We start from the raw sequence: 57,671 nt of genomic DNA on the forward strand, positions 1-57,671 counted from the left end.
GGAGCACAAGGAAGAGCGCGAGGAGGCCCGCGAGGCCCGCGAGGAGGCCCGTGAGGACAAGAAGGCCATCGACGAGGCCGCGAAGGACGTCAAGAAGGTCGTCGACGCCGGCGCCAAGGACGCCAAGAAGATCGTGGACGAGGTCGAGTAACCCCCATCGCACCATCGCTGTCCCGGCGGGGCGGTCGCTTCGGCGGCCGTCCCGCTTTTGCGTGGACGCTTCGGAGAGAGCCGTTTGTCCACGGTTGGACGCTTCGAAGAGAGCCGTTTGTCCACGGTTGGACAGAGGGCTTTGACCGAAGCGTCCACGTGGGACACTGGTGCCTGACCTGTCCGTCCCACCGGGAGGCGCCATGGCCGAGATGTTCGAGAAGCGCGACCGCGACCCGAGAAGCGACTTGCGTTGCGAAGCGGCGGCGCTCGCGTGGCTAGGAGAGGCGACAGCGAACGGCGGCCTGCCCGTGGCTCGTCCACTCGAGGCCACGCGCGACCGCCTGGTCGAGCAGCGCGTGTCGTCGGCGCCGGCCACGGCCGCTCGTGCCGAAGCTGCGGGCCGGGCACTCGCCCGCACGCATGCGGCCGCCGCGCCGTACTGGGGCGCGCCTCCTGCCAACTGGTCCGGCGCGGAGGGTTATTGGATCTCTGGCCAGCTCACGCCCATTGTCCCGGAACAGCCAGCCCCCGAGCCCTGGGGCGCCTGTTACGCCCGCGTGCACATCATGCCGCAGGTGCGCGAGCTGGTCGACGCCCGTGTTTGGGGGACCCGCGAGGCCGCGTTGTTCGCCAAGCTCTGTGACCGCCTGACCGCCGGCGACTTCGACGCACCACAGCCCGGGCTTCTCCAACCGGCCCAGCCCGCGCGCATCCATGGCGACCTCTGGGCCGGCAACCTGCTCTTCTCGGACGTGCCCCAGGGCGCCGTTCTCATCGACCCGATGGCCCGCGGCGGCCACGCCGAGGAGGACCTGGCGATGCTCCAGCTCTTCGGCGCGCCGCACCTCGATCGCATCATCGCGGCCTACGACGAGGTCTCGCCCCTCGGGCCCGGCTGGCGCGACCGCGTCCCGCTCATGCAGCTCCAGCCGCTCCTGCTGCACTGTCGGCTCTTCGGCTCTGGGCACTTTGGCCAGACATTGGCGGTCGCGCGCCGATTCGCGTGACCGGTTGGGTAGGGTAGGGCGTGGCAATGAAGGGAGCCCCGCTTGATCCGACTCGTCCTCACCGACCTCGACAACACCCTCGTCAACACGCCGGTCAGTCCCCGCCTCACGCCGTTCGCGCGCCACGCGATCCATCGGCTGCAGAAGGCCGGCGTGCGCTTCGGCCCTGCCACCGGTCGCATGCCGTGGATGCTCGACCCCATCTTTGGCGATGAGCGCGACCTCTGGGCGACGTCCGTGCAGGGCAACGGCCAGGTGGGCTACCTCGACGGCGAGAAGGTCTTCGAGCACGAGGTGGACTGGCGTACGCTCCGGAGGCTCGGAGAGTTCCTCAAGGACAAGCCGGGCGCCGTGCTCTACGCCATCGACGAGACGGACACCCTGGCGGTGGGCGGCCTCACGCAGGAGGAGCTCAACGGCCAGTACGACATCGCGTTCCGCGGCCCGGTCGTGGTGGACGAGGTGCCCGAGCGCCGCTGGGTCAAGGCCAACGTGCACTGCTTCCGCGCGCCGGGGGCGCCGGACTTCCAGCAGCTCCGCGTCCAAATGGAGGCGCTGTGCCCGGACCTGGACTTCGTCTCGCCCACGCCCGAGCCCATCCTCTGGGACATCACCAACAAGGGCCGCTCCAAAGCCAGCGGCATCCGCGAGCTGCTCGGCGTCATGGGCCTCGAGGAGGACGAAGTGGCCGTGTTCGGCGATTCCGACAACGACATCGAGATGCTCGCGGCCTTCCCGTACTCGGTGGCGGTCGCGAACGCCAAGCCGGGCGTCCTCGAGGCGGCCAACTATGCCGTGGGCTCGGTGGAGGAGGACGGCGCGGCTCGGGCGTTCCTGGAGATCGCGGAGGCCTCCGCCCGTGGCGCGCTCCCCGCTTTCCTGATGTGAAAAAGGGGACGGAGCGTTTTGTCAGGTACTACAAATCTGTATCGCAGGATCGGGGCTCTCGTTGGGTCCCACATGGCGTGGATCGCTCCCTGCTGCGTGGCGATTGGCGTGGCGTTTCCCGAGGTCTTTGCTCCGGTGCGCGCGTGGGTGCCTGCGCTCTTCGCGTTCATCACGTTCCAGGGCGCGCTCAACAACCGCTTCTCGCAGGTCGCCGCTGTGTTCCGGCGCCCGGCCTTCCTGCTGCTCCTGCTCACGATAAGCACCGTTGTCATGCCGGTGGTGGCGTATCTGTTCGCAATGCTGTGCTTTGCCAGCGACCCTGACATCGTCACCGGCGTTGTGCTCGAGTACTCGGTGCCCGTGGCCGTGGTCGCGTACCTGTGGATCGGCATGTACGGCGGCAACCGGCCGCTGGGGCTGTCGGCGATTCTCGTGTCCACCGTGCTCGCGCCGTTCACCATCCCGCTGACGCTCGAGGCCTTGATGGGCGCGCACATCCAGCTCGACGTGCCCGCCATGATGGGGCAGATGGCGTACATGATCGCGATCCCCGCTGTGCTCGGCATGGCGGTCAATGATGCGAGCCACCGGTGGGGCGACGGCTGGGGAGAGCGGCGTCTGTCGCCCGCGCTCGGCCTGGCGGCCAAGATGCTGCTCGTCCTCATCATCACCACCAACTCCACCGAGATGGCCGACTATCTGCGGCATCCCACCTGGGAGACGCTCGCCGTGTCGCTGTTCATCCTCGTGTTCGCCGCGTCCGGCTTTGTCTGGGGCCTGCTGGTGGCGCGTCGCATGCGTCGCCCGGTCGCCGACGTGGTGACGGCAACGTACGTCACGGGCATGCGCAACATCAGCGCCGGCGCGGTCATCGCGGCGCAGTTCTTCCCGGGCGCGACCGTGTTCCCTGTGATGGTGGGCACGATGTTCCAGCAGGTGCTCGCCGGCCTCATGTCGAGGCACTTGGTGCGTCTGGGCGCGGTGCCCGAGGGCGAGTAGCTGCGCCACGGAGCACGTCTCGGCGCCCCTGAGCTTGTGCGGAACCGTTTCCCCGCAGGGTTTTGCGGGCAATCGTCTCCCCGCAAGCAGACGCCGACGCAAAACCGCAGGTGACTGTCCAATTCGAGAGGAACCCTCTGCCGTTTCCCCGCAAATCGCCCCAGACTTTTGCGGAGAACCGTTTCCGCGCAGGCAGCCCGGACGCTTGGGAGAGAGCCTTCCGTCCAGGCGTGGACAAATGGCTCTCTCCCAAGCGTCCACGAAAAAGCGCCCGCCTCCCGAAGGAAGCGGGCGCCCATCAGGCGGTGCGATTTCGTTTAGCGCTTCACCACAAAGCCGTTGAGGCCGGCGTACACGGCGGCGTCGCCCAGCTCGTCCTCGATGCGGAGCAGCTGGTTGTACTTGGCGACACGGTCGGTGCGGGCCGGGGCGCCGGTCTTGATCTGGCCGGCGTTGGTGGCCACGGCGATGTCGGCGATCGTGGTGTCCTCGGTCTCGCCGGAGCGGTGGGACACGATGGTGGCGTACTTGTTGCGCTGGGCCAGGCGGATGGCCTCGAGGGACTCAGTGAGGGAGCCGATCTGGTTCACCTTGACGAGGATCGCGTTCGCGCAGTCGTTGTCGATGCCCTTCTGGAGGCGCTTGACGTTGGTCACGAAGAGGTCGTCGCCCACGAGCTGGACCTTGTCGCCGATGCGCTCGGTGAGCTTCTTCCAGCCGTCCCAGTCCTCCTCGTCCAGGCCGTCCTCGATGGAGATGATCGGGAACTCCTCGACCAGCTCGGCCCAGTAGTCGATCATCTCGTCGGACGTGAGCACGCGGCCCTCGCCCTTGAGGTTGTAGGTCTTGGTCTCGGGGTCGTAGAGCTCGGAGGTCGCCGGGTCCATGGCGATGAAGAAGTCCTTGCCCGGCTCAAAGCCCGCGGCCTCGATGGCCTTGACGATGAACTCCAGCGGCTCCTTGTTGTTCTTGAGGTCGGGAGCGAAGCCGCCCTCGTCGCCCACGCCGGTGCTGTGGCCGGAGTCCTTCAGCAGGCCCTTGAGGGTGTGGTAGACCTGCGTGGACCAGCGGAGGCACTCGGAGAAGGTCGGGGCGCCGGCCGGCACGATCATGAACTCCTGGAAGTCCACGTTGTTGTCGGCGTGCACGCCGCCGTTGAGGATGTTCATCATCGGGGTGGGGAGCACGTGCGCGTTCACGCCGCCGAGGTACTGGTACAGCGGCAGGCCCACGGACTCAGCGGCGGCGCGGGCGACGGCCAGCGAGCAGCCGAGGATGGCGTTGGCGCCGAGGGTGCCCTTGTTGTCGGTGGGGTCCGCGGCGATCAGCGCGGCGTCGATCGCGCGCTGGCAGGTGGCGTCCATGCCGATGATGGCGTCGGCGCACTCGTTGTTCACGTGGTCGACGGCAGCCAGGACGCCCTTGCCCATGTAGCGCTCGTTGTCGCCGTCACGGAGCTCGACGGCCTCGAACTGACCGGTGGAGGCACCCGAGGGAACGATGGCGCGGCCCTGCGAGCCGTCAATCAACGTCACCTCGACCTCGACGGTCGGGTTGCCGCGGGAGTCCAGAACCTCGCGGCCATAGACGTCAATGATCTCACTCATCTGTGAAGCTCCTTTCGTCGAGCCCTCTCTCGCCGGCACCCTTGCGGCCGGCACAGATTCTCAGAGTGCGGCGCGCGAACGCCCCGACCCATATCGCTGCCCATAGTAGGCGAGGAAATGGCGGGAATTCTTCTTCAGCCACAACATCCCAGAACCCTCTGAAATATCCCTTGATTTGACCATCGATGAGTGGACAACTCCGGTGCCCGGCGCTGACGGGCCCGTGGGTGGAGGAACGGCGAGCGCGGGCCCGTCTCCTGACCCAAGCCGGCTCGCCGTGGGGGCCTTCGGGCTACAATCCCTCGGATCGACGAGTCCCCGAGCGCCGGCCCCGCTGGCGCACCGCTATAGAAAGGGCACACATGGACCGGGCACTGGACGTGATCAAGCGAGACGGCCGCCGCGAGGCCTACGACGCGGCCAAGATCGTCTCGGCCATGGAACGGGCCTTCGCCGACGTGGGGGAGACGGTCTCGTCCGAGGAGCTGGAGGCCCTGCTCGCCCGGGTGGAGGACGAGACCGCACAGGCCCCCGAGGTCGAGAGGATCCAGGACGCCGTGGAGCTGGCCCTGATGGAGACCGGCCACTACGCGGTCGCGAAGTCCTACATCCTGTTCCGCCACATGCGCGCCGAGAAGCGCGCCACGCGCGTGGCGCTCGCGGCCACCATCGGCATCCCGGCCCTCGAGCCGGAGCTGCGGCGCATCCAGCGCGACTTCCCCGGTCAGGCCTACGACCTGGGGCTCCTCCTCAACAAGGTCCAGGCTGCCGTGAAGGAGGGCATGACGGCCGACCAGCGTCTCCAGGTGGCCGTCCGCGCGGCCGTGGAGCTGACCACCCAAGAGGCCCCGCGCTGGGAGTACATCGCGGGGCGCCTGTTGGCCGCGTCGCTCCGTCGCGAGCTGGACGCCCGCTGGGCCGAGCTCGGTGTGTCCGGCTACGCCGAGCGCCTCGCGTTCCTCGCGCGGCAGGGGCTCTACGGCCAGTACATCGTGGACGGCTACACACCCGAGGAGCTGGAGGAGGCCCGCACGTTCGTGGACGAGCGGCGCAACGGCCTCTTCAACTACTCCGGCCTCGACCTCTTCAGCCGCCGCTACTGCGTGCGCTCCCACGCGGGCGACCTGCTCGAGGGGCCGCAGGAGGCGTTCCTGGGCATCGCGCTGCACCTGGCGCTGAACGAGCCCAAGGACCGCCTGGCCTGGGTGCGCCGCTTCTACGACATGCTCTCGGAGATGAAGGTCACGATGGCGACGCCGACGCTCTCGAACGCGCGGCGGCCGTTCAGCCAGCTCTCCAGCTGCTTCATCGACACGGTGCCCGACAGCCTCACCGGCATCTACCGGTCCGTCTCCAACTTCGCCCAGGTGTCCAAGTACGGCGGCGGCATGGGCCTCTACCTGGGCAAGGTTCGCGCCACGGGCAGCGCGATCCGAGGCTTCCAGGGCGCGGCCGGCGGCGTGATCCGGTGGATCCGCGTGATCAACGACACCGCCGTCGCCGTCGACCAGCTCGGCGTGCGCCAGGGCGCCGTCGCCGTGTACCTCGACGCCTGGCATCGCGACCTGCCGGAGTTCCTGCAGCTCCGCACCAACAACGGCGACGACCGCATGAAGGCCCACGACGTCTTCCCGGCCGTCTGCTACCCGGACCTCTTCTGGCGCCTGGCCGAGCAGGACCTGGACCAGGAGTGGCACCTGATGGACCCGCACGAGGTCTTCCTGGCCCGCGGCTACCACCTCGAGGACTTCTGGGGCGAGGAGTGGGAGCGCCGCTACTGGGAGTGCGTGAGCGACCCGAAGATCGAGAAGCGCACGATGACGATCAAGGACATCGTCCGTCTCGTGCTCAAGAGCGCGGTGGAGACGGGCACGCCGTTCGCGTTCAACCGCGACGCCGTGAACCGCGCGAACCCCAACCCGCAGGCCGGCGTCATCTACTGCAGCAACCTCTGCACGGAGATCTGCCAGAACACGAGCGCGATCCGCTCGGTGGATCAGCAGACCGTTCAGGTGGACGGCGAGACCGTGGTCGTGACGACCACCGAGCCGGGCGACTTCGTCGTGTGCAACCTGGCGTCGCTCACGCTCGGGCGCCTGGACGTGGAGGACGAGGACGAGATGCGCGACGTCATCCGCTCCGTCGTGCGCGCCCTCGACAACGTGATCGACCTCAACTACCCGGTGCTGCCCTACAGCCACCTCACGACCGAGCGCTACCGGGCCATCGGCCTCGGCGCGTCCGGCTACCACCACATGCTGGCCAAGCGCCGGATCCCGTGGGAGAGCCAGCAGCACCTGGACTTCGCCGACGAGGTCTTCGAGCGGATCAACCGCCTCGCCATCGAGGCGTCCTGCGAGCTGGCCGAGGAGCGCGGCGCGTACCCGCTGTTCGAGGGCAGCGACTGGCAGACCGGCGAGTACTTCTCGAAGCGGCGGTACGAGTCGCCCGAGTGGCAGGCGCTGGCGGCCCGGGTGGCCGAGACGGGCGTCCGCAACGGCTACCTGCTCGCCATCGCGCCCACGAGCTCCACGTCGATCATCAGCGGCACCACCGCCGGCGTCGACCCCGTGATGGGCAAGTTCTTCCTCGAGGAGAAGAAGGGCTCGATGCTTCCGCGCGTGGCGCCGGACCTGTCGCCGGAGACCTTCTGGTCCTACAAGGCCGCCCACGTGATCGACCAGCGCTGGTCCGTGCGCGCGGCCGGCGTGCGCCAGCGGCACATCGACCAGTCGCAGTCCGTGAACCTCTACATCACCAACGACTACACGATGCGCCAGGTGCTGAACCTGTACCTCGAGGCCTGGCACGCCGGCGTGAAGACGCTCTACTACGTGCGCAGCAAGTCCCTGGAAGTGGAGGAGTGCGACTCCTGCTCGGCCTAACCCCCGTCAAAGCCGTTTGTCCACGCTTCAGCCACCTGCAGCGTGGACATTGAGCTTTGACCGAAGCGTCCACCCGATGAGTCGGCGCCCGCCGGGCGTTGACTCATAGATAAGGAGCGATCCCATGACCCTCAGCCTCGGCGATCCCATGGTGCGCAAGGCTCTCTTCAACCCCGAGGGCGACACCGACGTCCTCGCTCGCCGCATGATCGGCGGCAACACCACCAACCTCAACGACTTCAACAACATGAAGTACGGCTGGGTCAGCGACTGGTACCGCCAGGCGATGAACAACTTCTGGATCCCCGAGGAGGTCAACCTCGGCCAGGACGTCAAGGATTACCCGCTCCTGAGCGACGCCGAGCGCACCGCCTACGACAAGATCCTCTCGTTCCTCGTGTTCCTCGACTCGCTCCAGACCGCCAACCTGCCCAACGTCGGCGAGTACGTCACCGCCAACGAGGTCAACCTCTGCCTCACGATCCAGGCCTTCCAGGAGGCGGTGCACTCCCAGAGCTACTCCTACATGCTCGACACCATCTGCAGCCCCGAGAAGCGCACCGAGATCCTCTACCAGTGGAAGACCGACGAGCACTTGCTCGCCCGCAACCAGTTCATCGGCGACCGCTACAACGACTTCGTCGAGCACCGCGACACCCGCAGCTTCGTTCGCGTGCTGATGGCCAACTACATCCTCGAGGGCGTGTACTTCTACTCGGGCTTCTCGTTCTTCTACAACCTCGCGCGCATGGGCAAGATGCCCGGCTCCGCCCAGGAGATCCGCTACATCAACCGCGACGAGAACACCCACCTGTGGCTCTTCCGCAACATCATCCTGGAGCTCAAGCGGGAGGAGCCCCAGCTCTTCGACGACGTCATGGTCGGGGAGCTGCGCGCGATGATCCTCGAGGGCGTGCGCCAGGAGGCGGCGTGGGGCCGTTACGTGATCGGCGACGACATCCCCGGCCTCACCGGCGACATGGTGGAGGGCTACATCCGCTACCTCGGGTCGCTGCGGTGGCACAGCCTGGAGCTGGGCGACGAGCTCTACGGCGAGCTGCTGCCCGAGCCGGAGGACATGCGCTGGGTCTCCCAGTACTCCAACGCGAACCTCGTGAAGACGGACTTCTTCGAGGCGCGGAGCACGGCCTACGCCAAGTCGTCGGCGCTGGTGGACGACCTGTAAGCGGGCTGCAGCAGAAAGACGCTGCAGGGACGGCGGGGAAGGCCTTCTCGGAGGCGTCCGACGGGGTGCTGCAGCGGAAAAACGCTGCAGGGGCGGCCGCCATCGGCCTTGGTGGGGCGACAACTGCATCTGCGCAGCGTTTTTCTGCTGCAACGTCACCACACGAACCGGAACGTGAGCCACGCCTTGTGCGCCTCTGAGAAGCGTTTTCTGTTCACTGGCCCTTCCGGGACGCCCAGCTCTCGTTCCAATCGCCGCACCAGCGATAACGTCCGCTCTGGTGTCCGCGCCAACGCCGGTGTCACCGGGATTGCCGCGATCCCGCTCTCCTCCAAGGCGTTCAGCCGGTTCCGGTCTCGTTCGCCCGTCTCGTCTTCGGGGTGGTTCGAGGCGCTGTCGTACTCGGCCGCCACGCGTTGCTCCTCCCAGAGCAGGTCTGGATGCATGGTCTCGCGGCCGAGAATCGCGCGGCCCTCTTTGCTGAGCACCACCTCGGCATTGAGGTTCGGTCTCGGTAGCCCGGGGCCTCCCATCTCCTGCGGCAGCGAGGCAATCATTGCGAGGCCCGCTTCCCGAGGCGACCAGGCGTTGTCAAAGGCCAGGGCGAGCGCGGTCTGGAGACGGCGCGCCGCCGGCAGTCCTTCTGGAAGCTTGTTGATGTACGCAGCGAGCCGTTCGCGCGAGGTGAGCGCTGCCTCGCGACTCTTGAGGCCCCTCTTGAACTCTGGCCGCTGGTCGTACTTCCCGCAATAGGAGCAGACGAGGAGCGCCAAGTCCAGGACCGGCAGTTTTGCGGCGCGAAGCACCAGATGCAGCTCCGGGCTGCACACGAGCAGCTCGTTGGTCGCTGACCCCGCTCTCCAGAAGGACCCCGCCGGCGGCTTGAACCCGAGCACGTGCGGCGAGAGTCCCTGGACATGGTGCGCGTGCTTTCGCTCCGGCACGAGAAGCGAGAGCCGCTGGCTTGCCGTCGCGCGGGCGGCGAGGGCGGACAACACGGTCACAAACCGCTCGTGCTGGGCGTTCTTCTCGGCTGCCGTGGGCTCTGGCGCACGCTTCTTGCGTGCTATTGGCCTGGGATAGAGGCTTGCGCGGAGCCCCCGGTTCTCGAAGAGCAACCGCGAGAGGGCGGTCTCCTGCATGGGCGCCCAGGCGTTGATCTTGTCGCGCCCCTGTTTGGTGGACTGGCAGCTCCGAAAGGCATCGAGCTCCTCATCGGGGCTCGCGAACGCGTAGAACGTCATGCCGTCGCAATGGTGCAGCGCGTGGGCTGAGAGATGACAGAGGCAGTACATTGACCCTCCTCGATAGGGGAGTCCAAGGTACGTTGGACGGCACTAAACGCTGAATTGCATCTGAAGTTGTGGTGCTGACCGGCGCCCAGCGAGCGGCCAGCGGCAAGGGCTGCAGCAGAAAAACGCTGCGAGACTGCCCGAGATGGGCTCTGTGGCGTTCGAATGGCCAGCCGTGCAGCAGAAAAGCGCTGCGCCATTGGCCGAGAAGCCCGCTCGGGGTCCGACGCGCAGCTCTCTGCAGCAGAAAAACGCTGCATGCCTGCGCCTCGCTCCCCACAAATCCATAATCTTGCATCTTTAAAGGCTGTTGAAGGCATGCTCGGGTAGGGACTCGACAGCCACCGGGACCGGCCTGCGTCAAAGACGCTCGGCGCGGGCGGGTCCCGGTGCATCTCCCTGCGTGTCCCCGGCCCAAGCCCCCTCGTCAAGGCATTTGCATCTTTTGGGCGCGTTACAGCTCGCTCATCGGCCTGGGCTAGTATCGGTACCGCCGCATAAGCAAACTTCTCAGGCAAGGAGGGACGCCTATGGCGCTCAGCCAAGAGGACGTCCAGGCCATCGCCGAGTACGCCCGTATCGCCCTCGAGGGCGACGAGCTGGCTCGGATGACCGACTACCTCAACAGCGCGGTGGAGATGCTCGAGCCCATCCGCGAGTTCGCCGGATCTGCGGATCCCACGTTCCATCCCATCGGAGACCTCGTCAACGTGATGCGCCCGGACCAGGTGCGCGAGAGCCTCGACCTCGAGGAGGCGCTGTACAACGCGGCGTCAACGCAGGGGCGCTACTTCCGCGTGCCGGCGATCCTCCCTGGCACCGCTGAAGGGGGTATGTGATGCCCAACATCGACCAGCTCTCCGCGCGCGCCATCGCCGACGGCGTCCGCAACGGCGTCTGGAGCGCCACCGAGGTCGCCCAGGCCCAGCTGGACGCGACCGTCGCCCGCGACCAGGGCGTGAACGCGTTTCTCGAGATCACCTACGACCTCGCGCTCAAGACGGCCGCCGAGACGGACCGCCTCCGGGCGGCCGGCGCCAAGCTCGGGCCTTTGGCGGGCGTGCCGGTGGCCTTCAAGGACAACCTCAACATGGTTGGCAGCCACACGACCTGTGGCTCACGCATGCTCCAGTACTTCGACTCGCCCTACACGGCCACCTGCGTGCAGCGCCTGATCGACGCCGGCGCGACGCCGCTCGGCAAGACCAACATGGACGAGTTCGCCTTCGGCTCCTCCACAGAGTCCAGCCACTTCGGCCCCACCCACAACCCGTGGGAGACCAACCACGTGCCCGGCGGCTCCTCGGGCGGCTCCGCGGCCGCCGTTGCCGCCGGCGAGGCCACGGTGGCGCTCGGTTCCGACACCGGCGGCTCCATCCGTCAGCCGGCCAGCTTCTGTGGCGTCGTGGGCCTCAAGCCCACCTACGGCGCAGTGAGCCGCTACGGCGTCGTCGCCTTCGGCTCCTCGCTCGACCAGGTGGGCCCGATGGCACGCTCCGTCGAGGACGTCGCCCTCGTGATGAACGCCCTCACCGGGGCCGGCAAGGACCCGCGCGACACCACGAGCCAGGACGTGCCGGTGGACTTCCTCGAGCACCTCGAGGACCCCATCGAGGGTCGCCGGGTGGGCGTCGTGCCGGCGATGATGGAAGCCGAGGGCCTCTCGCCCGAGATGCGCCACGCGATGTACGAGGCCCGGTGCGCCCTTGAGGACCAGGGCGCCGAGCTGGTCGAGGTGGACCTGCCGTCCCTCGCCGCCGCCATCAGCGCCTACTACGTGATCGGCCCCTGCGAGGCCTTCTCGAACCTGGCGCGCTTCGACGGCGTCCGCTACGGCTACCAGGAGCCGGGCTGCGCGACGCTGGCAGAGCAGACCTCGCTCTCCCGCGCCCACGGCTTCGGTGCGGAGGCCAAGCGTCGCCAGCTGCTCGGCGCGTACCTGCTCGCCAGCGGCGTGTACGACGAGTACTACATGCCCGCGCTCGAGGCCCGCACGCTCATCACCGAGGACTACCGCGCGGCCTTCGAGCAGTGCGACGTCCTTCTGATGCCGGTCGTCCCGCGCACCGCCTTCTGGCACGGCGAGATGAGCAACCCGACGGACATGTACCTCTCGGACCTGTTCACCATCTCGAGCAACATCGCCGGCAACGGCTCCATCTCCGTGCCGCTCGGCCTCGGCCGCGACACCAAGATGCCCATCTCGGCGCAGCTCCAGGCGGCGCCGTTCCGTGACCGCACGCTGCTGACCTTTGCGCGCGCCCTCGAGCGCGCCCGCGGGACCGCCGGCTGGGTGGCCCCCGCGTTCGGCGGAAGGGAGGGGCGCCTTTCATGAGGTCGCTCACTGAGGTTCTCAAAGACTGGGAGGCCGTGATCGGCCTCGAGGTCCACACCGAGCTCACGACACTCGAGACCAAGATGTTCTGCGGTTGCCGCCTGTCCCATGGCGACGAGCCCAACCAGGACGTCTGCCCCGTGTGCCTGGGCATGCCCGGTGCGCTGCCGGTGCCCAACAAGGATGCCATCCGGTCGATCGTGAAGGCGGGTCTCGCCACCAACTGCGAGATCATGGAGCGGTCGATGTTCTACCGCAAGCACTATTTCTATCCTGATATGGCCAAGAACTTCCAGACCACCCAGGGCCCCGTGGCGTTCTGCATGCACGGGCACCTCGACCTCGAGGTGACGGGCGAGGGGGCCGCCGAACGGCCGCGCGACTCCAAGAATGTCACCTGGACGGGCGACGCCTACGAGACGGACATCCGCATCCTCCGCATCCACATGGAGGAGGACGCCGCCAAGATGGTCCACGTGGGCGGGGAGGAGGGCCGCATCGCGAGCGCGACCGAGTCGCTCATCGACTACAACCGTTGCGGCACACCGCTCATCGAGCTGGTCACCGAGCCGGACCTCCGCACCCCGGAGGAGGCGCGCCTCTTCATGGAGAAGCTGCGCCGCATCTTCCTGACGCTCGGCATCTCCGACTGCTCGATGGAGAACGGCTCGATGCGTTGCGACGGCAACGTGTCGCTGCGCAAGCGCGGGAGCAAGGAGCTGGGCACCAAGACCGAGCTCAAGAACATCAACTCCTTCAAGTCGCTGCACGACGCCCTGGAGTACGAGATCCGTCGCCAGGCCGACGTGCTCGAGGCCGGCGGCACCGTGGCCCAGGAGACGCGCCACTGGGAGCCCTCCAAGAAGCGCACCGTGGTGATGCGCGTCAAGGAGACCGCGGACGACTATCGCCTGTTCCCGGATCCGGACCTGGCGCCGTTCGACCTTTCCCGCGCGTTCGTGGACGACTGCCGCGCCGAGATGCCCGAGCTGCCGGACGCCAAACGCGACCGCTACGTGAAGAACCTCGGCATCAAGCGTGCCGACGCCGCTCTGATCGCGAGCGACCCCGCCACGGCCGAGTACTTCGAGAAGGCCGTCGATGCGGCCGCTACGGAGGCCGGGCCCAAGGCCGCAGCCACCATCGCGAACCTCGTGGTCAACGAGCTGGCCGCGCTGGTGAAGAACTTCGACGGCGGCTTTGCCGAGAGCCCCGTGAGCGCCGCGCACCTGGCGACGCTGGCGTCGATGCTTGCCAAGGGCGAGGTCAGCTCCACGGCCGGTCGCGAGGTGCTCGCCGCCGTGGCCGAGACGGGCAAGGCGCCCGAGGCCATCGTCGAGGAGCGCGGGCTGCGTCAGGTGACGGACGACGGGGCGCTCGCGCCGATTGTGGCCGAGGTCATGGCGGCCTGCCCCGACCAGGTGCGCCAGTTCCGCGACGGCAACGCCAAGGTGGTCGGGTTCCTCGTGGGCCAGTGCATGAAGCGGGCGAAGGGCCAGGGCAACCCCAAGCGGTTCAACGAGCTGCTGGTGGAGGCCATGAGCGCCGAGCCGGCGGAGGCGAAGAAGCCCGCCGAGCCCAAGGCAGAGCCGAAGACGACCGAGGTCAAGACGGAGCCGAAGACGACCGAGGCCACGGCGCCCGCTCCCGCGAAGAAGGCTCCGGCCAAGAAGTCGACCGCGAAGAAGCCTGCCGCGAAGGCTGCTCCCGCCAAGGTCGAGGACGCGAAGACGGCGGCCGACGTCAAGGCCGCTAACGCCGACAAGGCCGCCGCCGAGACGGTCGAGGCTCCGGCCAAGGAGTCAACGCCGGAGTCGGCCAAGAAGCCCGCGGCTCGCAAGCCCGCCGCCAAGCCCGCCGCGAAGAAGGCCACCACTCGCGCGGCCGCATCCAAGAAGACCGTCGAGAAGGCGACGTCCACGGCCGTCAAGACGCAGAAGGCGCAAGCGCAGGTCGCCTCTGCGGCGGCCGAGGTCAAGGCCGCGAAGGATGTCGAGCCCAGCGGCGAGGCCACCGAGGCGTCGGTGAAGACCCCGGCCAAGAAGACCGCGACGCGCAAGGCCCCTGCCAAGAAGGCCAATGCCGTCGAGGACACCAAGGCGACCGCAGGGGCCAAGAAGACTGCGGCGCCCGCGAAGAAGGCCACGGCGACCAAGACCGCTGCGCGGAAGGCGCCTGCGAAGAAGACCTCCGCGAGCAAGTCGGCCGGCGCAAAGACCTCGACTGCGAAGGCAACCGCTGCGAAGGCAACCGCTGAGTCGGCGGGCGCTGACGAGCCGAAGCGCACGCCCGCGCCCGCGAAGAAGGCCGACGCCACGAAAACGGCTCCCAAGACGACCACGACGGCGCGCAAGCGCTCGTAGGAGCCCGATGGTTTGAAGAGGCGCCCACCTCGTCCTCGGGGTGGGCGTCTCGTTTTGACCGGTGTCGCAACGTGCCGAGGGGGTCCCGGCCTTGCGCGGTGCGAGACCTGCGGCTGTTTGGCTCGTCGTGCGCCGTTCGTCTCGGCGACGTGCCCCGAATCGACGTTCTCGCGCCGATGGGTCGATAGGGTGCAAACTGTTCGATCCTTTGCCGCGTGGGGCTGCTCTTACGGCTCGGAATGCCCCTCTGTGCCCGTTCCTCGCCGATACGGGGTAAACCATTGAGCTCGTTGCCCCGTTTGGGGCATCTCGCGCGAAACCTCCGATTCGGGGCACCCCCCGCGCTCCCGTTGCCTGGCCTGCGAGCCGCGCGCTCGCGTGAAGCCCTCGGTTCAAGGCGCGCCCGGCGTCAAGCCTCTCAGCTGTGCGGGTTTTGTGGGCTCTTTGGCGCGGGGTCGCGGGCCCCGATGGGCAGCGGGTTGCTGTTCGGGCTTCCATGCTGGTCGGTGACAGAACCTGCGGCCCGGTGACAGCTTTTGTCGGATTGATGGGACGCGTCGGGCAGACCCTGTGACGGCTTCTTTGGCAGGGTCGTCCCATGGATATGGTGATCTCACACGAAACAGCATTGCAGGCGGTCCGTCGTGGCGCGGTCGTTGGGGCGGAGGCGCCGTGCCCTGCGCTGCCGGAGAAGATTGGCGTTGAGGCGCTCCGGAGGGCGCGTCGCGCGCTCATCGAGGCCGGCCTTCTCGACCATGGTCAGACGATGCACGTGCTCCTCATGCCCGGTCAGAACCGCTCCCGGTGCCGCGGGGTCCAGACCCATCGCTGGACCGCTGACCGCCCGTTGCCCCTGAGAGAGCTTGGATGGGTGGGGCAGCCCGGCTCGGAGGGTGCCGTCCACCTGTTCATCGTTGACCCGAGGTTGCTCTTCGTTGAGATGGCGGCGTGCCTGTCCGATGTGAGCGCCATCCTCCTGGGATGGGAGCTTTGCGGCCGCTATGGCAAGGTGCTCCCAAACGACCCACGCGTGGGGCTGCGAGGGCGCGGGTTCGCCGCGCGCGATCCGCTCGTCACGCGCAAGGACCTCGAGTTGTTCTTGGCCTCGTTCCCGTCTGGCTTGGCCGGGGCCCGACGCGCACGACGCGCCGTGCGGTTCGTACAGGACCGCGCCCGTTCCCCGATGGAGGCCGCCGTGGCGCTCCTTCTGCTCGCGCCCGCTCGCATGGGCGGGTTCGGTCTGCCAGCCCCCTTGGTGAACGTCAGAATCCCCCTGAGGCCAAGGGCCGGCGCCCTCACGCGGGAGCCCTTCTTCGAGGTCGATCTCTGCTGGCTCGAGCGTCGCGTCGTGGTGGAGTACAACGGGTTCGATTTCCACGACGGGGATCCGTCCAAGAGGGCCGCGGCTCGCGACGCCTTGCGGCGCAACGAGCTCCAGCAGCGCGGTGTCCGTGTGATTCAGCTCACGGGCACGGACGTTATGGATCCCGTGCGGTTCGAGCTCCACGCCCAGAACATCGCGCAGGCCCTGGGATGGCGGTTGCGCCTGGAGGCCAAGGGCTGGGCCGAGAGGTTCCGGGAGCTCCATGCGGCCGTCATGGGCCTTGAATACGTGCCGCCGCTGGACTGCGACGACGCGATCATGTGAGGCGTGCCCCGGATCGGCCTCTTCGCGCGGGCCTCCAAGAAGTGGGTAAACCATCGCACCTTTTGCCTCGGACGCGCTCTTTTGCGGCAGCCGGTGCGGAAGTTTGCCGTGTAGGCGCCGATGCGGGGTCAACAGTTGCGCGATGTGCCCCGCATACGCCGCTACGCGCCAAGCTGCTGATTCGGGGCGCCCCGATCGTCGTCCTCGAGGTCCAGCGCCTTCACCACGGGCGCATAGCCGCCCTGGCCGGACGCGAGCGTCCGCGACACACGGCTCACCGTTGTGGAGGAGGCCCCGGTGGCCTGTTGCACCTGGGTGTACGTCCGGCCTGCGGACAAGAGCCGAGCGACGCGCAGCCGGCGGGCCATCTCCGTCACCTCGCGGGGTGTGCAAAGGTCGCTCAGCAAAGCGATGGCCTCTTGGCGCGTGTTCACGACCGCCATTGCTGCCGCGAGGAGCTTGAGGTCGGAATCGAGCGCTGAGCCTACGTCCGGTTTGTCCATAGATAACCGCCCGTTTCGTGGTTTTGGCTTACTTTAAATCAACAAGGCTGTTGAATATTCGAGAAACCATAGACGGACGGAATCGGTCCTTTGTCGGGGCGCGAGCGCCCTCGCGTTCCCGCGCACGGCTGGGTACGAGAAATGAGAACATCGCACCACCGGCAGGCTGACCGACAAAGGGGGGACGCCATGGCGTTCTTGGGAGAGTGGCTCGTCACGTTCGTCGCGACCATATGCGCGGTGAACCTCGTGCCCGGCATCGTGTCCGTGGGCGGCTGGGTGGGCCCTTTGGCCTGCGCCCTGGTGCTGTCGCTCATCAACATGTCCATCAAGCCCATCCTTCAGGCCATCGGGCTTCCGCTCAGCGTGTTGACGCTCGGGCTCTTCTACCTGATCGTGAACGCGCTTTTGCTGGAGCTCTCCAGCTGGCTCTCGTTCACGGTGCTCGGCGTCGGCATCTTCATCCAGAGCTTCTGGTCCGCGTTCCTCGGCGCGATCATCATCTCGCTCGTGAGCACGATCATCTCGGCCATCACCGGCCTGGGCAAGTAGAGTGCCCGAATCGGAACCACAGGCCCTCTCCTGGCGCGCCCGTGGGCTCGCGCGGCTTTTTGTGCGCTGTGCCGAGGAGGTGCTGCGACTCAAGGAGCTGGGCGGTGACTGGCCGTTGGACGACCCTGCCGCGCCCCGGAGCGGCGTCGGCTTGGCACGTTGTGCGGCGTCCTGCGACTGGTCGTGGTGGCCCCCGACGGGGCTCGTGGACTTCCTGCTGAGCCCGCTCAGTGGGTTGCAGCCCGGTGTGGCTTGGCGCCTCGACGCGCAGTGGCGGGGCGATCGCTCGCTGTCGCCCAAGCGTGTGTTGGCTCGGCTCGGCTCGGTGGCCCGTGCCGAGGGGAACCCCTCGCTCGCGACCGCCGTCGCGTGTCTCGAGAAGGGGCGCATCGGAGCGGCGGCCGGCAGGCTGCTCGAGACGGTCGAGGACCCCGAGGCTCGCGCGGCCCTGGAGGCGGTCGCGCAGGTGGCCACCGAGCTTGCTGCGGACCACGTCACCGTGAGGACCGTGGGCGCGGAGGGCCTGGCCTCGGCGTTCCAGGCGGCGCTGGACGCATGGCCGGTACGGTATGCGGACGCTCCGGTGCTTGCGGCCGGGACGCCGGCTGTTGAGGCAACGACCTCGCCGCTGCCTGCGTCATTCCTGGTGACCCCTTCTCCGGGCACGGAGGCTTGGACGCTGTCGGCGTCGCAGATCGAGTCGTACCTCGAGTGCCCGGGGAAATGGTTCGCGCTCCGCCGTCTCAAGGTTGGCGGCATTGACGCGGACGTCACGCCCCTGCAGGTGGGCACGTTCTCGCACCGCGTCCTGGAGCTGTGGGGCCAGGGGCTGTGGGGCGATAGCGACGCGGTGGCCAGTGTGCTCGAGACGGACGGCGGGGCCGTTCCGGAGCCGTTGGGGTCGTTGCCGCTGGACGAATGCGGTCGCGCGGCGTCCCGGGCATGGCTCGGCCGTTGCTGGGACGCGCACCTGGCCCATCAGGTGCTGTCCTGCCGCAGGGTCCAAGACCAGGCGCTGACCCCGCACACGGTCGGCGAGCTGGAGCGGCTGCTCGGGTCGGTGGGTCCGGACATCGACCGCGCGGCGGCCTTCGTCGCATCGTTTTGCGAGGTCTCGCCCTCGGGTTTCGAGGTGCGCTTCGGCCGGGGAGAGCAAGGCTCCACGCCCCACTATGCCGGCGTGCCGGTCGTGGGGTCCGCGGACCTGCTCTTGCGGGACGCCGACGGGCGCATCCTCGTGGTGGACTACAAGCACCGGAGCGACGTGACCGAGGAGTACGCGGCGTCGGCTGCTGCCCCGCGCCACATCCAGTCGCTCCTCTATGCGTCCGTGCTGGGTCGAGAGCCATTCTGTGGGGACTCGGCTGCTGCGCTGTTCCTTGGCATCGGGGACCCGTGCCACGTGGCGGGCACGAGCGCGGACGCCGTGCTCGCGGAGCTGCCGACCGACGAGGCCGTCGAGGGCGTTCCGGACTTCCCCGAGACGTGCGAGAGGGTCGAGCGCGCGGTCGCCGAGCGCGTGCAAAGCCTCCTGGCGGGCGACGTGGCACCCGACCCGCGTGACGCCGAGGCGTGTCGTTACTGCCCGGCCCTTGAATGCCCGCGCCGACTGGGCTCGCGGCCGTCCGCGACTGCTGACGACCCCGCGTCGGTGCTGCTGCCGCTGGTGCACGTGATGGCCCAGCCGGCCGACACGCGCGCCGGGCTGTACCCGCTCCTGACCGGCCCGCTCTTTGGGCTCTCGGATGCGGACCTGCTCGTGCTCGCGACCGGCACCTGCGAGGAGACCGGGCTCCCTCAGGCGCGACGCTTGGACCGCGGCGTGCTGGCCGGGGAAGCGGGATTGCCAGCAGGGGCGAATCCAAGCCGGTGCGTGCGCCACGCCCTTGCGGTTCTCGGGCCCGTGCTGGGACGCACGGCTCCGGCACCTGTGTCCCGGCGCGTCGCGGACGTGCTGGCGCGGTCCACGTGGCTCGGCGGACTGGACGAGGAGGCCCGCGGGCGCGTCTTGGACGCCCTTGCGGCTCTTGACGCGCACGAAGGGTCCGGCCATGGCGTCGTCACGGCGCCTGCGGCCCTTGCGGCATGGCTTGAGCGCACGCGCGAGACGCGTCCGTAGATTTCGGTTGGAAAACCAAAAAAACCTGACAGTGAGGCCTACCGTTTGGGCAAAGAGTGTCTTAAAATGCTCTGAAGCAGCTGGGCAACCGGTTTTCATTGGCGACCAATTGGCATACGTGGAAGCATGGGAACCGCTAACCCACAGGTGAGCAACCACATATCGAGAAACACCGCTCTGTTATGTTAGGATGCTATACATTCATGTAGAGCTATCCCTAAAAGGAGAGGGGGAGAGATGACGACCGAACAGCTACCGGACGACGCCGGGCAGTCCATGCGTCTCATCGTCGAGGGCACGCGCCTCCTGACCACTAGAATCCCGCTTCTCTTCGAACGGCGCACCGAGGGCATCACCTACCGTCAGTGGGAGGCCCTCAAGGTGATCCTCTCGGCCCGCACGCCCGAGATCTCGCTCTCCGACATCACGTCGTTCATGGGGTACAGCCGCCAGAACGTGAAGAAGCTCGTGGCCGGCCTCGAGAAGGCCGGCTATGTGACCCTTGAGCCGTCGCACATCGATGGTCGCGCGCTCCGGGTAGAGGCCACGCGCAAGGCCCGTTCGGCCGCGCCCGCGCTCGAGGCGGCCGAGCAGCGCATGCTCGGCGAGCTGTTCTCCGGCGTGGAGGACGAGGACCTCTCCACCGCTGGGCGCGCGATGAGCCGGATGATCTCCAACGTGAGCTAGCCCTCCGGCACAGAGAGCCGAGAAGAGCCCCCGCCTGCGGGGGCTTTTTGCTGCCAAGTGAGCAAACAAAAAGTCTGGTTCCTGGGCGCGGAACGACAAGCCCCGCAGTGCGGCGCTCTGCCCGTGTGCCTCTTCCGGCGAACGGTGTCGAGGCATCGTCAAGCGGAGCACCGCCAGATTACGGCGTGCGTCGTATACAAGGAAACATGCAGGTATAAAGACGGACAATTCCTGTATTCAGCACAAATGCCATAACTAAACGCTTAAGGAAAACTGAGATACCGCTGAGCCCCTCATTTTCGACCGGTTGGCCGGGTCGGCGCAAAAGAGCGGAGGTCTTTGGAATACAACCCCTGTCAAGAACAAACGATTTGTTTGTTTCTTTCAACTCCATTTCGATCTCTGTCATGAGTCCCAAAGGAGGTGGCACCGGCCGGAAGGCCCATCGGTCACGACGCGCCCGCGGCGCGCCAGCAGACAGGACGGGCCAGCAGAGACGAAAGACCGTCAAGCATCAGTGTTAGGAAGCGCCATGGAAGAGAAACTGGACAAGTTCTTCCACCTCACCGAGCGTGGAACCACCGTCAAGACCGAATGTCTCGCCGCCCTCACCACCTTCGTCACGGTGGCCTACGTCCTTGCGGTGAACCCGTCCGTCCTTGCCGACACCGGCATGGACCAAGGCGCGCTGTTCACGGCCACGTGCCTCGTCTGCATCATCGGCACGCTGCTGATGGGCTTCATCACCAACTTCCCGTTCTTCCTCGTGCCGTCGATGGGCCTGAACGCGTACTTCGCGTACACCATCGTCATCGGCATGGGCTACACGTGGCAGATGGCCCTGGCCGCGGTCGTGGTCGAAGGCGTCGTGTTCGCCGTCATCTCCCTCACCAAGCTGCGCGACCTGCTCGCCGACGCCATCCCGCTGGCCCTCAAGAAGGCCATCACCGCAGGCATCGGCCTCTTCATCACGATCATCGGTCTCAAGGGCTCCGGCCTCTTGCAGCCCAACGAGAGCACCTACGTCTCGATGATCTCCTTCAACGGCACCGTGCAGAGCGGCACCTTCTCCACGATGGGCATCTGCGCGCTCCTCGCCCTCGTCGGCATCATCGTGACCGCCATCCTCATGGCCAAGAACGTCAAGGGCAACATCCTGATCGGCATCCTCGTCACCTGGGTGCTCGGCATGCTCTGTGAGGCCACGGGCATCTACGTCCCGAACCCCGAGCTTGGGTACTACACGCTGTTCCCGGACTTCTCCAACGGGGTCGCCATCCCGTCCATGGCTCCCATCGCCTTCGCTGCCGACTTCTCCGACTGGGCCACGGTGGGCTTCGTCGCGGTCGTCATCGCCATCCTGTTCGCCTCCATCTTCGACACCCTCGGCACCCTGATCGGCACCGCCACCAAGGCCGGCCTCGCCGACAAGGAGGGCAACATCCCGGGCATCGGCGGCGGCCTGCTCGCCGAAGCCATCACCACCGTCATCGCCGGCTTCCTCGGCTGCAGTCCCACCTGTGTCGCCGTCGAGTCCAACGCCGGCGTCGCCGAGGGCGGCCGCACCGGCCTGACCGCCGTCTTTGGCGCCGTGTTCTTCTTCATCGCGCTCTTCCTGAGCCCGATCTTCCTCGCCATCCCGTCCTTCGCGACCGCTCCCGCGCTCGTCATCGTCGGCTTCCTGATGATCGGCGCCTGCTGTGCGATCAACTGGGACGACCCGTGCGAGGGCGTGCCCGCGTTCGTGACCCTCGTCGCCATGCCGTTCTTCTACAGCATCGCCGAGGGCGTCTTCCTGGGCGTCATCTCCTACACCCTCATCAACGCGTTCGCCGGCGGCGAGAAGGCCAAGAGCATCAGCCCGCTCCTTTGGGTGCTCTGCGTGCTCTTCATCATCAAGTACTTCTTCATCTAACGGCTTCCGGGATCAATGACTCGGGTTCCCCGGCCCCGGGCCCGTCAAGGATCGGGGTCGGGGGACGTCCCAGACCAGGACAACTCTCGCGCTCAATGTCACACAGAAAGGCGCATCAGCAATGAGTGACAAGACCTTCGCCATCAAGGGCAACATCATTTGGAGCAAGGATCCCCAGACCCTCAACATCGTCGACGACGGCTACCTGGTGGTTCAGGACGGCATCTCGCAGGGCGTCTTCGAAGAGCTGCCCGAGCAGTTCGCCGACGTCGAGGTCAAGGACTACTCCGGCAAGCTTGTGATGCCAGGAATGACCGACCTTCACCTGCATGCGCCCCAGTACGCCTTCCGCGGGGTGGGCGGCGACATGGAGCTGCTCGACTGGCTCAACACCTACACGTTCCCCGAGGAGTCCAAGTACGCGGACCTCGAGTACGCGGACAAGGCCTACACCATCTTCGCCGACGACCTGAAGGACAGCCCGACCACCCGCGCCGTCGTGTTCGGCACGCTCCATGTGCCCGCCACCGAGCTCTTGATGGACAAGCTCGAGGAGACCGGCCTCAAGACCATGGTGGGCAAGGTCAACATGGACCGCAACAACAACCCGGAGCTCGACGAGTCCACCGAGGAGTCCATGGCGGCCACGAAGCAGTGGCTCGCCGACGTCAAGGAGAAGGGCTACAAGAACACGCAGCCCATCCTGACGCCGCGGTTCACGCCCAGCTGCACGGACGAGCTGATGGCGTGGATCGGCGACCTCAAGGAGCAGGAGGACCTGCCGCTGCAAAGCCACCTCTCCGAGAACCGCACCGAGGGCGCATGGGTCAAGGAGCTCGCCCCGTGGGCGCCCACCTACGGCGACACCTACAAGCACTTCAAGCAGCTGGACGGCAAGCCGGCCATCATGGCCCACTGCGTGTGGTGCCCGCCCGAGGAGGTCGAGATCCTCAAGGAGACCGGCACGTACGTGGCCCACTGCCCCAACTCCAACGCGTACCTCTCGAGCGGCATCGCCCCTATCCGCCACTATCTGGACGAGGGCATCAACGTGGGCCTCGGCACTGACATCGCCGGCGGGCCCGAGCTCAATATGTTCACGGTGATCGAAGAGGCGCTCAACGATTCCAAGCTGCGCTGGGTCTACGTGGACGAGAGCCTCAAGCCGCTCTCGCTGCCCGAGGGCTTCTATCTGGCCACCGTGGGCGGCGGTTCCTACTTTGGCAAGGTGGGCTCGTTTGACCCGGGCTACGAGGCCGACGTGCTCGTGCTGGACGACTCCGACATCAAGACGCCCATCGACTACGGGACCGAGCAGCGCATCGAGCGCTACGTGTACAACGCGCAGGACGGTGGCAAGGTCGAGGCCAAGTTCGTCGCCGGCGAGCAGATCTTCTAACTGCCCGCGAGGCAGCGTCGCCGAGCGTCTCTCGGGAGGGGTGGCTTGACGGCCCTCCCGTCACGCGAGAGCCGGGTCCCTCGGGGCCCGGCTTTTCGCGACGCAGGCGTCGCGCGCCCGCTGCGGTGGGACACTGGTGCCGTACCCGTTCGTCCCTCCAAGGAGGAGACCATGACAGATGTCGTCGCCCTGACCCAGCAGCTCGTTCGTATCGACAGCTCCGACCCCGGAGCCTACGAGGGCGAGATCGGGGCCTGGCTGCACGGGTGGCTCAAAGAGGCCATCGAGCGTCAGGGGCTCGGCGATGTGGCGACGCTGCGGACCCTCGAGGCGCTCCCCGGGCGCCGCTGCCTGATGGCCACGATCCCCGGCCGTGCCCAGGACGCGCTCGCGCTCGTGTGCCATCAGGACACGGTGACGCTCGGGGACGGCTGGAGCGAGGGCGTGGACCCTGTGGGCGGCGACGTGCGCGACGGTCAGCTCTGGGGTCGCGGCGCCTGCGACATGAAGGGCGGCATGGCCTGTGCGTTGCTCGCCTTCAAGGACGCGCTGGCCGAGACCGGCCGTCGGCGGTGGGAGGCGACGGCCCACGGTGCCTGCGCCTGTGGGCGCGACGAACAGGAACTTGCCGGTGAGGCTGCGTTCGAAGGAGCCGAGCCGTGGCTCCCCGAGCGCCCGCTCAAGCTGATCCTCACCGTGGACGAGGAGGACTTCATGCGCGGCATCGAGGCCGCGATCGACGCCGGCTGGGTGGGGGAGCGCGACTGGCTGCTGGACACCGAGCCCACCGACGGCAAGGTGCGCGTGGCCCATAAGGGACGCCTGTGGTTCGAGTTCCATGCCGAGGGTGTCACGGCCCACGCGAGCACTCCCTGGCGTGGCGCGGACGCCGTGGCCGCGATGGCTCAGGCCATCGTGAGCCTGCGCACGTCGGTGCTGGCATTGCCCGAGCACCACGAGTTGGGGCGCACCACGATCACCTTTGGACAGATCGAGGGGGGCTACCGCCCGTACGTGGTGCCCGACCAGTGCCGCTGCTGGGTGGACGTGCGGCATGTGCCACCGGCATCGTCCCAGCTGCTGAAAGGCCTTGCCGACGAGGCCTGCCGGACCGCGATGGAGGCCGTTCCTGGCACCGACGTGACCTACACGGTGACCGGCGACCGGCCGCCCGTGGAGCGCGACCCGGAGAGCGGGCTGGTCTCGGCCTTGGAGCGCGCCGCGGAGCAGGTGACCGGGGCGGCCGCGCCCATCGACGTGTTCACCGGCTACACGGACACGGCGGTGTGTGCGGGCCTCAACGGGAACCGCGAGATAGCCAGTTACGGCCCAGGCTCGCTGGAGGTGGCGCACAAGCCGGACGAGCACGTGCCGGTGCAGGACCTGCAGCGAGTGGCGGCGGTGTTCAAGCGCCTGGTGCTGGACGTCTGCTTCGATCAGTAGCGGGAGCGGGGGCGCCGGTCCCTGCTGCGCGCACCGTGCCCCATAGGGGGCAGCGAAGGAGGATTCATGGACATTCGAGAGTTCCGCGACTTGGTGACGAGCGGCCGACCGATCGAGCCGGGCACCCCGGCTCAGGCCTTCATGCGCGCGGTGTGCCAAGAGACCACGCGACTGGCCATCGAGCTCAACACCGTTTACCACACGCCCGACGAGGTGCGCCGGATCTTCTCCCAGATCATCGGCGAGCCGGTGGACGACAGCTTCCTGCTCTTCCCGCCGTTCAACGTGGACTTTGGCCGGGACACCCATGTGGGCGCGGGCGTGCTGGTCAACTCCGGCTGCTTCTTCCAAGACCAGGGCGGCATCACGTTGGAGGACGGCGTGCTCATCGGGCAGCGCGTCACCATCGCCACGGTCAACCACCCTATGAACGCGCAGCAACGCGCCAATCTGTTGCCCAAGCCGGTGCGCATCTGCAAGAACGCGTGGATCGGCTCGTGCGCCACCATCTGTCCAGGAGTCACGGTGGGCGAGGGCGCGGTGGTGGCGGCCGGCGCCGTGGTGCCCAAGGACGTGCCGCCCCTGACGGTGGTCGGCGGAGTGCCGGCGAAGACGGTCCGGCAGATTCAGCCGGGGGAGTAGGGAGCACGGTTCGGGTCACGGCCGGCTCGGGGTCGATCGCGCTGCATCCCTTCTGCGGTCGGCTCCGAGCCGGCCGCTATGCCGTCCCCTTCTTTGCCTCATCTATATATGAGTACAGGGTGTACTTGGAGATGCCAAAGAACTCGCACACCTTGGGCCCGCTCTTGGTGACGAGGAACGCGCCGCTCTCGTTCAGGAACCCGATCGCCTTGACCTTGTCCTCCCGGGTCATGAACGCGACCGGCTTGCCCACGAGCCGCACCGACTGCTCGATCAGGTTGTCGAGCAGGTCGCTCACCGAGTTGGGGATCTCCACGGGCTTCTCGCCGCCCTGGTGGTCCGTGATCGAGGCGATGGTCTCGGACGCGGCCAGCAGCAGCGTGATGTCGAAGTTGATGCCGAACACGGCCACCGGCAGCCCGTTCTCGTCCCGGTAGAAGATCGTCGTGGACTTGAGGGTGCGGCCGTCCTCCGTGCGCGTGAGGTACGCGAGCCGGTCCTGGAGCTCCGGTGTGTCGTGCTGGAGCGCCTTGAGCACCACCTCGGAGGGCCCGTCGCTCACGGAGCGGCCGGTCACGTGGCCGTTCTCGAGGGTCACGATGGTGCTCTCATGCTCGGCGGCCGTGAGGTCGTGGACCACCACCTCGCAGTTGCTGCCGAACTCCGCGGCGACGCCCGCTGCGAGGTGCTTGAGGAAGTCCAGGTGCCGCTGTTCCATCGTCAACCGCCTCTGTTCCACGGGCACTGCCCGTGCTCCGTCATTTGTTTGGCAACCATACTATCGAAGAGCGAAACAAAAGGTTTTTTGAAAAACAAACCGTTTGGCGAACGGAGTGATACCGTCGGCCGGGCGGCGGCTGGCCTTTCAGGGCGCGCTTGGACATCGTGTACCAGGCGTGCGACCTCAGATTGGACAGCTGGGGCTCCGCTCACACCTCAAAACGACCGGCCACCGATCGGGAGAGGGGAGCCGGCCGTTCCTATAGCATGATTGGTACTGACAAAAAGTCAGGTTCGCATCCTGAGTGTCTAGGAAACCGGTGGCGTTTCGGCGTCCAGGCGCCGTAGTCCGCGAGAGCGGGCACCTGGCCGGGAGGGCATGAGAGGGCCCTGCGGTTCCCGGGTCTGACAACCGGTCGTAGCTGATCTGCGACGCTATGTGAGGAGGAGCAATGCTTGTCGTAGCAAACGGTCGCCTGATCACGCGCGACCCCGAGAACCCCTACATCGAGGACGGCGCGGTCGCCATCGAGGGCACCCAGGTGGCTGCGGTGGGCACCCGCGAGGAGATCCTCGCCGCCTATCCCGACGCGGAGCTCGTGGACGCGCACAACGGCATCATCATGCCGGGCCTCGTCAACGTCCACACGCACATCTACTCCGGTCTCGCCCGCGGCCTCGCCATCAAGGGCTGCGACCCCCACAACTTCCTCGACAACCTCGAGATGCAGTGGTGGAACATCGACCGTCACCTCACGTTGGACGGCACCCGCGCCTGCGCCTGGGCCACCATCGTGGAGTCCATCCGCAACGGCGTGTCCACCATCTTCGACCACCACGCGAGCTATTGTGAGATCCCAGGCTCGCTGTTCGCGATCAAGGACGTGTGCCAGGAGGCCGGCATCCGCGCCTGCCTGTGCTACGAGGTCTCCGACCGTGACGGCCAGGAGAAGTGCGACCAGGGCATCCAGGAGAACGCGGACTTCGCCAACTGGGTGGCCGAGCAGTCGCCCGAGGACCGGTCCATGATCGCCGCGATGTTCGGCGGCCATGCCACTTTCACGCTCTCCGACGAGACCATGGACAAGATGCGCGAGGCCAACACGCAGGGCGTGGGCTACCACATCCATGTGGCCGAGGGCATGAACGACGTGTACGACTCCATCGAGAACCAGGCGGGCATCCGTCCGGTGGAGCGCCTGCTCAACCACGGCCTCCTCGGCCCCAAGACCATGCTCGGCCACTGCATCCACGTGTCCCCGGCCGAGATGGACATCCTCGCCGAGACGGGCACGATGGTGGAGAACAACCCGGCGTCCAACATGAACAACGCCGTGGGCTGCGCCCCGGTGCTCGAGTTCTTCCGTCGCGGCCTCTTGGTGGGCCTCGGCACCGACGCCTACACACACGACATGATCGAGTCCCTCAAGGACTTCATCATCATCCAGCGCCACAACGCGGCGATGCCCAACGTGGGCTGGGTCGAGGACATGACGATGCTCTTCAAGAACAACCCGATCATCGCCGAGAAGAGCTTCCCGGGCACGAGGCTCGGCATGATCGCCCCGGGGGCCACGGCGGACGTCGTCACCTTCGACTACAACTTCTTCACGCCCTTCTCGGACGAGAACGTCGACGGCCACATCCTCTTCGGCCTCGAGGGCCGCGACTGCCGGAACAACATCATCAACGGCCAGCTGGTCTACAAGGACCGCGAGTTCACGACCTTCGACCTGCCCGAGGTCACCGAGTTCATGCTCCAGGAGTCCAAGAAGCTCTGGGGCGACCTCAACGACCGCGAGTACTAGACCGGGACACCGTAAGGGCCTGCCGTGTGGAGGCGGCTGGCCTGGACCTTTTGAGAGGACACCATGAGCGACATCATGCGCCCCATCGGCTTTGACCACCTGATGACGTGGGTCATGGACGAGTACCGCACGCAGAAGACCATCTTCGGTCAGCAGCGCATCGTCCGCACCGACCCCGACCGTGCGTTCGCCATCTTCGACGAGAAGATCGAGACCCCCTTTGGCCCCGCCGCCGGCCCCAACTCCCAGCTGGCCCAGAACATCATCTCTTGCTACGTGGATGGCGCCCGCTTCTTCGAGCTCAAGACCGTGCAGATCATGGACGGCGAGCAGCTGCGCGAGGCAGTGGCCAAGCCCTGCATCCTCGCGCCGGACGAGTGCTACAACTGCGAGTGGTCCACGGAGCTCACCGTGGAGCAGGCCCAGGCCGAGTACATCAAGGCCTGGATCGCCTGCAAGGTGATCGCCCGCGAGCTGGACCTCGGCGACCCCGACGGCTTCGTGTTCAACATGTCCGTGGGCTACGACTACGACGGCGTCTGCACGCCCAAGATCGACGGGTTCCTCAACGGCATGATGGACGCCACCACCACCGAGGCGTGGCAGAAGTCCATCGCCTGGCTCAAGGACAACGTCGAGCTGTTCGAGAACGTGGACGAGGCCTATATCGACAGCATCTCCCCGCGCGTCTCGAGCTCCGTCACCGAGTCCACGCTCCACGGCTGCCCGCCGGAGGAGATCGAGAAGATCGCCACGCACCTGATCGAGGTCAAGGGCCTCAACACCTACGTCAAGTGCAACCCGACGCTCCTCGGCTATGAGTTCGCCCGCAAGACCCTCGACGAGTGCGGCTTCGACTACATCGCGTTCGACGACCACCACTTCCTCGAGGACCTCCAGTGGGAGGACGCCGTCCCGATGTTCGAGCGGCTGCAGGCCCTCGCGTCCGAGAAGGGCCTCGAGTTCGGCGTCAAGCTCACCAACACCTTCCCGGTGGACGTGACCCGAGGCGAGCTGCCGAGCGAAGAGATGTACATGTCCGGCCGGAGCCTCTACCTGCTGTCCATCTCCCTGGCCGCCCGGATCGCCAAGCAGTTCAACGGCACGCTGCGGATCTCCTACTCCGGCGGCGCCGACGCCCAGAACATCGAGAAGCTGCTCAAGAGCGGCATCTGGCCCATCACGATGGCCACGACGATCCTCAAGCCGGGCGGCTACGAGCGCCTGTCGCAGATCACGGGCATCCTCGCCAACGTGCCGGGCGCGACGTTCGAGGGCGTGAACGTGGAGAAGGTCGAGGCCCTGGCCCTCGCCGCCCGCGAGAGCGACAAGTACGAGCACGCCATCAAGGCACTGCCCGACCGCCACGTGCCCGGCGAGCTGCCGCTGCTCGACTGCTTCACCGCCCCGTGCCGTCACATCTGCCCGATCCACCAGGACATCCCGGGCTATCTGCGCGCCGTGGACGAGGCCCGCTACGAGGACGCCCTCAACATCATCCTCGAGCGCAACGCGCTGCCGTTCATGACCGGCACGCTGTGCCCGCACACCTGCACCAACCCCTGCATGCGCAACTACTACGACCAGCCGGTCCACATCCGCGAGGCCAAGCTCGAGGCCGCCCAGAAGGCCTTCGAGGAGGTGCTGCCCACGCTGGTCGCCAACGAGCCCACCGGCCCCAAGGTCGCAGTCATCGGCGGCGGCCCCGCGGGCCTCGCCGCCGCCTCGTTCCTGAGCCGTGCCGGCGCCGACGTCACCGTCATGGAGCGCACCGGCAAGCTCGGCGGCATCGTGCGCCACGTGATCCCCGGCTTCCGCATCTCCGACGCCGACATCGACCACGACGTGAGCCTCTGCCTGGCCCACGGCGCCAAGGTGGAGACGGGCGTCTCCGTCGAGAGCGCCGCGGCCCTTAAGAACCTCGGCTACGACAAGGTCGTCATCGCCGCCGGCGCCTGGGCGCCCGGCCGCGAGGTGCTGCCGGAGGGCTCCACCATCGACGCCATCGAGTTCCTCGAGATGGCCAAGAAGGACCCGGAGTCCGTGTCCCTCGGCACCGACGTCGTCGTGATCGGCGGCGGCAACACCGCGATGGACGTGGCCCGCGCCGCGACGCGCATCGACGGCGTCAAGAACGTGCGCCTCGTGTACCGTCGCGACGCCGCCAACATGCCGGCCCAGGAGGAGGAGCTCCTCGACGCGCTGGCGGACGGTGTGGAGCTCTGCGCGCTGCTGAGCCCGGTCGCCCTGGCCGACGACGTCCTCACCTGCGACGTCATGGAGCTCGGCGAGCCCGACGCTTCCGGCCGCCGCCGTCCCGTCAAGACCGGCGAGCAGACCACCGTGCCGGCCACCGCGGTCATCCGCGCCGTGGGCGAGCAGCTGGAGCGCAGCCTGTTCGAGAACTCCGGCATCGAGCTCACCGACCGCGGCCTTCCGAAGGTCGACTCCCACCTCATGACCTCCGTCGACGGCGTGTACGTGGTGGGCGACGCCCGCCGCGGCCCCGCGACCATCGTCGAGGGCATCGCGGACGCGCAGGTCGTGGCCGAGGCCATCACCGGGTGCGCCTTCGACGGCAAGGGCGCGAGCAACATCGACCCCGAGTACGGGAAGAACCTCGCCACCCGCGGCGACCTGTGCCTCAGCTGCGACAAGTGCGCCACGAGCCGTTGCCTCGAGTGCCCGACCGTCTGCGAGACCTGCGTCGAGGTGTGCCCGAACCGCGCGAACATCGCGGTGCGCGTGGCCGGCGAGCGCCAGCGCCAGATCGTGCACGTGGACGGCATGTGCAACGAGTGCGGCAACTGCGCCGTGTTCTGCCCGTACCAGGGCGGCCGTCCCTACAAGGACAAGCTCACGGTCTTCTGGAGCGAGGAGGACCTCCACGACTCGGAGAACGAGGGCTTCCTCGCCCTTGAGGACGGGCGCTTCAAGGTCCGCCTCGACGGGGAGATCCGGGTCCACGACATCGACGACCCGGCCTGCGGGTTGCCGGAGGGCGTGCGGCGGCTGATCCAAGCCGTCCGCGACGATTACGGCTACTTGCTCTGCAAGTAGGAAACCGGGACCGTTCACCTCGCAAAAGGTGAACGGTCCCCTTCGTTACGGGGAGTCCCCGCGCTTCATGGAGTATCCAGACGCAGGCGAGCGGGGTTTCGAAGAGAATCAGACATCGTTCAAGTCCGATGTGATTGAGGAGAGACATGCCCGAGAGTTACACCATCACCGTCAACGGGCAGGTGCACGAGACGAGCGAGGACAAGTCGCTGCTGCGGTACCTCCGCAACAACCTCAAGCTCAAGTCCGTCAAGGACGGCTGCTCCGAGGGCGCCTGCGGCACCTGCACGATCATCGTGGACGGCAAGGCCACCCGTGCCTGCACGCTCACCACCAAGCGCGCCGACGGCAAGACCGTCGTCACCACCGAGGGGCTCACGCCCGAGGAGCGGGAGGCCTTCGTCTACGCGTTCGGCGTCAAGGGCGCCGTGCAGTGCGGCTTCTGCACCCCGGGCATGGTCATGAGCGGCAAGGCCCTCATCGACCAGAACCCGGACCCCACCGAGGCCGAGATCAAGAAGGCCATCCGCGGCAACATCTGCCGCTGCACCGGCTACAAGAAGATCATCGAGGGCATCCAGCTTGCCGCCGCCATCCTCCGAGGCGACGAGGTCATCGACGAGGCCTTCGAGAAGGGCGACGAGGGCTTCGGCGTGGGCGACCGCGCGTTCCGGCTCGACGTCCGCGAGAAGGTGCTCGGCACCGGCAAGTACCCCAACGACTTCGACGAGCGCGACTTCCCTGGCCTCGTGCACGCGGCGGCCGTGCGCTCGGTGCACCCGCGCGCCGTGGTCAAGAAGATCCACTACAAGGAGGCCATGCAGGTCCCCGGCGTGATCACGGTGCTCACCGCCAAGGACGTCCCGGTGAACAAGGTGGGCCACCTGCAGCAGGACTGGGACGTCATGATCGCCGAGGGCGACACCACCCGCTGCGTGGGGGACGCCATCGCGCTCGTCGTGGCCGAGACGCCCGACGCCGTGCGCATGGCCCGCGACGCGATCCTTGTGGACTACGAGGTGCTCGAGCCGGTGCGCAACTGGGAGGAGGCCGCCGCCGAGGGCGCGCCTGCGATCCACGAGCACGCGCCCAACAACATCTGCCAGCAGCGCCACATCACCCGCGGCGACGCCAAGACCGCGCTCGCCAACTCCGCCTACACGGTCACGGAGACCTTCCACACGCCGTTCACCGAGCACGCGTTCCTCGAGCCGGAGTGCGCCGTGGCGTACCCGGAGGGCGACGGCGTGCACATCGTGACGACGGACCAGGGCGTCTACGACACCCGCCACGAGGTCGCGCACATGTTTGGCTGGGACGACGAGCCCGAGCGCGTCGTGGTGGAGAACGCCCTCGTGGGCGGCGGCTTCGGAGGCAAGGAGGACGTGTCCGTCCAGCACCTCGCGGCCCTCGCCGCGCTCGCCGTGAACCGGCCGGTCAAGTGCCGCCTCACGCGCCAGGAGTCCATCAACTTCCACCCCAAGCGTCACAAGATGGACGCCACCTTCACCGTGGGCTGCGACGAGAACGGCATGCTCACCGGCCTCGACTGCGACGTGTACTTCGACACCGGCGCCTATGCGTCCCTCTGCGGCCCGGTCCTCGAGCGCGCCTGCACCCACGCGCCCGGCCCGTACACCTACCAGAACACCGACATCCGCGGCTACGGCTACTACACCAACAACCCGCCCGCGGGCGCGTTCCGCGGCTTCGGCGTGTGCCAGACGGAGTTCGCCCTCGAGATGTGCCTCGACAAGCTTGCCGAGAAGGCCGGCCTCGACCCGTGGGAGATCCGCTACCGCAACGCCATCGAGCCGGGCAAGGCGCTCCCGAACGGCCAGATCGCCGACTGCTCCACGGCCCTCAAGGAGGCCCTGATCGCGGTCAAGGACGTGTACTACGCGAACAAGGACCACGCCGGCATCGCGTGCGCGATGAAGAACGCCGGCGTCGGCGTCGGCCTGCCGGACAAGGGCCGCGCCCGTATGATCGTGAACGACGGCGTCGTCGAGGTGTACTGCGCCGCCTCCGACATCGGCCAGGGCTGCAAGACGGTCTTCGCCCAGATGGCCTGCCAGTCCACCGGGCTCCCGTTGGAGAAGATCCGCATGATGCCCGTCTCCACCAAGCTGGGTCCCGACTCCGGCACCACCTCCGGCTCGCGACAGACGCTCATCTCGGGCGAGGCCATCCGCATGGTGGGCGCGGACCTGGCCGCCGACCTGGCCACCGTGGGCGGCGACCTCTCCCAGCTCGAGGGCAAGGAGTACTACGAGGAGTTCTTCGACCCCACTGACAAGCTGGGCGCCGACGTTCCCAACCCCAAGAGCCATGTGGCCTACGGCTTCGCCGCGTCCGTGGCCGTGCTCGACGACGAGGGCTGGGTCGCCGAGATCCACCAGGCCCACGACTCCGGCAAGGTCGTGAACCCCATCGCGATCCAGGGGCAGATCGAGGGCGGCGTGCTCATGTCCATGGGCTACGCGCTCACCGAGAAGTTCCCGCTCAAGGACTGCGTGCCCACCGCCAAGTACGGCACCCTCGGCCTCTTCCGCGCGGACAAGATCCCCGAGATCGACGCGATCTACGTGGAGAAGGAGCAGCTGCTGCCGTTCGCCTACGGCTCCAAGGGCGTCGGCGAGATCTCATCGATCCCCACGGCCCAGGCCATCGCGGGGGCCTACTACGCCAAGGACGGCATGTTCCGCACCTCGCTGCCGCTGGCCGACACGCCCTATGCGCCGAAGCCCAAGCCGGCGAAGAAGAAGATGACGCCGGAGGAGATCCAGGCGGCGATCGCCGCCAAGAAGGCCGCCAAGGCCAAGAAGGCCGAGTAAGGACCTGGGCGCCCGACCCGGAGCAGAGGCCGGGCGCCCGCACCCCGCGAGAGGGACGATGGGGTCCGCGAGACTGAAGGGGCCTCAAGAGGAAGACCCTTTCGAGGACAATCGAAGACGACGACCCATCGCGTAAGGGCCGCCAGCCACAGAACCGAGCGCCCACGGTAGCTGGGCGAGGACACGTTGGAGGAAGGTCGATGGAATGAGCAAGTTCAAGGAGGTCGGACGGCCGCTGGCTCGTGTTGACGCCAAAGACAAGGTCACCGGCCGTGCGAAGTATTGTTACGACCTGCTGCCCCAGGACCACCTGGTGGCGAAGATGGTCCTGGCGACCATCGGCAACGGCAAGGTGCTCTCCATCGACACCTCCGAGGCCGAGCGCGTGCCGGGCGTCGTCGGCGTTTTCACCTGCTTCGATCCCGAGCTGCCCAAGACGCCCTTCGGCACGGCCGGTCACCCCTGGTCCTGCGACCCAGGCCACCAGGACATCCAGGACCGTTGGATCCTCACGGACCGCGTCCGCCAGTACGGCGACGTGATCGCGGCCGTCGTGGCGGAGGACACCGTGGCGGCCGACCGCGCCGTGCGCGCCGTGAAGGTGGAGTACGAGGAGTACCCGCTCGAGCTCACGCGCCACGAGGCCGTCGACCATCCAGAGGACTACCCGCCCCTCCATGAGGCGCGTCCCAACAACATCATCGCCCACGTCGACAACCGCACCGAGGTCGCCGGCGGCTACGATACCATCGAGGAGATCCTCGAGGACCCGTCTCTGCACCACACGCACGTCGAGGTCACGACGCCGCGCCAGTCGCAGGCGCACATCGAGCTCTGCCTCTCCTACGCCTACGCCGAGGGCGACCGCATCACCGTCGTGAGTTCCACGCAGCTGCCGCACATCTGCCGGCGCATCGTGGCCCAGGCGCTCGAGCGGCCGTGGGGCGACATCCGCGTGATCAAGCCCTACATCGGCGGTGGCTTCGGCAACAAGCAGGACATCCTCTACGAGCCCCTCAACGCGTGGCTCTGCGAGAAGGTGGGCGGCCGCTGCGTGCTGCTCGAGCTCACGCGCGAGGAGGTCTTCGCCTACACGCGCTCGCGCCAGCCCAAGGAGTGCCACCTGGACGCCGCCTGGGACGACGACATGAACCTCAAGGCGCGCAAGCTGGAGGGCTGGTCCAACCAGGGCGCCTACGCCGCCCACGGGCATGCGCTGATGGCGAACACCGCCAACAGCTTCCGCCAGGAGTACTCGGGCGTCGAGCTGGCGCACCACGGCATCGCGACGACGTTCTACTCCAACGAGACCACGGCCGGCGCCATGCGCGCCTACGGCGTGCCCGAGGGCAACTGGGCGGCCGAGGTGCTCATGAGCGACATCGCCCATGACATGGGCTGGGACGGCTGCGACTTCCGTCTGAAGAACTTCATGAAGCTCGGCTACCGCGACCCCTTCTGGCCGGGGCCCCTCTGCTGCTACTCGCGCGGCATCGAGGAGTGCGTGGCCAAGGGCAAGGAGCTCATCGGCTGGGACGAGAAGCAGAAGGCTTACAAGGACCAGACCGGGCCCATCCGGCACGGCGTGGGCGTCGCGCTCTTCAGCTACAAGACGTCGGTCGCCGGCCTCTCGCTCGAGACCTCCAACGTGCGCATGAACCTCGCCCAGGACGGCTCCGTGATGCTGCAGATGGGCGCGACTGAGATCGGCCAGGGCGCGGACACCGTCTTCTCCCAGATGGCGGCCGAGACCATCGGCATCCCGACGGAGATGGTGCACATCGTCTCGCAGCAGGACACGGACGTGACGCCCTACGACTCCGGCGCCTACGCGTCCCGCCAGAGCTACGTGGCCGGCACCGCGTGCAAGAAGGTGGCCGAGGAGCTGCGGCAGGAGATCCTCGACTACGCGCACTTCCTGTTCCCCAAGCAGCAGATGCCCTACGACCTCCGCGACGGCGTGATCTATGACATCGCCGGCAACGCCGTGACCACGATCGGCGAGGTGGCCATCCAGGCCTACTACCACCCGACCAACGCGAAGCAGATTCAGGCGCAGGACGGCATCAACGTCCAAGAGAACACGTTCGCGATGGGCGCGTGCTTCGTGGACCTCACGGTGGACATCCCGATGGCGACCGTGACCTTGAACAACATCGTGGAGATTCACGACTCCGGCACCGTGCTCAACCCCAAGACCGCCGAGCAACAGGTTCACGGCGGCATCGGGCAGTCCGCTGGCATGGCCCTCTCGGAGGAGCTCCTCACCAACCCCAAGGACGGCTCCATCCGCAACAACAACCTGCTCGACTACAAGATCCCGACGGCCATGGACCTGCCGGACCTCACCGCCGGGTTCGTGGAGACGTACGACCCCACCGGCCCCTACGGCAACAAGGCGCTCGGCGAGTGCCCGTGCATACCGGCCGCCCCGGCGATCCGGGACGCCATCCTCAATGCAACCGGCGTGAAGTTCTACGACGCGCCCATGACCCCTCAGCGGCTGTTCGAGGGATTCAAGAAGGAGGGTTTGATCTAGGCCATGTATGACATCGTTTATTACCACGAGGCCGAGAGCGTGCAGGACGCGGTGAGGGCCCTGACCGAGCATCCCGAGGCTCGCGTCATCGCGGGAGGCACCGACGTCCTGGTCCAGATCCGCGAGGGCCGCTTCGGGCCCTGCGAGCTGGTCTCCATCCACGAGCTGCGCGACGAGCTCTGGGGCGTGACGCTCGACGAGGACGAGACCATCTGCATCGGCCCCATCACCTGGTTCCATGCCGTGAACACCGACCCCATCTGCCAGGAGCGCATCCCGGTGCTGTGCGACGCGTGCGACACCCCGGGTGGCCCGCAGCTGCGCGTGTCCGGCACGGTGGGCGGCAACCTGTGCAACGGCATCACGTCCGCCGACACCGCGTCCACGTTCTTCGCGTTCGGCGCCGAGCTGGTGCTGGAGGGGCCGAACGGCCGCCGCGTGGTGCCCATCGAGAAGTGGTACGCGGGGCCCGGCAAGACCGTGCGCGAGCAGAACGAGGTGCTCGTCCAGATCCGCATCCCCAAGAGCCACTACGAGGGCTTCACCGGCGAGTACATCAAGTACGGCAAGCGTCGCGCGCTCGAGATCGCGACGATGGGCTGCTGCTGTCTGGTGAAGCTGGCCGACGACCACGAGACCATCGAGGACGTGCGCTTCGCGTACGGCGTGGCGGGCCCCAACCCGTGCCGGTCCGAGGCCGCCGAGAACATCGCCCGCGGGAAGACCGTCGCCGAGGCCGCCCCGCTCGTGGGCGAGGCCGCGCTCGAGGACCTGCACCCGCGCGACTCCTGGCGCGCGTCCAAGGACTTCCGCGAGCAACTGATCAAAGAGATGACGAAGCGCGCGCTCGTTGAGGCCGCTGCCAAGGGAGGTTCGACCGCATCATGGAAATGAGGATCCTCAGCTGCACCGTCAATGGCAAGCCGGTCCAGGTGGGCTACGACGTCCGCGAGTGCCTGCTCGACACCCTGCACGACCGGCTCGGCCTCACGTCCGTGAAGCGCGGGTGCGAGGTGGGGGAGTGCGGCGCCTGCACCGTCCTTATCGACGGCGTGGCCACGGACACCTGTCTCTACCTGACCGCCTGGGCCGAGGGAAAGACCATCGAGACCGTGGAGGGGCTGCAGGCCCCGGACGGCACGCTCGACGTGGTGCAGCAGGCCTTTGTGGACGAGTTCGCCGTCCAGTGCGGGTTCTGCATCCCGGGCCTCATCATGTCCGCCGAGGAGATGGTGCGGTCGGGCAAGACCTTCACGCGCGATGAGATCCGCAAGTGCCTGTCCGGCCACCTGTGCCGCTGCACCGGCTACCAGAACATCGTGAACGCGGTCGAGAAGGCGACCAACCTCGTGAACGGCATGGTGGGTGAGGAGGCAAGCGGGACCGAGGAGGTGGCCTGATGGCGCTCATCAACCCGGCGCCGCCCGCCGACTCACTGGCTCCCGAGAGGGCCGGGGCCGCTCGCTTCACGCAGGTCGGCAAACCGGTCACCCGCATCGACGCGGTGGACAAGGTGACGGGGCGCGCCAAGTTCACGTACGACCTACTGCCCACGGACCATCTCGTGGCCAAGGTGGTGCGCTCCACCATCGCGAGCGGCCGCGTGCTCTCCTTCGATCTGGACGAGGCGTTGGCCGAGCCCGGTGTGGTGGCGATCTTCACCTGTCTTGACGAGGGGCTGCCCACCTACCAGTTCGCGAGCCCCGGGCACCCGTGGGTCGTGGACCCGGAGGAGCGCGGCGACATCGAGGACCGCACGCTCATGGACTCCCGCGTGCGCCAGTACGGCGACACCATCGGCGTGCTTGTGGCCGAGGACACCGTGGCGGCCGAGCGCGCCCTGCGCAAGATCAAGGTGGAGTACGAGGAATATCCGGTCGTCTTCACCTACGAGCAGTCCCAGGACCCGGACTACGCGCCGCCCATCCACGAGGAGTGCCCCAACAACGTCCAGGCGGACTGGCTCACCGAGGTGGGCGTCGAGGAGGCCGGCTACTCGTCGATGGAGGAGCTGCTGCACGACCCGCAGTACCACAGCGGCAGCTACCACATGAGGACACCGCGCCAGCAGCAGGCGCACATCGAGCTCTGCCTGTCGTTCTGTTACGAGGAGAACGGCCAGATCGTCTGCGTCACCTCGACGCAGATCCCCCACATCGTGCGCCGCGTGATTGGCCAGGCGCTCGAGATCCCCTGGGGCGACGTGCGCGTGATCAAGCCCTTCGTGGGCGGCGGCTTCGGCAACAAGCAGGACGTCCTGTACGAGCCGCTCAACGCCTGGGTGTGCCACAAGCTCGGCGGCCGCTGCGTGCTGCTCGAGCTCACCCGTGAGGAGGTCTTCGAGCAAACCCGCTCCCGGCAGCCGAAGGACTACTACGGCGAGGCCTGCTGGGACGACGACATGAACCTCGTGGCCCGCAGCTGCGAGGGGTTCTCGAACTCGGGCGGCTACGCGAGCCACGGCCAGGCGATCATCGCCAACGGCCTCGGGTCGTTCCGGTTCATGTACTCGGGGCAGGAGAAGGCCTGCCGCACCCGGGCGCTCACGTTCTACTCCAACCAGGCCACGGCCGGGGCCATGCGCGCCTACGGCGTGCCCGAGGCGACCTGGGCGGCCGAGTGCATGGTGAGCGACATCGCCCACGACATGGGCTGGGACGGCGCGGACTTCCGCGCCAAGAACGCCATCAAGCTGGGCTACGAGGACGTCACCTGGCCCGCCCCGCTCATCTGCCAGTCGAACGGCATCCAAGAGTGCATCGAGCGGGGCCGCGAGCTTATCGGCTGGGACGAGAAGAAACGGCGCTACGCCAACGAGACGGGACCGGTACGCCATGGCGTGGGCATGTCGCTGCTCTGCTACAAGTGCTCCGTCGGCGGCCTCGAGCTCGAGACGGCGAGCGCGCGCATGACGCTCAACCAGGACGGGTCGGTGGTGCTGACGCTCGGCGCGACCGAGATCGGCCAGGGCTGCGACACGGTCATGTGCCAGATGTGCGCCGAGGTGCTGGGCGTCCCGGTGGAGAAGGTGCACATCGTCAGCACCCAGGACACCAACATCAGCCCCTACGGCGCGGGCGCCTACGCCAGCCGCCAGACGTACGTGACCGGCATGACCATCAAGCAGGTGGGCGCCGAGTTCAAGGCGAAGATCCTGGACTACGCGCGCTACCTCAAGCCCTACTACAACGGGCAGGACCTCGACATCGCGGACAGTTGGGTGGTCGACGCGGCCGGGCGTCGGGTGATCAGCCTGGAAGAGCTCTCGACGATCGCCTACTACGACCGCAAGCGCTCCGACCAGATCGAGGCCTCGGGCACCACCGAGGAGGACGTGAACTCCTTCTGCCTCGGCGCCTGCTTCGTAGACGTGACGGTGGACATACCGATGGCCACCGTGACCGTGAACCAGATCGTCCAAGTGCACGACTCCGGGCAGATCATCAACCCCAAGACGGCCGAGCAGCAGGTGCACGGCGGCATCGCGCAGTCGCTCGGCATGGGGCTCTACGAGGAGCTCATCGAGGACCCCGCGACGGGCAAGACCCGCAACGGAAACCTGCTCGACTACAAGATCCCGACGACGATGGACGTGCCGGACCTGACGGCCGAGTTCGTCGAGACCTGGGACCCGACGGGGCCCTTTGGCAACAAGTCGCTCGGCGAGCCGCCATGCATCCCGTGCGCGCCGGCCATCCGCGACGCGGTGCTCGACGCGACCGGGGTGAAGTTCTACGAGGCGCCGATGACGCAGCAGCGCCTCTTCGAAGGCTTCAAGGCCGCCGGGCTCCTGTAGCACCCACCCTCCTGGGGTGCCACGCACCCCAGGAGGTTTCCTCCCGAGGTGCCACGCATCCCAGGAGGTTGCGTGTTGTACGTGTTGCGATTCATGGCGATTTTCCGAAATCTGAAACGCTGTCGAAATAGAGGGACACTACCGGTACCATCAACCCTCACTCCAGGTGTCGGGAGGAGGGACCCATGGGCAGGAAACCTGCGGCGTTGTCCAACAGCGGCGTGTACCACATCGTGTTCAAAGGCGCGAACGCCCAGGACATCTTCTACGGCGACGACGACCGCCTCGAGTTCCTCAGCCGCCTCCAATGGGTCCTTGGCAAGTACAACGCCTCGGCCCTCGCATGGGCGCTCATGGACAACCACGTGCACCTGGTGCTCGACTGCGGGACAACCGATCCGGCACTGCTCCAGCACGACCTCGCGGGCCCCTACGCCCGGTCGTTCAACCTCCGCTACGGGCGCGTGGATCCGTTGTTCGCAGAGCGGCCGTTTCGAGAGGGGGTCGAGGACCAGTCGTACCTGTACGCGGTCGTCCGCTACGTGCACTGGAACCGGGCGGTGGCGGGCCTCGCTGCAGGTCTCGAGGACCGTTGGACGAGCTATCGCGAGGTCCTCGCCGGGGAGGGCATTGTCGACGTCGCGCGCCTCTTGGACGTCTTTGGGTGCGTCGAGGAGTTCGTTCGTTTCCACGAGTCTGGGCTTGGCGGCCACGACGCGCCCTTGGCGCGGTCGGACCAAGGGCTGCTCACCGACGAGCAGCTCATTCGTTACCACGAACGTCGGTGGGGGGGGGGAGAGCTTCGCGACGGCGGTCCGGTGGACGAAAGCCGAGCGGGACGAACGCATTCGCGAGCTGAAGAGGATCGGCGCGCTCAACAAGCAGCTGCAGCGGGTCACGGGGTTGAGCGAGTACAAGGTGAAGTCGGTGCGCCTATAAGACACGCAACCTCCTGAGGTGCGTGGCACCTGGGGAGGAAACCTCCTCGGGTGCGTGGCACCACAGGAGGGAGGGGCAGATGGTTGCGAGTCGTTAGGTGGCTCAGAGAATAACCCGACAAACATCGGGATTATCGGCCTGAAGCGCAAACGATGCCGTTTCCAAGATGATGCCGTTCGTCCCTGCTTTCCTCTCGTTGACCGGACGGATGGTCAGGCGGCCTCACTTTTTGTCTCCAGTGAGATTTCGGAACGACTAAAGTGACGCAGCAAGGGGAGTCCCCTGAGTCCCGACGAGTAGAATTCACCGGACACAGAGGGTCCACAAGCCCAACGCGCGCTTTAGCAGCAAGACAGCACCTCCTGGCTCTTTCAAAGGCACAGAAAGGCGGTCTCTATGGCGGAAATGCTCAGGATGGAGGGGATCAGCAAACAGTTCGGGACGTTCTTCGCCAACCACGATGTCAACCTCGACATCCAAGAGGGCGAGGTCCACACGCTGCTCGGTGAGAACGGCGCGGGGAAGTCCACCCTGATGAACGTGCTGATCGGTCTCTACCAGCCCACTGCGGGCAAGATCCTCTGGCGCGGGAAGGAGGAGCGGATCTCGAGCCCCGCGCGCGCCGTGGAGCTGGGCATCGGCATGGTGCACCAGCACTTCATGCTCATCGAGGCCATGACCGGCTTCGAGAACATCATTCTCGGCTCCAAGGTCAACCCCTCCTTCACCATCCAGGAGTCCAAGGACAAGAAGAAGATCCAAGAGCTCATGGACCGCTACGGCCTCGAGGTGGACCTCGACGTCCCTGTGGGCGAGATGTCCATCGGCATGCAGCAGCGCGTGGAGATCCTCAAGGTCCTCTACCGCGGCGCCGAGCTGCTGATCCTCGACGAGCCCACGGCCGTCCTCACGGACCAGGAGGTGGAGGGCCTCTTCGACATCATGCGCTCCCTCACCAGCGAGGGGAAGTCCGTGATCTTCATCTCCCACAAGATGCGCGAGGTCACAAAGATCTCGGACCGCGTCACGGTGCTCCGCGCCGGTGAGTCCGTTGAGACCCTCAAGATGTCCGAGACCAACGGCCAGGAGCTCTCGGACCTCATGATCGGGCACCGGTTCGTCGAGAGCGTCTACGACAAGGTGGTCGCGGCGGACAAGCCCATGCTCGAGCTCAAGGGCGTCTCGTACCACCCGAACGAGAAGCACGGCGGCCTCAAGGACGTCACGCTCACCGTCAACGCCGGCGAGGTCCTCGGCGTCGCGGGCATCGACGGCAACGGCCAGTCCCAGCTCGCGGCCCTCATCGCCGGCCTCATCGCGCCCGAAGAGGGCGAGGTCTGGCGCAACGGCCAGCGCGTCTCCATCTACAGCCCCGACGACTTCATCGAGAACGGCCTCGCTGACATCCCCGAGGACCGCAACAAGATGGGCCTCGTCGGCGACATGACCGTGGCCCAGAACCTCATCCTCAAGGAGACCACCTCCGACAAGTTCTCCTACGGCCATGGCCTGTGGCTCAAGACGGGCGCCATCCAGGAGTACGCGAACGAGAAGAAGCAAGAGAACGACATCCGCTGCACCTCGGTCAACCAGACGGTGCGCAGTCTGTCCGGCGGCAACCAGCAGAAGGTCATCCTGGCCCGTGAGCTGGAGGGCAACCCGCCGATCCTCATCGCGGTGTACCCCACCCGCGGCCTCGACATCGGTGCCACGAACTTCATCCATGACCGCGTGATCGCCGCCCGAGACGGAGGCTGCGCGGTGATCCTCATCAGCGCGGACTTCGACGAGGTGCTCAAGCTGTCGGACCGCATCGTCGTCCTGTTCGAGGGCCAGGTCATGGGCGAGTACCCCGGGGTCAACCCTCCCATCGACCAGATCTCGCTCGCTATGGCCGGCAAATAGGAGGGCAGGGATATGGCAACAGAAGCAACGGCCCAGGCGCCCAAGGCGCCCAAGGTCAACAAGTTCGGCGTGTTCCAGCGCGACAAGATTATCAGCATCATCGTGCCGATCGTCTCGATCTTCCTGGCGTTCGTCGTCGGCGGCATCGTTGTGCTCTGCCTCGGCAAGAACCCCATCGAGGGCTATGGGTACCTGTTCTCAGGCGCCCTCGGCAACGCCGGGCGCGTCGCCCAATCGCTGCAGTCCGCGTGCCCGCTCATCTTCACGGCCCTCGCGGTGTCGTTCGCGTACAAGTGCGGCGTCTTCAACCTGGGCGGCGAGGGCCAGTTCATCCTCGGCGCCTGCGCGACGATGTTCGTGCTCGAGACCACTGGGGTCGAGGGCGTCCCTGGCATTTTGCTCGGCATCCTCGTCGGCATCATCGCCGGCGGCCTGTGGGGCCTGCTCCCCGGCGTCATGAAGATCACGCGCGGCCTCAACGAGCTCATCACCACGATCATGCTCAACTACGTCGCCACGCTGCTCATGAACTTCATGTACTCCAAGGTGCTGCACGACCCGGACTCCGGCAACCTGCAGACCATGGCCGTGGCGGACAGCGTCGTGCTGCCCAAGATCGACCGCCTGCACATCGGCGTGATCATCGCGATCCTCATGGCCGTCGCCGTCTGGTACGTCATTTATAAGACGAGCTTCGGCTTCAAGATCCGCGCCGTCGGCATCAACCCCACGGCGGCCAAGGTGGCCGGCTTCCCCGTGAAGCGCCTCGTGCTGCTCTCCTTCGTGATCTCCGGCGCCATCGCGGGCTTCGGTGGGTCGGTGGACCTGCTCGGCCGCCAGTACCGCCTGATGACGGGCTTCGGCAGCGGCTTCGGCTTCTCGGGCGTCGCCATCGCCCTCATCGCGCAGCTCAACCCCATCGGCTCCATGGCGGTGGCGCTCTTCTTCGGCATGCTCACCACTGGCGCCTCCTCGATGCAGGTGGGCATCGGCGTGCCGAGCGCCATCCTCGACATCATCCGCGCGCTCATCATCATCTTCGCCGTGGCCGGCATGGCCATGATGAAGCTGCCGACCTTCAAGAACCTGCTCAACCGCCGGCCCATGGACCAGGAGGGCCTCATGCCCCCGACTGACACCAAGGGCGACGACGGGTCGAGCCTCAAGCCGGAGGTGAGCGAGTAATGGAAGCCTTCCTCAGCTCGATGCCAGAGATCCTGGCCACCACCATTCGCATGACGGTGCCGCTGCTCTTCGTGGCGCTCGGCGAGCTCTTCTCGGAGCGTGCCGGCCTCGTGAACATCGGTCTCGACGGCCTGATGACCATCGGCGCCTTCACCGGCTTCGTCGTGGGGTACCAGACGGGCAACCTGTGGCTCGGCGTGCTGTGCGGAGCGGTGGCCGGCATAGCCGTGAACATGATCTACGCGTTCTGCACGGTGAACCTCTGCGTGGACCAGACGGTCATGGGCATGGCGATCAACATCCTTGCCCCCGGCATAGCCACCTTTGCCTACAAGGTGGTCTTCGGTGACGGCTCCACGCTCGTGCAGGGCGTCACGATGGACAAGGTGGCGATCCCGCTGCTCTCGGACATCCCGGTCATCGGCAACGCCATCTTCAACCAGACGCTGCTCGCGTACCTGTGCTACCTGCTCGTGCCGCTGTGCTGGTTCTACTTCGCCCGCACGCGCTCCGGCCTCAACTTCCGGTCCGTGGGCGAGAACCCCCAGGCCGCCGAGACCCTCGGCATCAACGCCGTCCAGATGAAGTACCTGGCGTCCATCGTCTGCGGCGCCCTCGCCGGCATGGGCGGCGCGTTCCTCACCACCTGCTACACGTCCACCTACGCCACCGGCGTCGTGGCCGGCCGCGGCTTCATCGCCCTGGCGGCGGTGATCTTCGGCCGCTGGAGCGCCGTCGGCATCCTCGGGTCCACGCTGCTCTTCGGCTTCTTCGACGCCGTGCAGATCAGCCTGCAGATCGCGGTCCCCGACATCTCCTACCAGTTCTTCGCGATGATCCCGTACGTGTTCACCATCGTCGCCCTGTTCTTCTTCAACGCGCAGAAGGGCGGCCCGAAGGCCAACGGAAAGCCCTACTTCCGAGAAGAACGGTGAGCCTCGTCCACCGGCCGGTCGGACGTGTCGGCTGGTGGACTCCTTCAGTTTGGGTTACCGTTGAGGTAGCTGTCATCTGGCAACATCCGGCGCGGGGTGCCGGTCGTAGAGAGCGGGGCCGCGTCGCGACCCCACGATAGGAGGGAACGGTATGAGCAAGTTCAAGAAGTGGCTCACGATGGGCATGTGCGCGCTGCTCGCATGCTTCGTCGCGGTCGGCCTCGTTGCTTGCGGAGGCTCCGGCGACTCGGGCTCGGGCGACTCCGGCGACGCGGGCGGCTCCGACGGCACCGGCAAGAAGGTCGCGATGATCCTCGACGGCCCCGTCAACGACGGCGGCTGGGGTGCCAGCTGCTATGACGCCATGTGCGCGGCCGCCAAGGACCACGGCTGGACCACCGCCTACAGCGAGTCCGTGGACCAGGCCGACTGGGTCACCGTCATGCAGGACTACGTGGACCAGGGCTACGACCTCGTCATCGCCCCGGGCAACCAGTACACCTCCGCGGTCGAGGACTGCGCCAAGGCCAACCCTGACGCCAAGTTCTGCATCTTCAACGACGACGTCACCGACTACGACAACATCGAGTGCACGATGCCCGACACCGTGCAGATCGGCGAGGTGGCCGGCGTGATGGCGGGCCTGCTCTCCACCACCAACAACATCGGCTTCATCGGCGCCATGGAGCTCGACACCACCCTCAACAAGATCCAGGGCTACACCGAGGCCGCCCAGAAGGTGAACCCGGACGCCAAGGTGACCGTGGCCTACGCCAACAGCTTCTCCGACGCCGCAAAGGGCAAGGAGCTGGCCACCAACATGATCAACTCCAACAACGTCGACGTGATGTTCGGCGACGCCTCCATCGTCGACACCGGCGCGCGCGAGGCCCTCGAGGCCGCCGGCGCCGGCCACTACGACATCGGCCAGCCGGGCAATATCGGCTCCGAGGACAACGCGATCATCGCCGTGTCCGTCGTGACCGACAACGCCAAGATGACCAACCAGGTGCTCGACGACGTCGAGAACGACACCTTCGGCAAGAAGACCATCAAGGGCGACCTGGCGAACGGCTGCGTCTACGCCGGCACCATCTCCACCAAGATCTGCGACCAGGAGACCATCGACAAGTTCAACGAGTACGTCGAGCAGATCAAGAACGGCACCTTCTAAGGGACAGTCCCGTTCAGCTCTACCAGGAAGGGCGGCGCCGCTCACGGAGCGGGCGCCGCCCTTTTGCCTATCTCGAGAGGCCGCCCCGTGCTGTCGCGCGTAGGCTCAAGGGCGGCAGGGGCGTTTCTCGTCGGCTTGTTCTTGTGCCAAAGCCATGGCGAGAACCTGCAGGTGATTTAGGAGATAGGGCACCGGATGCGTTCGCCGTTCAAGTCGCCACAGGACTTTCTGAGTGTCAGCTGTCGTTCGCGGCGCTCTAGCTACCGCCCACCGACAAGGGCGTGGTCCCAAAGAGGTGATTCCGCGTCTCGCTTGCATTCGCAAGGGCGCTTCCTATGATTAAGCTGTCCAAACAAAAAGTTTGGTCGCGGAAGCAACTCATCGGCACGCGCCGGGAAAGGACACTCCATGGAGGAGAGCACGCTTCGTTGGACCCTCAACACGATGCCGGCTTCGGAGGACAAGAACCTTCCGGTGATGTCGCTCGAGAACGTCGCCAAGGCGCGCGCGTTCCACGAGAGCTTCCCGCAGTACGCCGTCACCCCGCTCGCCGACCTTGAGGGGATGGCCGGCAACCTCGGCCTCGCCGGCCTCTACGTGAAGGACGAGAGCTACCGCTTCGGCCTCAACGCGTTCAAGGTGCTCGGCGGCTCCTTCGCCATGGCCCGCTACATCGCGCAGCAGACCGGCAAGGACGTCTCCGAGACGGACTTCGACTACCTGACGTCGGACGAGCTGGCCAACGACTTCGGCCAGGCCACGTTCTTCACCGCCACCGACGGCAACCACGGCCGTGGCGTGGCGTGGGCGGCCCAGAAGCTCGGCCAGAAGGCCGTCGTGCACATGCCCAAGGGCACCGTCGCCACCCGCAAGGAGAACATCGCCAAGCTCGGCGCCGACGTGACCATCGAGGAGCTCAACTACGACGACTGCGTGCGCCTGGCCGCCAAGGAGGCCGACGAGACCGAGCGCGGCGTCATCGTCCAGGACACCGCCTGGGACGGTTACGAGGAGATCCCCTCCTGGATCATGCAGGGCTACGGCACGATGAGCTCCGAGGCCACCGAGCAGCTTCGCGCCCTTGAGGTCAACCGCCCGACGCACGTCTTCGTGCAGGCCGGCGTGGGCTCCCTCGCCAGCTCCGTGGTGGGCTACTTCGTCAACAAGTTCCCCAGCTGCCCGCCCAAGTTCGTGATCATGGAGGCCGGCGCGGCCGACTGCCTCTACCAGGGCGCTGTGGCCGCTGACGGCGACCCGCGCATCGTGGGCGGCGACCTCGAGACCATCATGGCGGGCCTGGCCTGCGGCGAGCCCAACACCATCGGCTGGGACATCCTGCGCAACCACGCGACAGCGTTCCTCAGCTGCCCGGACTGGATGGCCGCCAAGGGCATGCGCATGCTGGCCGCGCCGGTGAAGGGCGACCCGGCGGTGACCTCCGGCGAGTCCGGCGCCATCGGCATGGGCGTCATCGCGACCGTGATGACCGACCCGGCCTACGCCGAGCTCAAGGACGCGCTCGGCCTGGACGAGAGCTCCCAGGTGCTGCTCTTCTCGACCGAGGGCGACACCGACCCCGTGCGCTACCACGAGATCGTGTGGAACGGCGCGTACCCGAGCACGGGCGAGTAGCTAACGCTGCGAGGGGCGCCGGCTGCGGGCCGGGCGTCCCTCGTTATGACGAACCTGCGGCGCTCTCTGGCCGCAGGGGCCCGCACCCGTTGAGGGCGCCCCGGCACGAGGGGCGCGAAGAGTAGGAGGACGCAGTGGCAGAGAAGCAGCTCGACTACGACAAGATCAAGGAGGCCGCCAAGGCGTACGGCCCCGACATGACCGCGTTCCTGCGCGCCATGATCTCCCACCCCAGCGAGAGCTGCGAGGAGAAAGAGGTCGTGGAGTGCATCAAGGCCGAGATGGAGAAGCTCGGCTTCGACGAGGTGGTCGTCGACGGCCTCGGCAACGTCATCGGCTACATGGGCACCGGCGACAAGATCATCGCCATCGACTCCCACATCGACACCGTGGGCATCGGCAACATCGAGAACTGGGAGGCCGACCCCTACAAGGGCTACGAGACCGAGGACCTGATCTACGGTCGCGGCGGCTCCGACCAGGAGGGCGGCATGGCGTCCGCCACCTACGCGGCGAAGATCATGAAGGACATGGGCCTCATCCCCGAGGGCTACAAGATCATGGTCGTGGGCTCCGTGCAGGAGGAAGACTGCGACGGCATGTGCTGGCAGTACATCTACAACATCGACAAGGTCCGTCCTGAGTTCGTGATCTCCACCGAGCCCACCGACGGCGGCATCTACCGCGGGCACCGCGGCCGCATGGAGATCCGCGTGGACGTGCGCGGCACCTCCTGCCACGGCTCCGCCCCCGACCGCGGCGACAACGCCATCTACAAGATGGCCGACATCATCGCCAACGTGCGCGACCTCAACAACAACGGCTGCGACGAGTCCACCGAGATCCGCGGCCTCGTGAAGATGCTCGACCCCAAGTACAACCCGGAGCACTGGGAGGACGCGCGCTTCCTCGGCCGCGGCACCTGCACCGTGTCCCAGATCTACTTCACGAGCCCGAGCCGCTGCGCCGTCGCCGACTCCTGCTCCATCTCCATCGACCGCCGTATGACCGCCGGTGAGACCTACAAGAGCTGCCTCAAGGAGATCGAGGACCTGCCGGCCGTCAAGAAGTACGGCGAGGACGTGACCGTCTCCATGTACATGTACGACCGTCCTTCCTGGACCGGCGAGGTGTACGAGACCGAGGCCTACTTCCCGACGTGGATCAACAAGGCCGACGCCCCGCACGTGAAGGCCATGGTGGAGGCGCACCACAACCTCTTCGGCGACACCCGCATCGGGCCGGACGTGGCCATGGGCCTGCGCAACCGTCCGCTGCTCGACAAGTGGACCTTCTCCACGAACTGCGTGTCGATCCAGGGCCGCTACGGCATCCCGTGCGTGGGCTTCGGCCCCGGCGCCGAGTCCCAGGCCCATGCCCCCAACGAGGTCACCTACAAGCAGGACCTCGTGACCGCGGCCGCGATGTACGTCGCCGGCATCAACCTGTACGAGCCGCCCGCGGCCGGCGAGACCAGCGCGACCGAGTTCCGCGCCGAGCTCACGGACAACGTGATTCGCTAGTTCGCCCGGCACCGACGGCCCGGGGACACAAGGGTCTCCGTTTCAAGGGATAGGTCACTCCGGACCTCACACCCTGGCGCCTCCTTCTCGCGACTTGAGCCGGCTGCCTTCTCGGCGCAGAGTCTCGGGCGCGACGCCCCTCCACGGGCATTCTCTGAACCATGCGAGTAAGTTTGTGCGGTGCTCCGCACCGCTTTGAGAAAGGAAACACATGGACGCCCAGCTCCAGAAGCTCATCGACAAGCTCGACACCCTCGACTTCTCCGACATGTACGAGGGCGACTTCTACCTCACGTGGGAGAAGTCCCAGGACGACATCGAGGCCGTCGTGACCGTGGCCAACGCGCTCCGCAACCTCCGCGAGCGCAACATCTCGCCGCGCATCTTCGACTCGGGCCTCGGCATCTCCGTGTTCCGCGACAACTCCACGCGCACCCGCTTCTCCTTCGCCTCCGCCTGTAACATGCTCGGCCTGGCCGTCCAGGACCTGGACGAGAAGAAGTCCCAGATCGCTCACGGCGAGACCGTGCGCGAGACCGCCACGATGGTGTCCTTCATGGCCGACGTCATCGGCATCCGCGACGACATGTACATCGGCGAGGGCAACAAGTACATGCACGAGTTCATGGACTCCATCATCGAGTCCAAGGGCGACGGCGTGCTCGCCCAGAAGCCGACCCTCGTGAGCCTCCAGTGCGACATCGACCACCCGACGCAGTCCATGGCCGACCTGCTCTACATCGCCGAGAAGTTCGGCGGCCTTGAGAACCTCAAGGGCAAGAAGATCGCCATGTCCTGGGCCTACAGCCCCTCCTATGCGAAGCCGCTGTCCGTGCCGCAGGCCATCGTGGGCCTCATGACCCGCTTCGGCATGGACGTCGTGCTCGCGCACCCCGAGGGCTACGACATCATGCCCGAGGTGGAGCAGGTCGCCGCCAAGAACGCCGCCGCCTCCGGTGGCACCTTCACCAAGACGAACGACATGGCCGAGGCCTTCAAGGACGCCGACATCGTGATCCCGAAGAGCTGGGCGCCGTTCGTCGGCATGGAGGAGCGCACGAAGCTCTACGCCGCCGGCGACTTCGACGGCATCGACGCCCTCGAGCAGCGCCTCCTCGAGCAGAACAAGCAGCACATGGACTGGGTCACCACCCCCGAGCTCATGGGCCTCACCAACAACGCCATCTACATGCACCCGCTGCCCGCCGACATCGAGGGCGTCAGCTGCGAGCACGGCGAGGTCACCAACGACGTCTTCGAGGCGCACCGCGTGGGCATGTACCGCGAGGCCTCCTTCAAGCCGTACGCCATTGCTGCCATGATCTTCCTGGCCAAGTGCAAGGACGTCCAGGGCGCTCTCAAGGCCCTCGACGCGCAGGACAAGCAGCGCCTGATGACCGTCAAGTAAGCTTGGCCCCATAGAACGGTCTGGGAGCCCGTCACGGAACTCCTCCGTGGCGGGCTCCTTTTGTGGCGCTGCACCTGAAAGCCGGCTGCGCCCCTGGGTGCAGAGTCGGCTGGCTCTGAGTACGATGTTGCTCGATGCATGACCGATGAGCAGGGAGGAGGGTCTATGGAGCCCCGGATTCGCGTGATGGTGGGCGGCGAGGACGGCGAGCGGTTCTTCGGCGACGGGCCCTGCAGGCTCCTTGAGGAGCTCGCGCGCCTCGGCAGCCTGTCGGCGGCCGCGCGGTCGCTCGGGATGAGCTACTCCAAGGCCACCCGCATTGTGAACCGCGCCGAGCAGGAACTGGGATTCAAGCTCACGGCGCGCCGTGTGGGCGGCGAGGGCGGCGGTTCCTCCGAGCTCACCCCACAGGGCGCGGAGTTCCTCGACCGTTATCGCGCCTGGCGGCGCTCGGTCGAGCGCGACGCGCAGGCGTCGTTCCGGGCCTGCTTCGCCGGTCTGCAGGGCCAGCCGTTGCCCGCCTGCGTGGTGTTGGCCGCCGGCCGCTCCGAGCGGTTCGGGTCCCAGAAGCTGCTCGCGACGCTCGCTGACGAGCCGGTGCTGTGGCACACCCTCGACGCCGTGCCACGCGACTGCTTCGAGCTGGTCGTGGTCGCAGCCGAGCCGGCGGTCGTCGATGCCGTGTGCCGGTGGGCGGAGGCGCGGAACGCGACGCCGACGATCGCGGCGCCCGCGGGCCCCGACCAGTCCGATTCGATGCGCGCGGGCCTCGACGCGTGCGAGCGGTGCAGCTCGGCGGTGTTCGTGCCCGGCGACCAGGCGCTGCTCAGCGACGAGAGCCTCCGCTCCGTGGCCGCTGCTCTTGCCGAGCACCCCGGCCGCGTCGTTCGGCTCGGCTGGCACGGGGAGGGCCGGAGCCCGGTGGCCTTTCCGTCCGGCACCTACCGCGCCCTCCGCACGGTACAGGGTGACGTGGGTGGCAGCGCCCTGCTCAAGGCCCGCCCGGACCTGGTGGCCGACGCCGTGGTCGTCGAGGCCGGCGACCCGCGCGAGCTGCTCGATTGCGACACCCCCGACGCGCTGGAGGCTATGGCCAACGCGCTCGGGGCCTCCTGACGAAGACAGACTCGGGCGCTCGTTGGGCGCCCGGGCGAACCACAAGGCCCCTCCAGGAAGGGCCCTTGCAAAAGAAAGAGAGACCCATGGCAGAGAACACCGGCGCTGCGGCGCCTCCGGCTGCGGACGCGCCCAAGGCGTCCGTCTTCACGCGGGACGGCTTCCCGCCTCTCGGCGAGCTTGTCCCGAACGCGCTCCAGCATGTGCTGGCCTGCTTCGCCGGCGTGATCACGCCGGCGATGATCCTGTCGGTGATGTGCGGCCTGTCGCAGGAGGAGCAGTCCATCGTGATCCAGATGGCGCTCATCCTCTCCGCCCTCGACACGATCCTCCAGCAGTTCCCGCTCTTCGGGAAGTTCGGCGCGAACCTGCCCATCGTCACCGGCGTGAGCTATGCGTTCCTGATGCCGCTCCAGGCCATCGGCGTCGAGCTCGGCTTCAGCGCGGTGCTCGGCTGCCAGATCGTCGGCGGCATCATGTCGATGATCTTCGGCTTCTGCTACGACAAGGTCTCGCGCATCTTCCCGCCCATCGTCACCGGCACGGTGATCTTCGCCATCGGCGTCAGCCTGTACCCCACGGCCATCAAGTACATGGCCGGCGGCGCGGGCAGCGAGATCTTCGGCTCCGCCGGCGCCTGGGCCGTGGGCCTCTCCACCTTCGCGATCGTGTTCGTGCTGCAGACCTTCGCCAAGGGCGTGTTCAAGATCGGCGCCATCTTCTTCGGCATCATCGCCGGCTGCCTCATCGCGATCCCCTTTGGCTACATCGACCCGTCGGGCATCGCCGGCGCCAGCTGGTTCAGCCTGCCCCGGTTCATGCCGTTCCCGATCGAGTTCGACTTCGCCGCCTGTGTGACCATCGCCATCGTGTACGTGATGGTGGGCGTGCAGCTCATCGGCGACCTCGCGGCCGCCACCTCTGGCTCGATGGACCGCATGCCCACCGACCACGAGTACGGCGGCTCCCTTCGCGCCCAAGGCCTCGTGTCCGTCGTGAGCGCGTTCTTCGGCGGCCTGCCCACGAGCGCCTTCGGCCAGAACGTCGGCATCATCGTGTCCACCAAGGCCATCAACCGCTGGGTGTTCGTCGGCGCGGCGGCCGTCTTCGCGGTTGCCGGTCTCTGCCCCAAGCTCATGGCTGTGCTCATGATGATCCCGGACCCCGTCATCGGCGGCGCCACGATCAGCGTGTTCGGCACCATCACGCTGAACGGCATCCGCATCCTTGTGAAGGACGGCCTCACGCCGCGCTCCTGCACGATCTTCGGCATCTCGGTGGCCTTCGGCCTCGGCATCTACCAGGTCACCGGCTGCCTGGCCGGCTTCCCCGACTGGGTGACCACGATCTTCGCCACGAGCGCCATCACCCCGTGCGCCATCATGGCGATCATCCTCAACACGGTGCTCCCGCCGGAGGAGCCTCAGAACCCGGTCGCGACCGAGATGGTCGAGGCGGCCGAAGAGGCCCTCGAGCGCGAGGACGAGGGGCTGCCCGAGCCGATGGAGCCCGAGATCCTCAAGAAGGGCGAGAAGGCCGGCGGCCCGTTGCCCGTGACCGAGGAGGTCGCCGAGCGCGCCGCCCGGGAGCGCGGCGACGGCGACCGTCGGGCGCCGGGCACCGATACGACCGATGCCGGGTCCGGTCACTAGCGTCACAGTGGGGACAAAGGTGCCAGACGCCTTTGTCCCTCTTCTCGTTTCAGCGCGGGACAAAGGTGCCGGAGCCCTTTGTCCCGTTTCGTTCACGAAGGAGTTGCTCATGCCAGCGAAGCTCATCAAGGGCGGCAGGCTCGTCACGCCGGCCGGCCTCATCAACGGCGACGTCCTGATCGTCGACGACAAGATCGCCCGCATCGCGCCCGAGGGGCTCGCGGAAGGGGAGACCCCGCGCGACGCCGAGGTCTTCGACGCGTCCGGCTGCTACGTCTACCCCGGCTTCATCGACGCGCACACCCACATGCAGTGCTGGACCGGCATGGACTGGACCGCCGACTCCTTCGAGACGGGCACGCGCGCTGCGGCCTGCGGCGGCACCACGACCATCGTGGACTACGCCACGCAGGACCGCGGGATGACGATGCCGGAGGCCCTGGCCGAGTGGCACAAGCGCGCCGACGGCACCTGCACCGCCAACTACGGCTTCCACATGGCCATCGCGGAGTGGAACGGCCAGACCAAGGCGGACATCCCGCTCATGTTCGAGGAGGGCGTCTCGTCCTTCAAGACGTACTTCGCCTACGACCACCTCAAGCTGGACGACGCCCAGACCCTCGACGTGCTCGAGACCATCAAGCCGTACGGCGGCATCCTCTGCGTGCACTGCGAGAACGGCACCGTGGTGAACGAGCTGCAGAGGCGCGTGTTCGACGCCGGCGTCACGGGGCCCGAGGGGCACCCGCTGAGCCGCCCGGACGAGGTGGAGGCGGAGGCCATCGCGCGTCTCGGCTACCTTGCCGAGCTGTCCGGCGCGAGGGTCAACGTCGTGCACGTGTCCACCGAGGAGGGCCTCAAGGCCGCGACCGCGGCGCGCGACCGCGGCGTGGACGTGGCCATCGAGAGCTGCCCGCAGTACATGATCCTCGACGAGAGCCACTACCTGGAGCCCGACTTCCGCGGCGCCAAGTACGTGATGAGCCCGCCGCTCCGCCAGCAGAGCGACCTGTCCGCGCTCTGCGAGGGGGTGCTCGAAGGCGACGTGGACACCATCGCGACCGATCACTGCTCGTTCAACTTCTTCGGACAGAAGGACCGCGGCATCGGCGACTTCCGCAAGATCCCGAACGGCGGCCCGGGCGTGGAGCATCGTCCGGTGCTGATCATGAACCTGTTCGAGGACGAGCTGGGCCCGGAGGACTTCTGCCGCCTGATGTCCGAGAACCCGGCGCGCGTGTTCGGCATGTACCCGCGCAAGGGCGCCCTGGTGGAGGGCGCTGACGCGGACGTGTGCGTGTGGGACCCGGACGTCGAGTGGACCATCTCGATGAAGAACCAGCACCAGGCCGTGGACTACACGCCGTACGAGGGCTACGACGTGCACGGCCAGCCGCGCCAGGTGTTCGTGAACGGCGAGCTGGCGGTGGAGCACGGCGAGCCGACCGGTACGCTGCCCGGCCGTTACGTGCCGCGCGAGGGCGCGCCGGCCACGGTGACCGCGAAGGCGGGCAACTGTCGCTGCATCTGGTAGGGCTGCAGAATCCACGGGGCGTCCGTGCTGGCACGGTGGGTTGGGCGGGGCGAGGCCGTCGGGTCTCGCCCCGCTTTCTCTTCCTCCCTCGTGGCCCTACACTGGGCGCGTCGAATTGAGGGGCCGCGCTGCCCCTCCCGTGGAAGGAGCCGCGAGATGGAGAAGATCTACAACAGCCCGTCCAAGTACATCCAGGGGCCCGGTGCGCTCGGCAGCCTCGGGTCGTTCGTGGCGACGCGCGGCACGAAGGCGCTGGCCATTGCGACCGCCTCCGGCGAGCGGCGCATCGGCGACACCGTGCGCGCCGGCTTCGACGGCGTGGACGCCACGGTGACCTTCGACGCCTTTGGGGGCGAGTGCTCCAAGACCGAGGTCGCGCGGCTGCGTCAGGTGGTGCAGGAGGGCGGCTTCGACGTGGTCTGCGGTATCGGCGGCGGGAAGGCGCTCGACACCGCCAAGGCCGTGGCCTACTACGAGAAGCTGCCGGTGATCATCTGCCCCACCATTGCGAGCTCCGACGCGCCCTGCTCGGCACTGTCCGTGCTCTACACGGACGACGGCGCCTTTGACGAGTACCTTTTCCTGCCGAGCAACCCGGACATGGTGATCATGGATACCACGGTGATCGCCGCCTCGCCGGTGCGGCTCACCGTCTCCGGTATGGGCGACGCGCTCGCCACGTGGTTCGAGGCCAAGGCCTGCGCGGACTCCGACGCCGGCACGTGCGCCGGCGGCAAGTCGACGCTGGCGGCGCTCGCGCTCGCGGAGCTCTGCTACAAGACCCTCATGGCCGACGGCGAGAAGGCGAAGGTCGCCCTCGACGCCGGCGCCTGCACCCTGGCCGTGGAGCGCGTGATCGAGGCGAACACGCTGCTCAGCGGCATCGGCTTCGAGTCGAGCGGCCTCGCCTGCGCGCACGCGGTGCACAACGGCCTCACGAGCCTGCCCGGCACGCATGCCTACTACCACGGCGAGAAGGTGGCCTTCGGCACGCTCGTGCAGCTCGTGCTCGAGGACGCCGACCAGGACCTGCTGGCCGAGGTGCTCGACTTCTGCTGCGCGATCGGCCTGCCGGTGACGCTCGGGCAGATCGGCGCCGGTGACGCGACCGACGAGCAGCTGCTCGCCGTTGCCGAGGCCGCCTGTGCGCCGGACGACACGATGGGCAACATGCCGTTCGAGGTCACGCCGGAGATGGTGGTGAACGCGATCAAGGGCGCGGACGCGCTCGGCCGCGTGTGGCTCGCCGAGGAGTAGCGAAACCTGCGATTGTGCAATTGGGGACGGAGCATTTTGTCAGGTAGTTGTGCACGTGATATCTGGTAGCCGGACATCACCCGTTGGGCCTTGATGCGCGGTTTGGCAGCGGGACGCGGCCGAAGGGTCGCGTCCCGTTGTTCTTGTCGCCAAACTCCCAGGCTTTTTGGGCATAATTAACCCATGCAATTCCCAGAATCTGGAGGAGCCATGCCCACCTGCGTCCCTATCAGCGACCTCAAGAACACGACGGCCTTTGCGGAGACCGTGGCGAATGCGGACGAGCCGGTCATCGTGACCAAGAACGGCCATGAGGTGTTCGTGTGCCTCGACGCCCAGAAGTTTCGAGAGTATCGGCTCGTGCCTAAGGAGGACTACGAAGCAGAGCTCGCGCGCGAAAGGGCACTCGAGGAGCGGGTGGTAGCTCGCGTGAGAGAGAGCATCGCGCAAATCGATGGTGGTCAGATCATCGCCAATGACGAGGCGATGAAGCTCACGAGAGAGCGTTATGGCTGGTAGGGCGGTCTGGTCGCCTGAGGCGCTGCAGGGCTGGTTTGAGGTTCTGGATTACCGGCTGGAGCAGGCTGGCTCCGAATCTACGCGCTCGCTCAGCGACGCCCCCGCCGGTCGCGTCGCTCTCATTGTCCAACAGCCGGAGCTCTATGGCTTTTCCCGCCTGCCTGAGTTGCGCGCCCTGGGCGTTCGCGCGTCGTTCGTCGAGAATTGCGTGATCCTCTATCGGGCAGGCGGAGCCTCGGTGGCCATTCTCTTGGTTGCTGACGCGCGGATTGACTACGCGGCCCACGTGCGCGGCGCGGGGCAGGACTGAGCCAATGTGCAAAAGGGGACTGTCCCCTTTTGCACACGTCCCCTTTTTTCGGAGCACGCCGAGCCTGTTCTTTTGGTTGGCGACGCGTGAATTGACCGTGTGGCCCGCTTGCGTGGAAGAGGCAGAAGCGGCCGATCGGCTCGATTCAAGGGCTCTAGAGCTGCACGGCCCACTCGCCGTACTCGAACCTTCCTGAGCC

At 67.0% G+C, this 57,671-nt stretch carries 42 protein-coding genes and 1 pseudogene (2 of these 43 cut by a window edge); 38 read left to right on the forward strand and 5 right to left on the reverse strand.

The window, feature by feature from the left end; all coding sequences use genetic code 11:
• From QJ043_RS00525 to QJ043_RS00540, 4 genes are all read left to right on the forward strand, one after another.
• Positions 1-151, forward strand: partial view of a hypothetical protein gene (locus tag QJ043_RS00525; protein ID WP_283712216.1) — the 3' portion only. The gene continues 59 nt to the left of window position 1, outside the view; 151 of the gene's 210 nt are visible here — the last part of the coding sequence; its start codon lies off the left edge, out of view; the stop codon is at positions 149-151.
• Positions 152-353: 202 nt separating this feature from the next.
• Entirely contained in the window at positions 354-1,160 is an 807-nt protein-coding gene (locus QJ043_RS00530) for a fructosamine kinase family protein (protein WP_283712217.1), read from the forward strand.
• Between the two features lie 42 nt (positions 1,161-1,202).
• Positions 1,203-2,048, forward strand: coding sequence for an HAD family hydrolase (locus tag QJ043_RS00535; protein WP_283722692.1), 846 nt, complete (start codon positions 1,203-1,205; stop codon positions 2,046-2,048).
• A gap of 72 nt (positions 2,049-2,120) precedes the next feature.
• Positions 2,121-3,047: a bile acid:sodium symporter family protein gene (locus tag QJ043_RS00540; RefSeq protein WP_283712219.1), complete on the forward strand. Its 927-nt coding sequence runs from the start codon at positions 2,121-2,123 to the stop codon at positions 3,045-3,047.
• A gap of 317 nt (positions 3,048-3,364) precedes the next feature.
• Here QJ043_RS00540 and eno read toward each other — a convergent pair whose 3' ends face one another.
• Positions 3,365-4,654, reverse strand: coding sequence for a phosphopyruvate hydratase (gene eno / locus QJ043_RS00545; RefSeq protein WP_283712220.1), 1,290 nt, complete (start codon positions 4,652-4,654; stop codon positions 3,365-3,367).
• Positions 4,655-5,016: 362 nt separating this feature from the next.
• Here eno and QJ043_RS00550 point away from each other — a divergent pair, with 362 nt between their 5' ends.
• Both QJ043_RS00550 and QJ043_RS00555 read left to right on the forward strand, forming a co-directional pair.
• Positions 5,017-7,539, forward strand: a complete 2,523-nt coding sequence (locus QJ043_RS00550) for a ribonucleoside-diphosphate reductase subunit alpha (protein WP_283712221.1) — start codon at positions 5,017-5,019, stop codon at positions 7,537-7,539.
• A gap of 124 nt (positions 7,540-7,663) precedes the next feature.
• Complete coding sequence (locus tag QJ043_RS00555; protein WP_283712222.1) at positions 7,664-8,725, forward strand: ribonucleotide-diphosphate reductase subunit beta; 1,062 nt, start codon at positions 7,664-7,666, stop codon at positions 8,723-8,725.
• Positions 8,726-8,880: 155 nt separating this feature from the next.
• Here QJ043_RS00555 and QJ043_RS00560 read toward each other — a convergent pair whose 3' ends face one another.
• Positions 8,881-10,020 carry a hypothetical protein gene (locus QJ043_RS00560; RefSeq protein ID WP_283712223.1) on the reverse strand — a complete coding sequence of 380 codons (1,140 nt, stop codon included), beginning with the start codon at positions 10,018-10,020 and terminating at the stop codon, positions 8,881-8,883.
• 527 nt (positions 10,021-10,547) lie between these two features.
• Here QJ043_RS00560 and gatC point away from each other — a divergent pair.
• The 4 genes and pseudogenes from gatC (at position 10,548) to QJ043_RS00580 (ending at position 16,363) form a co-directional block, all read left to right on the forward strand.
• Positions 10,548-10,856 carry an Asp-tRNA(Asn)/Glu-tRNA(Gln) amidotransferase subunit GatC gene (gatC, locus tag QJ043_RS00565; protein ID WP_283712224.1) on the forward strand — a complete coding sequence of 103 codons (309 nt, stop codon included), beginning with the start codon at positions 10,548-10,550 and terminating at the stop codon, positions 10,854-10,856.
• The gene (gene gatA, locus QJ043_RS00570) at positions 10,856-12,352 is read left to right on the forward strand and encodes an Asp-tRNA(Asn)/Glu-tRNA(Gln) amidotransferase subunit GatA (protein WP_283712225.1); all 1,497 of its coding nucleotides are present in this window, start codon (positions 10,856-10,858) and stop codon (positions 12,350-12,352) included. Before gatC ends, gatA begins: the two co-directional genes overlap by 1 nt.
• Positions 12,349-13,896, forward strand: a pseudogene (gatB, locus tag QJ043_RS00575) (Asp-tRNA(Asn)/Glu-tRNA(Gln) amidotransferase subunit GatB); the annotation flags it as partial. The gene gatA and the pseudogene gatB, both read left to right, overlap by 4 nt.
• 1,417 nt (positions 13,897-15,313) lie before the next feature.
• Positions 15,314-16,363, forward strand: a complete 1,050-nt coding sequence (locus tag QJ043_RS00580; RefSeq protein ID WP_283712226.1) for a hypothetical protein — start codon at positions 15,314-15,316, stop codon at positions 16,361-16,363.
• 161 nt (positions 16,364-16,524) lie between these two features.
• Here QJ043_RS00580 and QJ043_RS00585 read toward each other — a convergent pair whose 3' ends face one another.
• Positions 16,525-16,866, reverse strand: a complete 342-nt coding sequence (locus QJ043_RS00585; protein ID WP_283712227.1) for a YerC/YecD family TrpR-related protein — start codon at positions 16,864-16,866, stop codon at positions 16,525-16,527.
• 189 nt (positions 16,867-17,055) lie between these two features.
• Here QJ043_RS00585 and QJ043_RS00590 point away from each other — a divergent pair, with 189 nt between their 5' ends.
• The 7 genes from QJ043_RS00590 (at position 17,056) to QJ043_RS00620 (ending at position 25,623) form a co-directional block, all read left to right on the forward strand.
• The gene (locus QJ043_RS00590) at positions 17,056-17,418 is read left to right on the forward strand and encodes a phage holin family protein (RefSeq protein ID WP_283712228.1); all 363 of its coding nucleotides are present in this window, start codon (positions 17,056-17,058) and stop codon (positions 17,416-17,418) included.
• Positions 17,419-17,497: 79 nt separating this feature from the next.
• Positions 17,498-19,537 (forward strand): PD-(D/E)XK nuclease family protein, encoded by a 2,040-nt coding sequence (locus QJ043_RS00595; RefSeq protein ID WP_283712229.1) that lies wholly within the window; start codon positions 17,498-17,500, stop codon positions 19,535-19,537.
• A 237-nt stretch (positions 19,538-19,774) separates the two neighbouring features.
• Positions 19,775-20,224, forward strand: a complete 450-nt coding sequence (locus QJ043_RS00600) for a MarR family transcriptional regulator (RefSeq protein ID WP_283712230.1) — start codon at positions 19,775-19,777, stop codon at positions 20,222-20,224.
• Positions 20,225-20,756: 532 nt separating this feature from the next.
• Complete coding sequence (locus QJ043_RS00605; protein ID WP_283712231.1) at positions 20,757-22,139, forward strand: NCS2 family permease; 1,383 nt, start codon at positions 20,757-20,759, stop codon at positions 22,137-22,139.
• Between the two features lie 121 nt (positions 22,140-22,260).
• Positions 22,261-23,538, forward strand: coding sequence for an amidohydrolase family protein (locus tag QJ043_RS00610; protein WP_283712232.1), 1,278 nt, complete (start codon positions 22,261-22,263; stop codon positions 23,536-23,538).
• Positions 23,539-23,709: 171 nt separating this feature from the next.
• Positions 23,710-24,981: a M20 family metallopeptidase gene (locus tag QJ043_RS00615; protein WP_283712233.1), complete on the forward strand. Its 1,272-nt coding sequence runs from the start codon at positions 23,710-23,712 to the stop codon at positions 24,979-24,981.
• Positions 24,982-25,047: 66 nt separating this feature from the next.
• Positions 25,048-25,623: a DapH/DapD/GlmU-related protein gene (locus QJ043_RS00620; RefSeq protein WP_283712234.1), complete on the forward strand. Its 576-nt coding sequence runs from the start codon at positions 25,048-25,050 to the stop codon at positions 25,621-25,623.
• 76 nt (positions 25,624-25,699) lie between these two features.
• Here the strand turns inward: QJ043_RS00620 and QJ043_RS00625 are convergent, their stop codons facing one another.
• Positions 25,700-26,341, reverse strand: a complete 642-nt coding sequence (locus QJ043_RS00625; RefSeq protein WP_283712235.1) for a helix-turn-helix transcriptional regulator — start codon at positions 26,339-26,341, stop codon at positions 25,700-25,702.
• A gap of 454 nt (positions 26,342-26,795) precedes the next feature.
• On the opposite strand from QJ043_RS00625, the gene ssnA reads away from it, so the two are divergent.
• The 21 genes from ssnA to QJ043_RS00730 all read left to right on the forward strand — a co-directional run bounded on the left by ssnA (position 26,796) and on the right by QJ043_RS00730 (position 57,472).
• On the forward strand, positions 26,796-28,151 hold the full coding sequence (ssnA, locus tag QJ043_RS00630; RefSeq protein ID WP_283712236.1) for a putative aminohydrolase SsnA: 1,356 nt from the start codon (positions 26,796-26,798) through the stop codon (positions 28,149-28,151).
• Positions 28,152-28,214: 63 nt separating this feature from the next.
• Complete coding sequence (gene ygfK, locus QJ043_RS00635) at positions 28,215-31,211, forward strand: putative selenate reductase subunit YgfK (protein WP_283712237.1); 2,997 nt, start codon at positions 28,215-28,217, stop codon at positions 31,209-31,211.
• A gap of 146 nt (positions 31,212-31,357) precedes the next feature.
• Positions 31,358-34,048: a selenium-dependent xanthine dehydrogenase gene (xdh, locus tag QJ043_RS00640; RefSeq protein ID WP_283712238.1), complete on the forward strand. Its 2,691-nt coding sequence runs from the start codon at positions 31,358-31,360 to the stop codon at positions 34,046-34,048.
• A gap of 205 nt (positions 34,049-34,253) precedes the next feature.
• Positions 34,254-36,587, forward strand: a complete 2,334-nt coding sequence (gene xdhA, locus QJ043_RS00645; RefSeq protein ID WP_283712239.1) for a xanthine dehydrogenase subunit XdhA — start codon at positions 34,254-34,256, stop codon at positions 36,585-36,587.
• Between the two features lie 3 nt (positions 36,588-36,590).
• Positions 36,591-37,481 (forward strand): xanthine dehydrogenase subunit XdhB, encoded by an 891-nt coding sequence (gene xdhB / locus QJ043_RS00650; protein WP_283712240.1) that lies wholly within the window; start codon positions 36,591-36,593, stop codon positions 37,479-37,481.
• Complete coding sequence (gene xdhC, locus QJ043_RS00655; RefSeq protein WP_283712241.1) at positions 37,472-37,987, forward strand: xanthine dehydrogenase subunit XdhC; 516 nt, start codon at positions 37,472-37,474, stop codon at positions 37,985-37,987. The genes xdhB and xdhC overlap by 10 nt, the downstream gene beginning before the upstream one ends.
• Positions 37,987-40,383, forward strand: a complete 2,397-nt coding sequence (xdhA, locus tag QJ043_RS00660; protein WP_283712242.1) for a xanthine dehydrogenase subunit XdhA — start codon at positions 37,987-37,989, stop codon at positions 40,381-40,383. The genes xdhC and xdhA (QJ043_RS00660) overlap by 1 nt, the downstream gene beginning before the upstream one ends.
• A 185-nt stretch (positions 40,384-40,568) precedes the next feature.
• Entirely contained in the window at positions 40,569-41,339 is a 771-nt protein-coding gene (locus tag QJ043_RS00665; protein WP_283722693.1) for a transposase, read from the forward strand.
• A 379-nt stretch (positions 41,340-41,718) separates the two neighbouring features.
• Positions 41,719-43,227, forward strand: coding sequence for an ABC transporter ATP-binding protein (locus tag QJ043_RS00670; protein ID WP_283712244.1), 1,509 nt, complete (start codon positions 41,719-41,721; stop codon positions 43,225-43,227).
• 12 nt (positions 43,228-43,239) lie between these two features.
• Positions 43,240-44,412: an ABC transporter permease gene (locus QJ043_RS00675; protein ID WP_283712245.1), complete on the forward strand. Its 1,173-nt coding sequence runs from the start codon at positions 43,240-43,242 to the stop codon at positions 44,410-44,412.
• A complete protein-coding gene (locus QJ043_RS00680; RefSeq protein ID WP_283712246.1) occupies positions 44,412-45,347 on the forward strand; it encodes an ABC transporter permease in 936 nt (311 codons plus the stop codon). The genes QJ043_RS00675 and QJ043_RS00680 overlap by 1 nt, the downstream gene beginning before the upstream one ends.
• A 151-nt stretch (positions 45,348-45,498) precedes the next feature.
• Positions 45,499-46,521, forward strand: coding sequence for a BMP family protein (locus tag QJ043_RS00685; RefSeq protein WP_283712247.1), 1,023 nt, complete (start codon positions 45,499-45,501; stop codon positions 46,519-46,521).
• 408 nt (positions 46,522-46,929) lie between these two features.
• Entirely contained in the window at positions 46,930-48,153 is a 1,224-nt protein-coding gene (gene dpaL / locus QJ043_RS00690) for a diaminopropionate ammonia-lyase (protein WP_283712248.1), read from the forward strand.
• Between the two features lie 134 nt (positions 48,154-48,287).
• Positions 48,288-49,676 (forward strand): YgeY family selenium metabolism-linked hydrolase, encoded by a 1,389-nt coding sequence (locus QJ043_RS00695; RefSeq protein ID WP_283712249.1) that lies wholly within the window; start codon positions 48,288-48,290, stop codon positions 49,674-49,676.
• Between the two features lie 211 nt (positions 49,677-49,887).
• Positions 49,888-51,084: a knotted carbamoyltransferase YgeW gene (gene ygeW, locus QJ043_RS00700; RefSeq protein ID WP_283712250.1), complete on the forward strand. Its 1,197-nt coding sequence runs from the start codon at positions 49,888-49,890 to the stop codon at positions 51,082-51,084.
• A gap of 165 nt (positions 51,085-51,249) precedes the next feature.
• On the forward strand, positions 51,250-52,200 hold the full coding sequence (locus QJ043_RS00705) for an NTP transferase domain-containing protein (RefSeq protein ID WP_283712251.1): 951 nt from the start codon (positions 51,250-51,252) through the stop codon (positions 52,198-52,200).
• An 86-nt stretch (positions 52,201-52,286) separates the two neighbouring features.
• Positions 52,287-53,852, forward strand: a complete 1,566-nt coding sequence (locus QJ043_RS00710; protein ID WP_283712252.1) for a uracil-xanthine permease family protein — start codon at positions 52,287-52,289, stop codon at positions 53,850-53,852.
• Between the two features lie 109 nt (positions 53,853-53,961).
• Positions 53,962-55,386: a dihydropyrimidinase gene (hydA, locus tag QJ043_RS00715; RefSeq protein ID WP_283712253.1), complete on the forward strand. Its 1,425-nt coding sequence runs from the start codon at positions 53,962-53,964 to the stop codon at positions 55,384-55,386.
• 156 nt (positions 55,387-55,542) lie between these two features.
• Positions 55,543-56,643, forward strand: coding sequence for a glycerol dehydrogenase (locus tag QJ043_RS00720; RefSeq protein ID WP_283712254.1), 1,101 nt, complete (start codon positions 55,543-55,545; stop codon positions 56,641-56,643).
• Positions 56,644-56,853: 210 nt separating this feature from the next.
• Positions 56,854-57,162, forward strand: coding sequence for a type II toxin-antitoxin system Phd/YefM family antitoxin (locus QJ043_RS00725; protein WP_283712255.1), 309 nt, complete (start codon positions 56,854-56,856; stop codon positions 57,160-57,162).
• Entirely contained in the window at positions 57,152-57,472 is a 321-nt protein-coding gene (locus QJ043_RS00730; RefSeq protein ID WP_283712256.1) for a type II toxin-antitoxin system RelE/ParE family toxin, read from the forward strand. Before QJ043_RS00725 ends, QJ043_RS00730 begins: the two co-directional genes overlap by 11 nt.
• Positions 57,473-57,626: 154 nt before the next feature.
• On the opposite strand, the gene QJ043_RS00735 is transcribed toward QJ043_RS00730, so the two are convergent.
• Positions 57,627-57,671, reverse strand: partial view of an MBL fold metallo-hydrolase gene (locus QJ043_RS00735; protein ID WP_283712257.1) — the end only. Its footprint extends 723 nt past the window's final position; 45 of the gene's 768 nt are visible here — the last part of the coding sequence; its start codon lies off the right edge, out of view; it ends in the stop codon at positions 57,627-57,629.

The organism is Kribbibacterium absianum (assembly GCF_030067705.1).
GTDB classification, from domain to species: Bacteria; Actinomycetota; Coriobacteriia; order Coriobacteriales; family Atopobiaceae; genus Kribbibacterium; species Kribbibacterium absianum.

Excerpts from the sequence above, each read along its gene's own strand:
- xdh (WP_283712238.1), top strand. The coding sequence starts at position 31,358 with ATGCCCGAGAGTTACACCATCACCGTCAACGGGCAGGTGCACGAGACG.
- QJ043_RS00605 (WP_283712231.1), top strand. The coding sequence starts at position 20,757 with ATGGAAGAGAAACTGGACAAGTTCTTCCACCTCACCGAGCGTGGAACC.
- QJ043_RS00710 (WP_283712252.1), top strand. The coding sequence starts at position 52,287 with ATGGCAGAGAACACCGGCGCTGCGGCGCCTCCGGCTGCGGACGCGCCC.
- QJ043_RS00540 (WP_283712219.1), top strand. The coding sequence starts at position 2,121 with ATGGCGTGGATCGCTCCCTGCTGCGTGGCGATTGGCGTGGCGTTTCCC.
- QJ043_RS00725 (WP_283712255.1), top strand. The coding sequence starts at position 56,854 with ATGCCCACCTGCGTCCCTATCAGCGACCTCAAGAACACGACGGCCTTT.
- eno (WP_283712220.1), bottom strand. The coding sequence starts at position 4,654 with ATGAGTGAGATCATTGACGTCTATGGCCGCGAGGTTCTGGACTCCCGC.
- hydA (WP_283712253.1), top strand. The coding sequence starts at position 53,962 with ATGCCAGCGAAGCTCATCAAGGGCGGCAGGCTCGTCACGCCGGCCGGC.
- gatA (WP_283712225.1), top strand. The coding sequence starts at position 10,856 with ATGCCCAACATCGACCAGCTCTCCGCGCGCGCCATCGCCGACGGCGTC.
- QJ043_RS00625 (WP_283712235.1), bottom strand. The coding sequence starts at position 26,341 with ATGGAACAGCGGCACCTGGACTTCCTCAAGCACCTCGCAGCGGGCGTC.
- gatC (WP_283712224.1), top strand. The coding sequence starts at position 10,548 with ATGGCGCTCAGCCAAGAGGACGTCCAGGCCATCGCCGAGTACGCCCGT.
- QJ043_RS00550 (WP_283712221.1), top strand. The coding sequence starts at position 5,017 with ATGGACCGGGCACTGGACGTGATCAAGCGAGACGGCCGCCGCGAGGCC.
- QJ043_RS00585 (WP_283712227.1), bottom strand. The coding sequence starts at position 16,866 with ATGGACAAACCGGACGTAGGCTCAGCGCTCGATTCCGACCTCAAGCTC.
- QJ043_RS00665 (WP_283722693.1), top strand. The coding sequence starts at position 40,569 with ATGGGCAGGAAACCTGCGGCGTTGTCCAACAGCGGCGTGTACCACATC.
- QJ043_RS00705 (WP_283712251.1), top strand. The coding sequence starts at position 51,250 with ATGGAGCCCCGGATTCGCGTGATGGTGGGCGGCGAGGACGGCGAGCGG.
- xdhA (WP_283712242.1), top strand. The coding sequence starts at position 37,987 with ATGGCGCTCATCAACCCGGCGCCGCCCGCCGACTCACTGGCTCCCGAG.
- xdhA (WP_283712239.1), top strand. The coding sequence starts at position 34,254 with ATGAGCAAGTTCAAGGAGGTCGGACGGCCGCTGGCTCGTGTTGACGCC.
- ygeW (WP_283712250.1), top strand. The coding sequence starts at position 49,888 with ATGGACGCCCAGCTCCAGAAGCTCATCGACAAGCTCGACACCCTCGAC.
- QJ043_RS00675 (WP_283712245.1), top strand. The coding sequence starts at position 43,240 with ATGGCAACAGAAGCAACGGCCCAGGCGCCCAAGGCGCCCAAGGTCAAC.
- QJ043_RS00720 (WP_283712254.1), top strand. The coding sequence starts at position 55,543 with ATGGAGAAGATCTACAACAGCCCGTCCAAGTACATCCAGGGGCCCGGT.
- QJ043_RS00600 (WP_283712230.1), top strand. The coding sequence starts at position 19,775 with ATGACGACCGAACAGCTACCGGACGACGCCGGGCAGTCCATGCGTCTC.
- QJ043_RS00580 (WP_283712226.1), top strand. The coding sequence starts at position 15,314 with ATGGATATGGTGATCTCACACGAAACAGCATTGCAGGCGGTCCGTCGT.
- QJ043_RS00670 (WP_283712244.1), top strand. The coding sequence starts at position 41,719 with ATGGCGGAAATGCTCAGGATGGAGGGGATCAGCAAACAGTTCGGGACG.
- QJ043_RS00615 (WP_283712233.1), top strand. The coding sequence starts at position 23,710 with ATGACAGATGTCGTCGCCCTGACCCAGCAGCTCGTTCGTATCGACAGC.
- QJ043_RS00555 (WP_283712222.1), top strand. The coding sequence starts at position 7,664 with ATGACCCTCAGCCTCGGCGATCCCATGGTGCGCAAGGCTCTCTTCAAC.
- QJ043_RS00560 (WP_283712223.1), bottom strand. The coding sequence starts at position 10,020 with ATGTACTGCCTCTGTCATCTCTCAGCCCACGCGCTGCACCATTGCGAC.
- QJ043_RS00685 (WP_283712247.1), top strand. The coding sequence starts at position 45,499 with ATGAGCAAGTTCAAGAAGTGGCTCACGATGGGCATGTGCGCGCTGCTC.
- ygfK (WP_283712237.1), top strand. The coding sequence starts at position 28,215 with ATGAGCGACATCATGCGCCCCATCGGCTTTGACCACCTGATGACGTGG.
- xdhC (WP_283712241.1), top strand. The coding sequence starts at position 37,472 with ATGGAAATGAGGATCCTCAGCTGCACCGTCAATGGCAAGCCGGTCCAG.
- QJ043_RS00590 (WP_283712228.1), top strand. The coding sequence starts at position 17,056 with ATGGCGTTCTTGGGAGAGTGGCTCGTCACGTTCGTCGCGACCATATGC.
- QJ043_RS00680 (WP_283712246.1), top strand. The coding sequence starts at position 44,412 with ATGGAAGCCTTCCTCAGCTCGATGCCAGAGATCCTGGCCACCACCATT.
- QJ043_RS00530 (WP_283712217.1), top strand. The coding sequence starts at position 354 with ATGGCCGAGATGTTCGAGAAGCGCGACCGCGACCCGAGAAGCGACTTG.
- dpaL (WP_283712248.1), top strand. The coding sequence starts at position 46,930 with ATGGAGGAGAGCACGCTTCGTTGGACCCTCAACACGATGCCGGCTTCG.
- xdhB (WP_283712240.1), top strand. The coding sequence starts at position 36,591 with ATGTATGACATCGTTTATTACCACGAGGCCGAGAGCGTGCAGGACGCG.
- QJ043_RS00620 (WP_283712234.1), top strand. The coding sequence starts at position 25,048 with ATGGACATTCGAGAGTTCCGCGACTTGGTGACGAGCGGCCGACCGATC.
- QJ043_RS00610 (WP_283712232.1), top strand. The coding sequence starts at position 22,261 with ATGAGTGACAAGACCTTCGCCATCAAGGGCAACATCATTTGGAGCAAG.
- QJ043_RS00730 (WP_283712256.1), top strand. The coding sequence starts at position 57,152 with ATGGCTGGTAGGGCGGTCTGGTCGCCTGAGGCGCTGCAGGGCTGGTTT.
- ssnA (WP_283712236.1), top strand. The coding sequence starts at position 26,796 with ATGCTTGTCGTAGCAAACGGTCGCCTGATCACGCGCGACCCCGAGAAC.